This is a genomic window from Methylobacterium sp. 1973 (assembly GCF_040545035.1).
Lineage (GTDB): Bacteria > Pseudomonadota > Alphaproteobacteria > Rhizobiales > Beijerinckiaceae > Methylobacterium > Methylobacterium fujisawaense.
The window spans coordinates 112,078-167,536 of sequence record NZ_JBEPLA010000004.1; the positions used below are offsets into that span (position 1 = coordinate 112,078).

Here is a 55,459-nt window from a genome sequence, read left to right on the forward strand (position 1 = left end):
CCTTCGGGAAGCGCGCCTCGATCTCGGCGCGGTGATCCTCGGCGAGGCCGCGCATCCTCGCGGCCAGCGCCGCCGCCCGATCCGAGCCGTTCACGCCCGACCGGACGTCACCGGTCAGTCCGAAGCCGAAGGCCTCGCCGTCGTGGAACAGCGCCTCCATCGCCAGGACGTTGTCGCTCATCTTGCCGTAGCGCAGGGAGCGGGCGCCGCAGGAATTGTTGCCCGCCATGCCGCCGATGGTGCAGCGGGTCGCCGTCGAGGGCTCGACGGGGAAGAACCATCCGTCGGCCTTCACCCGGGCGTTCAGCCGCTCCAGCACCATGCCGGGCTCGACCGTGATCGTGCCCGCCTCCGGATCATAGGCCCGGACGCCGTTGAAGTACCGCGAGCAGTCGACCACCAGGCCCGACCCGATCGGCTGGCCGTTCTGCGACGTGCCGCCGCCGCGCAGGATCACCGGCGCGCCGTGTTCGGCGGCGATGCGCAGGGTTGCGGCGATGTCGGCCGCGGAGCGCGGCAGCACCACGCCGGCCGGCATGATCTGGTAGATCGACGCGTCCGTGCTGTAGCGTCCGCGCGTGAACGCGTCGAACCGCGCCTCGCCCTGGAGCTGCTCCGCCAGCCTGCGCGGCAATCCGGCTTCCAGGCGCGCCGCGGCCCGCGGCGCCGGCGCATGCGCCCTCGCTTCCGTCACGATAGATCCCTCCCGTGATGGGACATGCCCACCTGACGGGAAATGTATTCAAAATTCAGTGCGGAGCAAATTGGCCGCGCTGTCGCGCTGGAGAGCGGGCTCGCGATGCCCGGTGCAGCCGTAGGCCCGGAGGGCCGTCGCAAGGGTTGCTCAGGACACCGCATGTTTCAACCCCGCGGCCGACCCGGGGGGCAGGCCTCAGTGGTTGTCCCGCGGCACTCCGGAGACCTGCGCGACCTTCTGGAACTTCACCGCGCCCTTGAGCACCATGCCCTGATCGAGCTGATCGACCTGATCGCGATAGATCTCCTGCCACGGCGTCTGGGTCGCCGGGTAGGGATAGCCGCCGCGCGCCTCCAGATCCGCGCGCCGGCGGGCGAGATCCTCGGCCGGGAGCAGGATGTCGGCGCTCCGGCGATTGAGGTCGATGCGGATACGGTCGCCGGTCTGCAACAGGGCCAGCCCGCCCCCGGCGGCCGCCTCGGGCGAGGCGTTCAGGATGGCGGGCGTCCCGGAGGTGCCGGATTGCCGGCCGTCGCCGATGCAGGGCAGAGCGGTGACACCGCGCCGGATCAGCGATCCCGGCGGCTGCATGTTCACCACCTCGGCGGCGCCGGGATAGCCGATCGGTCCGGCTCCGCGCATGATCAGGATCGTGTTCTCGTCGATGTCGAGCGCCGGGTCGTCGATCCGTGTGTGGTAGTCCTCCGGTCCGTCGAACACGATGACGCGCCCCTCGAAGGCCATCGGGTCGTTCGGATTGCGCAGGTAGCGGGCCGCGAACTCCTCGGAGATCACGCAGGTCTTCATGATCGCCGAATCGAACAGGCTACCCTTGAGGTTCAGGAAGCCCGCGCGCTCCATCAGCGGCGCGCCATAGGCGCGGATCACGTCGCGGTTCCAGCTGTGCCGGCCGCGGTAGTTCTCGCCCACGGTTCGGCCGTTGCAGGTCAGGGCGCCCTCGTGGACCTTCCCGGCGTCGATCAGCTCCGCGAAGACCGCCGGAAGGCCGCCGGCGCGAAAGTACTCCTCGCCGAGCCAGCGTCCGGCGGGCTGCATGTCCACCAGGAGAGGGATCTCGAATCCGACCCGCTCCCAGTCGTCGCACGTCAGCGGTACACCGATATGCTTCGCAATCGCGTTGATGTGGATCGGCGCGTTGGTCGAGCCGCCGATCGCCGCGTTGGCCACGATGGCGTTCTCGAAGGCTTCGCGGGTGAGGATGTCGGAGGGCTTGAGGTCCTCCCAGACCATCTCGACGATGCGTTGGCCGGTGGCGTAGGCGGCTTGCCCGCGCTCGCGGTAGGGGGCCGGGATCGCCGCCGAGCCGGGCAGGGCGAGACCGAGCGCCTCGGCGAGCGCGTTCATCGTGGAGGCCGTGCCCATCGTGTTGCAGTGGCCCGTGGACGGCGCCGAGGATCCGACGATGTCCATGAACTGCTGGAAGTCGATGTCGCCCGCCGCGTGCCGCTCCCGGGCCTTCCAGACGATGGTGCCCGAGCCGGTCAGCTCCTTGTGGAAGTAGCCGTTGAGCATAGGCCCGACATTCAGCGAGATCGCCGGGATGTTGACCGTGGCCGCCGCCATCAGACAGGCCGGCATGGTCTTGTCGCAGCCGGTGAGCAGGACGACGCCGTCGAGGGGATAGCCGTACAGCACCTCCACCAGGGACAGGTAGGCGAGGTTTCGGTCGAGGGACGCGGTCGGACGCTTGCCGGTTTCCTGAATCGGATGGCAGGGGAATTCGAAGGCAACGCCGCCGGCCGCCGTGATGCCTTCCCGGACCCGCTTGGCGAGTTCGAGATGGTGGCGGTTGCAGGGAGACAGGTCGGACCCCGTCTGGGCGATGCCGATCAGAGGTTTGCCCGAACGCAACTCCTCCGGCGTCAGTCCATAGTTGAGGTATCGCTCCAGATAGAGCGCGGTCATGCCGGGATTGTGCGGGTTGTCGAACCACGCCTTGGAGCGCAGGTCAGATGGCGTGATCCGGCGTTTGTCGCTCATGGTCGCTTCCTCGCATCCTGTGGCCGGCGCGGACGGTCCGGCTCCTGTCTTCGGCAGCGGCCGCAGGACGCGTGACCGCGGTCGCGGCGCCCCGGACTCGGTTTTGGATACTCCGGCGCATCAGGCAGGGCAGCCTCATCGGCGCTGGATTGATTTCAGGACAGCATCCGCGTGTCACCGTCGATGGAAATGGCCTGACCCGAGATGGTCCGGCCGCGGGGCGAGCAAAGCAGCAGGATCTGGTCGGCGAGCTGCCGGGCGGTGACGTAGTCCTTGACCGAAACGAACGAGAAGGCGCGGGCTTCCATCTCGGCGAAGCTCGTGCCCTGCTGCTGGGCCTTCGATTCGAGCACCCGGCGCTGCCGGTCGCCGGCCACCAAGCCCGGCAGGATCGCATTCACCCGGATGCCGGACCCGCCGAGTTCGATCGCCAAAGACTTGGTGAAGCCGATGACCCCCCATTTGGCCGCCGCGTAGGGGCTGCGCAGGGCGAAGCCGAACTTGCCGGCCGCCGAAGACAGATTGACGATCGAGGCGTTCGGGCTTTGGCGCAGATGGGGCACCGCGAGGCGCGCGCAGTTGAACTGGCTGGTGAGGCACACGGTGAGACATCGGTCCCACTCTTCGGGTGCGATCTCCTCGACCCGGCCGGTCGGGCCGGCAATGCCGGCATTGTTGATCAGCACGTCGAGGCCACCGAGGAACTCGACCGCGCGGTCCATCATCGTGGCGACGCCATCGCGGTCGGCGACATCGGTCCGGATACGGCCGACCGCGTCCGGCAGACCGGCCAGGGCCTCGCTGTCTACGTCGCAGGCGAAGACACGCGCCCCTTCCTCCAGGAAGGCCTCGACGATCCCGCGGCCGATTCCGGCAGCACCCGCCGTCACCAGGACACGCAGGCCGGCAATCCCCAGATCCATGATCAGTCCTCTCCCTGAACGTCCCGCAATCCGCCGCGGGTCAAGATGAACTCCGCGGCTTCCCGGATGTCGGCCGCGATCGCGGCGGCGGCGGCCGCGCCGTCCCGGTTCTCGATCGCCACCACGGCCTCGGCGTGCCGCCGAAGCGCGAAACCCTGGCGCAGCCGCTCCGGATGGGCGCGCAGATCCAGATTGATGACCGGGCCCGCCGTCAGCCAGAGCCGGGCGATGATCTCCTGCAGGGGACCGAGTCCGCAGGCACCGTAGATCGCGAAATGCAGATCGCGGTTGAGTTGCACCGCGCGCGCCCGGTCGGGCTCTGCCGCCTCCGCTTCCGCCCGGAACGCGGCCTCGGTCCGCCGGATCGCTGCGAGTTCCGTGGCGGTCCTTAGCTCGGCCGCACGGGCCACGGCGATGCCCTCCACGGCGATGCGGGTCTCGACCAGAGCCCGGAAGGCGTCCGCGCTCATGACCGGCACCCGGATCACCCGGTTCGGAGCCACTTCGAGCACGCCGTCCGCCGCCAGACGGCTCACGGCCTCGCGGACCGGCATGACCGAGACGCCGAGCGCCGCCGCGCTCTGGCGCAGGGACAGCCGGTCGCCCGGCGCCAGCCGTCCCGAGGCCAGGAGGTCCGACAGGGCTTCGTAGACGGTGTCGGACAGGGTCCGCCGTTCGAGCAGAGGCAGTTCGGCAAGGACCGATGTGGAATTCATATGCCGACCCTAGACGGATCCGGCACTATCGCGCTAGTGATCTGTGATCACAGTTTGGGTGAGGGCCGCCAGAGCCCACAACAACAACCCGGCTGGAGGAAACGCACGGGAGCGGAACGATGACGGACCGGTTCGGGGATTCCCTTTCTCGCCGCAGCCTTCTGAAAGCCGGCGGCGCGGCGCTTCTCGCGCCGGCTCTTGCGAGCCCGGCCCTGTCGCAGGGTCAGTCGGACGTGATCCGGATCGGGCACCTGACGCCGCGGACCGGATTCCTCGGACCGCTCGGCGAGTTCGCCGTGCAGGCGGCGCAGCTCGCGGTCGAGGAGATCAATGCCGCGGGCGGCATCGCGGGTCGGAAGGTCGAGCTTCTCTCCGAGGACAGCGTCAACCCGCAGACCGCCTCGGCCAAGGCCGAGCGCATGGTCCAGCGGGACCGCGTGGCGTGCCTCGTCGGCGAGATCAACTCGGCTTCGGCGCTGGCGATCAGCCAGGTGGCTCAGCGGGAGAAGATCCTGTTCATCAACACCGGCGCCAATTCGGACGCGCTGCGCGGCTCCGACTGCAAGCGCTTCATGTTCCACGTCGAATCGCAGAACACCATGATGGTGCGCGCCTGCGGGCGCGCGCTGCTCGACCGGGGCCTGATCAAGGGTCGCAAGGTCTACGCGCTCACGGCCGACTACGCCTTCGGCCACGACCTGTTGAAGCAGGCCAAGAAATACTTCGCGGCCAACGACGCGACGCTCGTCGGCGAGGATCTGATCCCCACCGAGCTCACGGACTTCTCGCCCTTCCTGCTCAAGCTCCGTCAGGCCAAGCCGGACCTCGTGATCTGCAACCTCGCGGGCGCGCAGATCACCAATTTCCTCAAGCAGTACAGCGAGTTCGGCCTGCCGTTCCCGGTCGCCGGCTTCGGCTTCGACACGGCGCTCGCCTGGGGTGCCGGGCCCGGCAACTTCCTCGGAACCTGGCCGGTGATCTGGCATCACCAGATCGACTCGCCCTCGGCGAAGACGTTCGTCGCCGCCTTCAAGGCCAAGTACAAGAAGCCGCCGGAGAACCAGGGCTGGGGTGACTACACCGCGCTCAAGATCGTTGCGCAGTCGATGAACGAGCTGAAGGCGACCGAGTCGATCAAGGTCGTCGAGCACCTGGAATCGGGCGCGAAGTTCGACATCGCCAAGGTCCGCGAGGGCTATTTCCGCCCCTGGGACCACGAATTGATGCAGGAGATGTTCGCGATCACCGCCCTGCCGGCGGATCAGGTCAAGAACCCCTACGACATCTTCACCTCGACCGGGCCGCTCCCCGGTCCCGGCGAGAGCCTGGAGGTCCTCACCACCACCCGTGACGAGAACGCCTGCACCTTCCCGGCGTGAGGCCGTCATGCAGCTCGTCTTCATCCTGGAGCAGGTGCTCAACGGCCTGCTGATCGGCGTGCAATATCTGCTGATCGCGCTCGGCCTGTCGCTGATCTTCAGCCTCGGCGGCATCGTGAACCTCGCCCACGGTGCCTTCTACGCCATCGGCGCCTACCTGACCGTGCTGCTGACGCCCTCGATCGGTTTCGGCGGCGCCCTCATCGTATCTCCCCTGGCGGTGGGGGTGCTCGGGCTCGTGATCGAGCGCTTCCTGTTGCGGCGCTTCTATCGCGGCGATCCGACCCTCGGTCTGCTCCTCACATTCGGACTCGCCATGGTGGCCGAGCAGGCCCTGCGCATGGCCTTCGGGGCGGCGCCGGTGCCGTTCGGGATCCCGACATGGCTGCGCGGTCAGGTCTTCATCGGCGACCTGATCTACTCGCGCTACCGGCTCTCGATTCTCGTGGTGGCTGTGGCCTGCGTGGCCGGCCTTTGGCTGCTCCTGACCCGCACCAGCTTCGGGCGCGTGGTCCGGGCCGGCGTGCAGAACCCCGACATGGTCGCGGCCCTCGGCATCTCGCTCCGGCCCTACATGACCGCCGTTGTCACCATCGCGGTGGGGCTCGCGGCGCTGGCCGGGACCATGATGGCCCCGGTCACAGGGGTCCAGCCCGCCATGGGCGCCGAGATCCTCACCTTCGCCTTCGTGGTGGTGGTGATCGGCGGCCTCGGCTCTTTCTGGGGGGTGGTGCTCGCCGCGCTGATCGTCGGCGTGGTCCGGGGCCTCACCGCCTACGCCTATCCGCCGGCCACCGAGGCCGCCGTCTACGCCCTCATGGTGCTCGTCCTGCTGCTGCGCCCGCGCGGCCTGTTCGGCGAGCACATCGCCCGGTTCGAGTGAGCGGAGAGCGTCCCATGTCCGGAACCGCCGAGCCGCTGCCGCTCGCCCTGCCGCAGCGCGGCCTGATCCTGCGCGAGAGCCGCCAGCTCTGGGCGGCCCTCGCCGCCCTCATCGTCCTGCCCTTCGCCCTCGACGCCATCGGCCTGACGCTGATCACCGCCACAGACGTGGTGATCTTCGCCCTGGCCGTGCTCGGCCTGAACATCCTGGTCGGCTGGACCGGGCTCACCTCCTTCGGCCACGGGGCGTGGTTCGGGATCGGCGCCTACGCGGTGGCGATCCTGCAGACCCGGCTTGTCCCCGGCGACATGGCGCTGCCGCTCCTCGGCGCCCTGGCGATCACCGGAGTCGCGGCTCTGGCGGCCGGAGCCCTGATCTTGCGACGGCGGGGTGTCTACTTCTCGCTGCTGACGCTCGCCTTCACGGCGATGCTCTACGCCATCGCGTTCCGCTGGACCGACCTGACCGGCGGCGAGAACGGCATCGGCAACCTGCACCGCTGGGCGGTGCTGCAGGAGCCCGGCGCCTACTACGCGGCGGTGTCGGGTATCGCCTTCGCGGTGCTGATCGCGCTCTGGCGGTTCCGGCGCTCGCCGATGGGCACGGTACTCGTGGCGATCCGCGAGAACGAGCAGCGTGCCGGCTTCCTCGGCTACGCCACCAACCGCTACAAGCTCGCGGCCTTCGTGATCTCGGCGACGATCACCGGGCTGGCCGGGGCGCTCTCGGCCTACAGTCATCGCTTCACCTCGGCCGACCCGATCTCCATCGCGTTCTCGGGCGAACTGCTCGCCATGGTGGTGATCGGCGGGATGCGCTCGTTCCTCGGGCCGGCCCTCGGCGCGCTGTTCTACATCCTGTTCCGCGAGTTCCTGTCGATCTACACCGCCGACTGGCTGCTGTATTTCGGGCTGCTGTTCGTCGCCTTCATCGTGTTCTCGCCGGACGGGCTGGTCGGCATCGCGGCGCGGCTGCTCAAGCCGTTCCGGCGCGTCCCGACCGAGGGCGCGGCCATGGCGGCCCGCCGCGCCGGCGCCTCGGGCCGCGTCCCGGCGCGCTTCATCGCCGAGGGACGCGGCACGGGACCGGTTCTCGTCGCCGATGCCATCAGGAAGAACTTCGGCCCCGTGAACGCGGTGCGGGGCGTCTCCTTCGCGGTGGCGGACAAGACGCTTCACGCCCTGATCGGCCCCAACGGTGCCGGCAAGACCACGGCCTTCAATCTGCTCTCCGGCATGTTCCGGCCGAGCGGCGGCAGCATCCGCCTCGACGGTCAAGAGATCGCCGGCCTGGAACCGCACGCGATCACCCGGGCCGGACTCGGGCGCTCGTTCCAGATCACCAACCTGTTCCCGGGCCTCTCGGTGGAGGAGAACGTCCGCCTGGCGGTGCAGGCGCGCCACGCGGCGCATTTCAGCCCCTGGCGGGACGCCCTTTCGATCCGCGCGATCGCCGACGACACCGCCGAGCTGCTGCGCTGGACGGGCCTCGCCGGGATCGAGCGGGCCGAGGCCGGCAGCCTGTCCTACGGCGGCCAGCGGCTCCTCGACATGGGGCTGGCGCTGGCCACGCAACCCCGCGTGCTGCTTCTCGACGAGCCGCTCGCCGGATTGGCCGCCGCCGAGCGCGAGCGCGTCGGCGAGCTGATCAAGGCGCTCTCGGCCGACATCCCGGTCCTGCTCGTGGAGCACGACATCGACCGCGTGTTCCGTCTGGCCGACCGCGTCACCGTGATGGCCGACGGCGCCGTGCTGGTCGACGGCTCCGTCGCGGATGCCCGGGACGATGCCCGGGTCCAGGCGGTTTACCTCGGATCGGGCACGGCGGCGATCGCCGCGAAGCCGCGCGCCAGCGCCGCCGAGGCCGAGACGCTGCTCGCCATGGAGGGCGTCGATACCTTCTATGGCAAGTCGCACATCCTCAACGGGGTCACCCTCACGGTGAACCGGGGCGAGGTGGTGGCGCTCCTCGGCCGCAACGGCGCCGGCAAGTCGACCCTGCTCAAGACGTTGATCGGCACAGCATCGCCGGCCGGCGGTCGGATCGTGCTCGCTGGCCAGGACATCGCGGGCCTCTCGCCCGACAAGATCGCCCGGCTCGGCATCGGCTACGTGCCGCAGGGGCGGGCGCTGTTTGCCGGGATGAGCGTCGCGGAGAATCTGGGCCTCGGTCGTCTGCGGCGGCTCACCGGTGCCGGCATCCATTGGGACGAGGAGAAGGTTCTGGAGTTCTTCCCGCGGCTCAAGGAGCGCTGGACCGTCGATGCCGCCCGCCTGTCGGGTGGCGAGCAGCAGATGGTGGCGGTGGCCCGCGCGCTGTCGGGCGATACGCGGCTCCTGCTTCTCGACGAGCCGTTCGAAGGCCTGTCGCCGGCCGTGACCGAGGAGCTGTTCGAGGCCTTCGATCGGCTGCGCCGCGAGATCGCGATCATCCTGGTGGACCATCACCTCGATCTGGCGCTGGCCCTGTCCGACCGGACCGTGGCGCTGGAGCGGGGCAGCGTGCAGTGGGCGGGCGAGTCGCGCCTCTTGCGCGAAGATCAGGAGCTGAGACGGAAGGTGCTGTGGCTATGACCGAAAGCGTCGCAATCGTCGGCGCCGGCCTGATCGGCCGGGCCTGGGCGATGATCTTCGCCCGCGCCGGCTGGGACGTGCGGCTGTTCGATTCCGCCGAGGGCGTAGCCGAGGCCGCGCTCCCGCTCTGCGCCGAAGGACTCCGCACCCTGGCGGCCAACGGGCTCTGTACCGATCCGGAGGGAGCTGCCGGGCGCATCCGGAGCGCGGGGAGTCTCGCCGCCGCCCTCGACGGTGTGGACTTCGTCCAGGAGAACGGGCCCGAGCGGCTCGACGTCAAGCGGACCCTCTTTGCCGAGCTCGATGCCCACGCGCCGCGGGACGCGGTGATCGCGTCGTCCTCATCGGCCATCCGCTGCTCGCTGTTCACCGAGGATCTGCCGGGTCGGGCGCGCTGCCTCATCGGCCATCCGGTGAATCCGCCGCACCTGATCCCGCTCGTGGAGATTTCCGGCGCGCCCTGGACCGATCCGGCGGCTCTGGCACGAGCGCGAGCGGTGTACGAGGCCATCGGACAGGTCCCCATCACGGTGCTGAAGGAGATCGAGGGCTTCATCCTCAACCGGCTTCAGGGCGCCCTGCTGGCGGAGGCGTTCCGTCTGGCCTCGGAGGGCTATGTCACCCCGCAGGATCTCGACAAGACCGTCGCGGACGGGCTCGGCCTGCGCTGGAGCTTCATGGGACCGTTCGAGACGATCGAGCTGAACGCGCCGGGCGGTATCGCCGATTACTGCGCCCGCTATACCGGCTTCTACAAGAACCTGGCCGACGATCCGGCGCCGCCTTCGGTCTACGAGGCGCCGGCCACCGAGGCGATCCTGGCCAAGTGGCAGCCGCCGGACGATCTACCCGCACGCATGAACCGCCGCGACACGCGGCTGGCGGCGCTCCGGGCCCACAAGGCATCACAGAAGGACTGAGCATGGCCTCACAGCGGAAAGTCATCATCACCTGCGCGGTGACGGGCGCGATCCACACGCCCAGCATGTCGCCGCACCTGCCCGTGACGCCTGAGGAGATCGCCGACGCCGCCATCGGCGCCGCCGAGGCCGGCGCCGCCATCGTGCATCTGCATGCCCGCAATCCGGTGAACGGCCAGCCCGACCAGACACCCGAGGCCTTCGCCAAGTTCCTGCCGGTGATCAAGCAGCGCTCGAACTGCGTGGTGAACATCACCACCGGCGGCGCGCCGACCATGTCGATCGAGGAGCGGGTGCGCCCGGCCGCGACCTTTCAGCCGGAGGTCGCCTCCCTGAACCTCGGCTCGATGAATTTCGGCCTGTTCGGGATGCTCGACCGCTTCAAGGACCTGAAGCATCAGTGGGAGCGGGACTATCTCGGCAACAAGGACATCATCTTCCGCAACACCTTCGGCCAGATCGAGCACATCCTGACGACCTGCGGTCCGAACGGGACGAAATTCGAGTTCGAGTGCTACGACACCGCGCATCTCTACAATCTGAAATACTTTTTCGACCGCGGCCTCGTGCAGGCGCCGCTGTTCATCCAGACGGTGTTCGGACTGCAGGGCGGGATCGGCGCGCATCCCGACGACGTGATGCACATGAAGCGCACCGCCGATCGGCTGTTCGGCGATCAGTACCGCTGGTCGGTGCTCGGGGCGGGCCGCAACCAGATGAACATCGCCGCCATGGCGGCCGCGATGGGCGGCAACGTCCGCGTCGGCCTCGAGGACAGCCTGTGGGACGGGCCCGGCAAGCTCGCCGAGACCAACGCCGCGCAGGTGCGCCGCGTCCGGTCGATCATCGAGGGGCTCGGCCTCGCCGTCGCGTCGCCCGATGAGGCGCGCGAGATGCTGGCGCTGAAGGGCGGCGACAAGGTCGCGTTCTGACAGCGCGTCCTGCGAATCGGGACAGTGCGTCGCGATTGGCGAAGCGCACTGTGCCCCGCCGCGGGGTTTCGCGATCCCGGGCCCTCCTGGCGACCAGGGCAAAGCCGCTCAGCGGAGCGAGCCATCGGCGAGCGTGCCCGGCTGGATGTTCCCGCTCGGCGCAAAAGCCGGGTCGGCAGCCTCTCAAGGCTGACCGAACACCCGTTCGAGATCCGCCTCGATGACGCCGTCGATCTCCAGGATCTTCAACCGGCTCTGATCGCCGGCGACGATGCGGACCGAGCGGCGTCCGACCTTGAGCGCCTTGGCGATCATCGCCACGAGGGCCTCGTTGGCGGCACCCTCCACCGGTGGCGCCGCGACGCGCGCCTTCAGGTAGGGCTGGCCCTTCTCGTCCCGTGCCCAGCCCTCCGCCACGTCGCGGCCGCCACGCGGCGTAAGGCGGACAGCCAGCCGGGTCACCACGGGCGATCTCTCAGAAGATCTTGCCCGGATTCAGCCGCCCGTCCGGATCGAGCGCCCGCTTGACCATCCGCATCACGGCGATCTCCTCAGGCGAGCGCGACAGTTTCAGCTTGCTCCGCTTCTCCAGCCCGATCCCGTGCTCTGCCGAGACGGAGCCGTTCAGCTCCGCGAGAGGCTCGTAGATCGCCGCGTCGATGGCGGCGTTGCCGGCGACGTCGAGGCGGGTCGTGTTCCAGTGCAGGTTGTTGTCGCCGATATGCCCATAGACGACGGCCCGGCAGCCCGGGATTGCCGCGAGCCGGTCGAGCGCTCCGCGGACGTAGCCATCCATCCGCGACAGCGGCACGCTGACGTCGAAAGCGCGTTCGATCCCGTCGGCATTCAGATGCTCCACGCGGTCGCGGATGCGCCACATGCCCCGGCGCTGCTCCTCCGAGGCGGCGACGGCGGCGTCGAGGATCGTGCCTTCGCCCATCAGCCCTTCGAGGAGGCCCAGAAAACGGTCCGATTCCTCGGCGACGCACTCGATCTCGATGATCGCGTAGAACGGATAGTCATGGCCGAGGGGCGGGGTCGCCCGTCCGGGTGCCGTCATCAGGCGGTAGAAATCCGGCCACAGCCCCTCGAAGGAGGACACGCGTCCCTGAAAGGCGCTTTGGGCTGCCCGCAGCACCCGCGCGCCGTCATCCACCCCTGGGCAGGCGATGAGTGCCGTCGCGTAGCCGGCCGGCTCGGGGCGCAGGCGCAGGACGGCCCGCGTGACGATGCCCAGCGTGCCTTCGGTGCCGAGGAACAGCTGCTTCAGGTCGAGCCCGGTGTTGTTCTTGATGAGGGGGCGCATGGACGACACCACGGTGCCGTCGGCGAGCACGGCCTCCAGGCCGAGCACCATCTCCCGCATCATGCCGTAGCGCAGGACGCGCAGGCCCCCGGCATTGGTCGAGATCGCGCCGCCGATGGTCGCCGAGCCGCGGGCGCCGAGGTCCAGGGGAAAGAACAGCCCGGCCGCCGACGCCGCTTCCTGCACGCTCTCGATGGTGGCGCCGGTCCCGACCACCACCGTCATGCCCAGCGGATCCACCGGCTCGATGCCGATCATCCGCTCCGTCGACAGCGTGATCTCGTCAGGCTGGCAGAGCGTCCCGTCGACGAGGCCGGTGGCTCCGCCGCGGGGCACCACGGCGACGCCGGATTCGTGGCACGCTGCCATGACCGCGCTGGTCTCCTGCGTGCTGCGGGGTCGAACGAGTGCCAGAGCGGCGCAAGGCTCGGCCGGGCGCGTCCAGTTGGCCGAGCGCCCGCGGAGCTCCGCGCCCGTGACGAGGCCGGACGGTCCGACGATCGCGGCGAGGCGGTCGAGGAAGGCGGCGTCGGTCATCGGCATCATCTCAGGCTTGGTCTGGTCGCCGCGTCGGGCGGCACTCCGCGCGACGCTCTCTCATAGAATCTTCCGCGCCGCGAGGTTTCGCATCAGTGCGCGGGCGCCGAACGTCCAGGGCTCGCAGGCATCGCAGGGGCGCATGCGGTTGACGAGGCTGCCGAGCTCCGGGCTCGCCACCACGACGCGGTCGCCCTCGGCATGGGTGAAGCCGAGGCCGGGCCCGTGCCGGTCCTGGATCGGCGCGAACATCGTGCCGAGGAGGAGCAGGGCCCCATCCGGGTAATTGTGCGTGCGCCCCATGAGCGCCTCCGCGAGTTCCTCCGGATCGCGGCTGATCTCGGCGAGCGGCGAGGTGCCCTCAAGCCGGAAGCCATCCGTCCCGGAGACTTCGAGGGTCACCGTGGTCCGGCGGACATCGTCGAGACCGAACGTGTCGTCGAACAGGCGGAGGAACGGGCCGACGGCGCAGGAGGCGTTGTTGTCCTTGGCTTTGCCGAGGAGCAGCGCCGATCGCCCTTCGAAGTCGCGCAGATTCACGTCGTTGGCGAGGGTCGCGCCGACGATTCGCTGGTCGGAGGCGATGGCGAGGGCCACTTCGGGTTCGGGATTGTTCCAGCGCGAATCCGGGTGCAGGCCCGCATCCGCGCCGCACCCCACCGCCGAGAGCGGCTGTGCCTTGGTGAAGATCTCGGCATCGGGGCCGATGCCGACCTCGAGATACTGGCTCCAGGCCCCTTGCGCGACCAGCACCGCCTTGAGCGCCGTGGCCTCGGGCGATCCGGGCTTCAGCCGACGCAGGTCGTGGCCGACCAAGCGCTCGACCTCGGCACGGATCGCCGCAGCGGCGGCGAGATCGCCCCGGGCGCGCTCCTCGATGACCCGCTCCAGCATGGAGGTGGCGAAGGTCACGCCGGCCGCCTTAAGCGCCTGCAGATCCACCGGTGCGAGGAGCCAGGGCCGGGCCGGGTCGCGGTCATCCGGCGGCGTGTTCGCCAAGATGGCGTCCAGGCCTCCGAGATCCTCGCCCGCCGCGCCGCGCAGGGCCGTTCCCGGGTCGCGCGCCTCGCACAGGTCGCTGACCGTCGGGAAGGCCGCGGTGATGTCGACGACGCGAGCCTCACCCACGGAATCGGCGCGGATCGCCACGACGCTCGGCCCGGCCGCATCGGGACGCCAGACCCGGCCCACGAGCGCGCCACGGCATCCGTCGGCGGGGAGGATCTCCCGTGCAGTCAGACCCGATGACGACATGCGCTCACCTCTCTCGGATGTCCGGGAACCGGGCAGCCCGCTGCGACGGGGGTTCGGTGCCACGATTCCGGATCGGCCTGCCGGCAGCGAGGCCGGATCGCGGTCCCATACCATCCCCGGCGCGCCGAGACGCGACGGTTGGTTTCACCACGGCGACCTCGTCACGGGTACAGATCGCGCCGCCTGACAGAACGAAGATTATCTGTAGCTTTACCCAGGTCCCCGCTTGCTTTCCCCCGGCCCCTCCTTTGTACTGCCGCCCTAGAGCCGCCGATAGAGCGGCCTTGATCGGGAGGAAGCATGGCCTCGGTGGGAATCCGCGAGGTTCGCAAGGCTTTCGGGTCGACGAACGTCCTGCACGGCGTGTCCGTGGACATCCGGGACGGGGAATTCGTGATCCTGGTCGGTCCGTCGGGGTGCGGAAAATCGACGCTTCTGCGGATGATCGCCGGGCTGGAAAATATCTCCGGCGGCGAAATCCGGATCGGCGAGCGCGTCGTGAATGATGTTCCGCCGAAAGAGCGGGACATCGCCATGGTATTCCAGAATTACGCGCTCTACCCGCATCTCACGGTCCGCGAGAACATGGCGTTCTCGATGCGGATCCGGAAGGCCGCGGCCTCCGAGATCGACCTGCGCGTGAACAAGGCGGCGCAGATCCTCGGTCTCACCCACCTGCTCGACCGTTACCCGCGCCAGCTCTCCGGCGGCCAGCGCCAGCGCGTCGCCATGGGCCGGGCGATCGTGCGCGACCCGCAGGTGTTCCTGTTCGACGAGCCGCTCTCGAATCTCGACGCCAAGCTGCGCGTGGCGATGCGCACCGAGATCAAGGAGCTGCACCAGCGCCTGAAGACGACGACCATCTACGTCACCCACGACCAGATCGAGGCGATGACCATGGCCGACCGGATCGTGGTGATGCACGACGGGGTCGTGGAGCAGATCGGGCCGCCCCTCGAACTCTACGACCGGCCCGACAACCTGTTCGTCGCGGGCTTCATCGGCTCGCCGGCCATGAATTTCGTGCCCGGGAAGGTCCGGGCGAACGGACGTCTCACCTTCACCACCGAGACCGGCCTGACGATCCCGCTTGCCGACGCCCCCTCCGGCGTCGAGGGGCGCCCCCTCATCCTGGGCGTCCGGCCCGAGCATTTCGACCTCGCATCCGACGGGATCGCCGCCGAGGTGGTGGTCGTGGAGCCGACCGGATCCGAGACCATGCTGGCGGTCCGGGCCCTCGGCCAGGAGCTCACCTGCGTGCTGCGCGAGCGCGTGCGCGAGCGGCCGGGCGAGACCGTCTCCCTGCGTCCGAACCGCGTGCATTTCTTCGACGCCGAGACCGGCCGTCGCCTGCCGAACTGACCTGCATCGGGGCCGATGCGGGCGCGCGCGCGGCGCGCACCTGAAGCAGATTCACTGAGGGAGAAGAACCGATGCCCGTTCTCGACCGCCGTTCCCTCCTCGCCGGTGCCGCCGCGACCGGCCTCGCCGGCGGCGACCTCCTCGGCTTCGCCCGGGCCTGGGCGCAGAGCACCGAGTGGAAGCCCGAGCCCGGCGCCAGCCTGTCGCTCCTGCGCTGGAAGCGCTTCGTGCCGAGCGAGGACGAGGCGTTCATGAAGATGGTCGACGCCTTCACCAAGGCGACGGGCGTCAAGGTCACGGTGACCAACGAATCCTTCGACGACATCCAGCCCAAGGCATCGGTGGCCGCCAATACCGGACAGGGCCCCGACATGGTCTGGGGCCTGTTCTCGTTCCCGGCACTCTTCCCCGACAAGTGCCTGCCGCTGGAGGACGTGGCGGACGCGCTCGCCAAGAAATACGGGCCCTGGTTCCCGTCGGCGGAGGCCTACGGCAAGGTCAAGGGCAAGTGGATCGCGATCCCCGTCGCCTTCAACGGCGGCTATCCGAACTACCGCATCTCAGCGATGAAGAAGGCCGGTTTCGACAAGTTCCCCACCGACACGGCCGGATTCCTCGAACTCTGTCGGGGCCTGAAGAAGAACAACACGCCGGCGGGCTTCGCGCTGGGTCACGCCACGGGCGACGGCAACACGTGGTGCCACTGGGCCCTCTGGTCCCACGGCGCCAACCTCGTGGACGCCAACGAGAAGATCGTGATCAACTCGCCCGAGACCGCCAAGGCGCTGGAATACGTCAAATCCCTCTACGAGACCTTCGTGCCCGGCACGGTGTCGTGGAACGACTCGTCGAACAACAAGGCGTTCCTCGCCGGCGACCTGTACCTCACCAACAACGGCATCTCGATCTACGCCGCGGCCAAGAAGGACAACCCGAAGCTCGCCGAGGACATGGACCACGCCGTCTGGCCGATCGGCCCCGCCGGCAAGCCCACCGAGTTCCAGCTCGCCTTCCCGATCCTGGCCTTCAAATACTCGAAGGTGCCGAACGCCTGTAAGGCCTTCATCAGCTTCATGATGGAGGCAGCGAACTACAATCCCTGGCTCGAAGCGGCGCAGGGCTACCTGTGCGAGCCGCTGTCGAACTACCCCAAGAACCCGATCTGGACGAGCGACCCGAAGAACGCGGTCTTCGCCGAGGCCGGCCGGCGCTCCCTCGCGGCTGGCGGCCTCGCACCGGTCAGCGAGCGCATCGCCGCGGTGCTCGCCGACTTCGTGATCGTCGACATGTTCGCGAGCCACTGCACCGGCCGTGAGGACGTGAAGGGCGCGATCAAGAACGCCGAACGCGCAGCGACCCGCATCTTCCGGAACACCTGAGCGCGGCTGCCGGAGGCGAGACCATGGCGCATTCCGCACTGACAGAGCCGGCGCCAGTCGCTGTCCCGATCCGCTCGGGTTGGCAGCGCCTGCGCGCGAGCCGCGGCTGGGCGGGCTTCTGGTTCATGCTGCCGACGGCGCTGATCCTCGGCCTGTTCCTGGCCTATCCGCTGCTGAAGGGCATCTGGCTATCCTTCACCAACGCGCGGATCGGCCGCGAAGGCGTGTTCATCGGCCTGGAGAACTACGCGTGGCTCTGGGACGACGACGTCTTCTGGCTCTCGGTATTCAACACCTGCCTCTACACGGCGGTGGCCTCGGTGGTGAAGTTCGGCATTGGGCTCTATCTCGCCCTGCTGCTCAACAAGAACATGCCGTTCAAGGCGATCATCCGCTCGATCGTGCTGATCCCGTTCGTGGTCCCCACCGTGCTCTCGGCCATCGCGTTCTGGTGGATTTTCGACAGTCAGTTCTCGATCATTTCCTGGTCGTTGCGCCATCTCGGCGTCATCGACGGCAACATCGACTTCCTCGGTGATCCAGCGATGGCGCGAGCCTGCGTGATCTTCGCCAATATCTGGCGGGGCGTGCCGTTCATCGCCATCACGCTGCTCGCCGGCCTGCAGACGGTCTCGCCGTCCCTCTACGAGGCCGCGACCCTCGACGGCGCCTCGAACTGGCAGATCTTCTCGCGGATCACGCTTCCGCTGCTGACACCGATCATCGCCGTGGTGATGACCTTCTCGGTGCTGTTCACCTTCACCGATTTCCAGCTGATCTGGGCCATGACCCGCGGCGGACCGGTCAACGCCACGCACCTGATGGCGACGCTCTCGTACCAGCGGGGCATCCTCTCGGGGACCCTGGGGGAGGGCGCCGCCATCGCCACCGCCATGGTGCCGTTCCTGCTCGCGGCCATCGGAATCTCGTGGTTCGGCCTGCAGCGCCGGGCCTGGCAGGCCGGGGAGTCCGACCGATGAGCGCGCCCGCACCGCCCGCCCACGTCGACCCGCACCTCGCCCCCGTGATGGAGGCGCGACCGGCCGGGCTCACCGACAACTCGGAGGGGATGGCCTATCTCGAGCGCCTGCCCCGGCGGCTCGTGACCACCTACCTGCCGCTCCTCGTCATCCTCGCCGTGCTGCTGTTCCCGTTCTACTGGATGGCGCTGACGGCCATCAAACCGGACGAGCAGCTGATCGACATGGAGCGGTTCAACCCGTTCTGGGTCGTGGATCCGACGTTCAAGCACATCCACAAGCTGCTGTTCGAGACGCAGTATCCGCGCTGGCTCTGGAACACGATGTACGTGTCGGTGGCGGCGACCGTGCTGTCGCTGTTCGCCAGCGTGCTCGCCGCCTATGCCTGCGTCCGCGTGCGCTACCGGGGCGCGGGCTGGGTCGGCGCGGCGATCTTCCTCGCCTACCTCGTGCCGCCCTCGATCCTGTTCATCCCCCTGGCCACGATCGTGCAGGCCTACGGGTTGTTCGACTCGCCGATCGCCCTCATCCTCGCCTACCCGACGATCCTGATCCCGTTCTCGACGTGGCTCCTGATGGGCTACTTCAAGACCATCCCGTACGAGCTGGAGGAATGCGCGCTGATGGACGGCGCCAGCCGGTGGCAGATCCTCACCAAGATCATCCTGCCGCTGGCCTTCCCGGGGCTGATCTCGGCCGGCATCTTCTCTCTGACGCTGTGCTGGAACGAGTTCATCTATGCGCTGACCTTCCTGTCCTCGACACAGAACAAGACGGTGCCCATCGCCGTCGTGAGCGAGTTCGTGGACGGCGACGTCTACAAGTGGGGTTCGCTGATGGCCGGCGCGCTGCTCGGCTCGCTCCCGCTGGTGATCCTCTACTCGTTCTTCGTCGAGTACTACGTGTCGGCGCTCACAGGCGCCGTGAAGGAGTGACGGAGGCCGGCTCGACGCCTCCATCATCGCGAACGGCGTGACGAGGCCGTTGCCTGGGCGACCGGATTGCGCCGACACTGCGTGCGGATCCGCCGACCCAGAATCGGTGACCGCCCCATCGAAGGTCACGCCATGGCCCATGTCATCGACGCCCGCGCAACCCTGGTCAACGACGCCCTCGACGGCCTGCTGGCAGCCAGCGGCGGGCGCCTTGCGCGGCTCGAGGGCGATCCTGGGATCCGCGTGATCCTGCGCGCCGTACCGGAGCCCGGAAAGGTCGCTGTGGTTTCCGGTGGCGGCTCCGGTCACGAGCCGGCCCATGCCGGTTTCGTCGGGCCGGGTCTGCTGAGCACGGCCGTCTGCGGGGACGTCTTCGCCTCGCCGAGCGTCGACGCGGTGCTGGCCGGGATCCTCGCGGTGACGGGACCGGCCGGCTGCCTGCTCGTCATCAAGAACTATGCGGGCGACCGGCTGAATTTCGGTCTCGCCGCCGAGCGGGCCCGGGCGCTGGGCCATAAGGTCGAGACCGTGATCGTCGCCGACGACATCGCCCTGCCGGACGCCAAGCAGCCGCGCGGCGTCGCCGGAACGCTGTTCGTCCACAAGGCGGCGGGTCATGCTGCGGAAGCCGGGGAATCGCTCGAAACCGTTGCGGCGCTCGCCCGCCGGGCGGCCGAAGCGGCGAAGTCGCTCGGCATCGCAGTCTCGACCTGCACGATCCCCGGTTCGCCGCGCAGCGAGCGATTGGCGGAGGGTCAGGCCGAGCTCGGCCTCGGCATCCACGGGGAGCCGGGCGTGGAACGCATCACCCTGCCGAGGGCCAGCGATCTCGCCCACATGATGGCCGACAGGCTTTCGCGGGCGATCGCGGGTGCCGACCGTCTGGCCCTCCTTGTGAACAATCTCGGCTCCGCCTCAGCCCTGGAGATGCAGATCCTCACGCGGGCGGTGCTCGCCACCGATCTGGGCCGGCGCGTCCGTCTGCTGCTCGGTCCGGCGCCGCTGATGACGGCGCTGGACATGCACGGCGCCTCGCTGTCGGTCCTCCCGCTCGACGATGCGCTGGAGCGGGCCCTGTCGGAGCCCGTGCCGGTCGCGGCCTGGCCGGCGGCAGTCCGGATCGCGCCGCCGATCCTACGGCCGGTGCCGGAGGGGCTTGCGGGTGAGACTTTCACACCGTCGCACGACGCCGTCACGGGGGCTCGCATCGCTGCCGTCACAAAGGCGCTGATCCAGGCTGAGGAGACCCTCAACGGTCTCGATGCCAAGGTCGGCGATGGCGATGCTGGGACGACCTTCGCGGGGGCCGCGCGCGCCGTACGGGCTGAGTTCGACCGACTGCCGCTGGCCGATCCGGCCGCCCTGTGCCGGGCCCTGGCCGAGCGGATCGGCCGCGCCGTCGGCGGATCGAGCGGTGTGCTCGGCTCGATCTTCTTCGCCGCGACGGCCTCGGCCCTTGCCGACGGGGCCGCATGGCCCACTGCGCTCGGGCAGGGCGTCGCGCGCGTCCAGAGCTATGGCGGCGCTCAGGCCGGCGACCGCACCCTGCTCGACGCGCTGATTCCCGCCGTCGAGGCCCTGGGGAGCGGAGACCTGACCGCCGCCGCTGCGGCGGCCCGAGCCGGTGCCGAAGCCACGGCCCGCATGACCCGCGCCGGCGCCGGCCGCTCGAGCTACCTGGCTATGGGCGATCTCGTCGGTGTTGAGGATCCCGGCGCCGCCGGCGTCGCGGTGGCGTTCACAGCATTGGCCGAGGCCTAGGAGCCGAACGCGTCTCCTCCGCGATCCCGCCGGGCGAATGTCGGGAGAGCCCCGACAGGGGGGATCTCTCATACTGGCCGTCCGCCCCGAAGGCCTGGCCGATCCCGGGCTCCGGGCTGGACGGCGCGGTCGTGGCGTGACGGGCTCGCTTGACCGCGGCGCAGTTTCGAAGAGCCGACGTCGTGTCATCGATCGGACCTCGTTGACGCTCTGCCCACCGAGGCCTACCCCATCGCCATGCGCACCTGCCTCATCCTCGACGATTACCAGCAGGCAGCCCTCGCGCTCACAGACTGGACACGCCTCGCCGATCACGTCGCCGTCTCGGCCATCGCCGAGCACATTCCGGATGCGGATGCCCTCGTGGCGCGGATCGCGCAGGCGGAGATCCTTGTGATCATGCGGGAGCGCACGCCGTTCCCCGCAGCCCTGCTGGAGCGGCTGCCCCGGCTTCAGCTGCTCGTCACCAGCGGCATGCGCAACCTCGCGATCGACCTTGCGGCCGCCCGGGCGCGCAACGTGGTCGTCTGCGGCACGGATTCGAGTCCCACGCCGCCGACGGAGCTGACCTGGGCGCTGATCCTTGGACTGGCGCGTCACGTGGCGTCGGAGGGCCGGGCCATGCGCGAGGGGGGGCCCTGGCAGAGCACGATCGGAACCGATCTCGCGGGCGCGACCCTCGGCATTCTCGGGCTCGGCAAGATCGGGACGCGGGTGGCCCAGATCGGGCGATCCTTCGGCATGCGGGTGATCGCCTGGAGCCCGAACCTCGATGAGGCCCGCGCGGCCGCCGCGGGGGTCGAGCGGGCAGCCTCGAAGGAGGCGCTGCTGGAGGCGAGCGATATCGTCACGATCCACCTCGTGCTGGGCGATAGGACGCGCGGCCTCCTGGGGCCGGCCGAGTTGCGCCGCATGCGGCGCGACGCGTTCCTCGTGAACACCTCACGGGCGCCGATCATCGATCAGGACGCCCTGGTGCGGGCCCTGGACGAGGGCTGGATCGCCGGCGCGGGCCTCGACGTCTTCGAGACCGAGCCGCTGCCAGCCGACAGCCCGTTCCGCCGCCTGCCGAACGTGCTGGCATTGCCGCATCTCGGCTACGTGTCGCGCAACAATTACCGGACGTTCTTCACCCAGGCCGTCGAGGACATCGAAGCCTGGCTCGCCGGTGCCCCGATCCGGCAGCTGGGCTGAGTCGAGGAAGCCGCCGACCGCGGCATCAGTCTCCGCGGGGGTCCAGCGCGTCCGCGAGGCCGTCGCCGATCAGGTTGAGGGCCACCAGGGTCGCGATCAGGAAGGCGGCCGGGGCCGCGAGCATGTGGGGCGCCCCCTCGATGGAACGGGCGCCTTCGGCGATCAGGACGCCCCAGCTCGTCTGCGGCTCCTGCACCCCGAGCCCGAGGAAGGACAGGAAACTCTCCAGCAGGATCACCTGAGGCACCAGCAGCGTGGCGGTCACCGCCACCGGACCGAGGGTGTTGGGCACGATGTGCCGGAGGATGATGCGGGGTGTCCCGAGGCCGAGCGCCCGTGCGGCGCGGACGAAATCGCGCTCGCGCAGCGACAGGGTCACGGCGCGCACCACCCGGGCCATGTCGAGCCATTCCACCGCGGCGATCGCCACCAGCATGAGCAGCAGGCTCGGGCGGAAGAACACCAGCAGGAGGATCACGAAGAACACGAAGGGGAGGGCGTACAGCACGTCGACGCCGCGCATCATCACGGCATCGACGGCGCCCCCGATGAAACCCGCCGTGGCACCGTAGGCGACGCCGATGAGCAGGGCGACGAGGCTGGCGGCGAGCCCGATCGCCAGCGAGATCCGGCCGGCGACGAGGCAGCGGGTCAGCAGGTCGCGGCCCTGGATGTCGGTGCCGAGGAGGAAGTGCAGGCGCCGGATCGGCACCGCGACGACGAGGCTCCGACCGCCGTCGCGCTCGTCCAGGATGTCGGGGGATCCGAAGAGCGCCGAGCGCGGCAGGTAGGCCAGACTGCGCCGATCGACGCCCGCGTCGGACCCGAGGGTGAGCCGCAGCGTGTCGCCGTCGCGTGCGACTGCGTCGAGCCGGACCCGCATCCGGAAGGCGAGGCGCTCAAGCGCCGGCCGGAGATGCTCGGCATCGGGCTGTGCGGTGAGGCCGGCCGGGAGCTGACGCAGGTCCGGATAGGCGCGCTCGGGATCGTGGCCGGTGAGCCCCTGACCGATCAGGCAGGCGAGGGCGATCAGGATCAGCACGGCGAGGGCCGCCATGGCGGTGCGTTCCCGGGCGAAGCGGAGAACGGCGCGCCGGGCCGGCCCCGGAGCCGCGGCGGTGATGGTCACGACGCCGCCCGGAGGCGCGGGTCGAGCCATGCGCAGGCGAGGTCGGCGGCGAGGTTGAGGGCGATGACCAGTCCGGCGACCAGCAGCACCGTGCCCATCACCAGCGTGTAGTCCCGGTTGAGCGCGCCCTCGACGAAGTAGCGGCCGATCCCCGGCAGGCCGAAGATCGTCTCCACCACCACCGAGCCGGTGAGCAGGGACGCGGCCAGCGGCCCGAGATAGGCCACAACCGGGAGGAGCGCGCCCCGCAAGGCGTGGCGGGTGACGCGGGCCGGCGGCAGGCCGAGGCTGCGCATGGTGCGGACCGGCTGCGTCCGCAGGGTCTCGGCCAGCGAGGTCCGGGTCAGCCGGGCCAGGGCACCGACCTGCGGCAGGGCCAGCGTCACGACCGGCAGGACCAGGTGGCTCGGGGCGCCGTCGTTCCAGCCTCCCAGCGGCAGCCAGCGCAGCGTCAGCCCGAAGGCGATCTGGAGCAGGGGCGCGACCACGAAGCTCGGCAGCGAGAGGGTCAGGGCCGCACCGACGCCCAGGAGCCGATCGACGACGCCGCCGCGCCGGAGCGCCGCCGCGATCCCGAGCCCGACGCCGAGCGCCGTGGCCAGCACGAGGGCGAGGGCGCCCAGCGTCGCGGAAACCGGGAGGCCCCGGGCGATCAGATCGAGGACGCTCTGGTCGCGGAACGAGAAGGAGGGGCCCAGGTCGCCCCGCACCAGCGCCGCGAGATAGCTGCCGAACTGCGCGACGAGCGGCCGGTCGAGGCCGTAGACCCGGCGCAGGTTCTCCATGGCGGCGGGCGCCAGCGGCCGCTCCAGGTCGAACGGTCCGCCCGGGGCCAGCCGCATCAGGAAGAAGCTGACGGTCACCACGGCGAGCAGCGTCGGCACCGCCTGCAGGAGGCGGCGCAGGATGAAGCGGATCACGCGTCGAGCCTCAGGAACCGCGTCGGCGCGGCGTTGCGCAGGTTCGGATGGTAGCCATGCAGCCGCGGCGCGATCAGCGCCTTGGAGCGGTAATGCATCAGCGGGATCCAGGGCAGTTCGCGCAGGGCGATGGCCTCCGCGTCGTAGAGCAGGCCGGCCCGCCGGGTGAGGTCGCGCTCGGCGGCCGCCTGCGCCATCAGGGTGTCGTAGGCGGCATCCGACCAATGGCCGGCATTCATGCCGTCATTTCCGCTCTGGAGCAGGAACAGGAAGTTCTGCGGGTCTGAATAATCGGCGAGCCAGCTCATGCGGGCGACGTCGAAATCGCCGCCGTCGCGCAGATGGGCGAAATGCGTCTTGGCGTCGGTGTAGACGAAGCGGGTCCTGATCCCGAGGTCGCGCCACATGTCGCCGAGCGCCACCGCGACGGTGCGGTTGTTGTCGCTGATGTTGAACCGGTACTCCAGGGTGAGGGGGCGGTCCGGGCCGAAGCCCGCTTCGGCGAGCAGTCGGCGCGCCTCCGCCTCGTGGTCGATCGGCAGGCCGCGGCGGCCCTCGGTCTCGGGCGGCGTCCGGTAATTGTCGAGGCCGGGCGGACACAGGGAATAGGCGGGACTCATGGTGCCGCTGTTGAGCCCGTCGGCCAAGTATTCCCGGTCGATCACGAGCGACAGCGCCTGTCGGACGCGCCTGTCCGAGAACGGCGCCTTGCGGGTGTTCACCACCAGCGCCGCCAGTCCCAGCAAGGGTCCGAGCACCACCTGCGTTCCGAAGCGGCGACGCAGGTCGGCGATCTGGTCGACGGGCAGGTCGGAGAGCGAGTCGATCTCGCCGGCGGCGTAGCGGCGCACGGCCGATGCGATGTCGGGCGTCGGCAGGAAGGCGACCCGGCGGATCGCGAGGCTCGCCGCATCCGGATGGTGCGGGTTGGCCTCCAGCGTGATGGCGCCGCCCGGCACGCGGTCGGCGAGCCGATAGGGCCCATTCGTCACGAGGTTTCCCGGCCGGGTGAAACTGTCGCCGTAGCGTTCGACCGAGGCGCGGTGGACCGGCAGGGCGGTCTGATGGGTGAGGAGTTCCAGGATGTAGGGCGTCGGCTGTTCCAGGGTGATCGCGAGCCGCAGCGGCGCCTCCGCGACCACGCCCAGGGCGTCGGCCGGCTTCTCGCCGCGGTTCACGGCGGCGGCGTTGCGGATCGGGAACAGGATCTCGGCGTATTTCGCCGCCGTGGCCGGATCGAGCATTCGGCGGAGCGAGTAGACGAAATCCGCCGCGGTGACCGGCTCGCCATTCGACCAGCGACCGTCGGGCCGCAGGTCGAAATGCAGGGTCGCGCCGTCGTCCGAGACGGTCCAGGCGCGTGCGGCGCCCGGGATGATGGCGCCGCAATTGTCGTAGGTGAGCAGCCCGTCGCCGAGGTCGCGCAGGATATGCGCTTCCGCGACGGTGGACGAGCGGTGCGGGTCGAGGGTCTCGGGATCGGCGTCGTTGCCGCGGCGGTAGAGCGCCTCGGCCGCGCGGGCGGGCGGCACGGCCGAGAGGGCCATCGCGCCGGCCAGCCAGTCGCGCCGACGCAGGCGCATGGTCAGGCGCCGGTTTCCGGCTTCAGGCCGGCCGCTTCGATGCCGGCCAACGCGCAGATCTCGTCGTTGTCGGAGGTGTCGCCGGAAATGCCGACCGCGCCGAGGAGCCGTCCCTCACCGGACCGGATCAGCACGCCGCCGGGCACCGGCACGAGGGCGGCGGGGCCGGCGAGATGGGTCACGGCGGCGACGAAATAGGGCTGCTGCTCCGCCCGCGCGTGGATCGCCCGGGAGCCGAGACCCAGCGCCAGCGCGCCGTTGGCCTTGCCGCTCGCAATCTCGGCCCGGCGCAGGGAGGTCCCGTCCTCGACCGCGGCCGCCTTGAGGGCGCCGCGGGCATCGTAGACGACGACGGCCAGAGGCTTGAGCGTCCGTGTCCGTGCCTCCCGCAGGGCGGTGTCGACGATGGTGCGGGCGGCCTCGAGGGTCAGGTCGATCATTGGAATCCAACACGGACGCCGCTCCCGGCGGCCGCCGCATTCTTACGGACCGGGGCGCGCCGGGTCCACAGACGCGGATCGCTGCGGCGTTCGATCCCGCGCGCCGCCCTGGGCCGAAGGGACGATCCGCCTAGTTTCGCGGGTGTTCGCGGGGGGAGCCCCGGCGCGCTGAACGAGGATCGTCCATGGCATCCGCCGAACGCCCATACGTGATCTGTCACATGACCTCGTCGGTCGACGGCCGGATCAAGGTGCGCCGCTGGAAGACGCTGGATGCCGACAGCCATTACGAGCGCGTCCACGGCGAGTTGCAGGGCAATGCCTGGATGTGCGGGCGGGTGACGATGCAGGGCTATGCCGGCAGCGCCGATCCGTTGCCGGAGCCGGTCCGGGACGACGGCGTTCCGGTCCCGCGGACGGATCATGTCGCCCGCCGCGACGCGCCGGGCTACGCCGTGGCTCTCGACGCGCGCGGACGTCTGGATTGGGGGGCGCGCAATGCGATCGAGGGGGACCATGTGGTGGTGGTGCTCACCGAATCCGTGCAGGATCCGCATCTGCGCGCGCTCCGGGCCGGCGGCCAGTCCTACCTGTTCGCGGGCGAGAGGACCGTCGACTTCGCCCTGGCGGCGGCGAAGCTGCGCACCCTGTTCGGGATCGAGCGGCTCCTCGTCGAGGGCGGCGGCCACATCAACGGCTCGATGCTGAAAGCCGGGATCATCGACGAACTGAGCCTGCTCCTGGTGCCTGCCGTCGATGGCCTGACCGGGACGCCCGCGGTGTTCGACTTCGCCGGCGAGGAGGCGGACACGATGGGCAGCCGCCGCAAGCTCGACCTGACGGCCTGCGAGCGCCTTTCCGACGGCGTGGTGTGGCTGCGCTACCGGATCACGCCGGTCGAGCCGCCGGCAGCCGGATGATGCTCGCCAGGAACGCGTCGTAGCCGGCCGCGACCGCCGCCGGCTGCTCGAAATGCGGGAATGCGCCGGTCGGCAGGGTCTCGACGCGCCAGTTGGGCCGGTCGGCGACCCGCGGCGCCAGCCGGTAATCGACGAAGTCGCCGCGCGTGCCGTGCACCATCCAGACCGGGAGGCGCAGGCGCTCGTAGAGACGCGTTGCGTCGGTGGGGAACAGGTGACCGGAGATGAAGCACCAGGGGGCGTGCTCGGCGCCGGGCTGGTGGGCCGACGCGTAATCATAAGCGAGCAGACCCTCGTCGATGTCGGACAAGCCGAAGGTCTTCTGCAGGAAGAAGCGCATGCTTGGCCGCGTGACCAGGGCATCGAACAGCGGCCGGCCCAGGGGCGGCCGGTCGAGGGCGTCGCGCAGCCAGTCGCGGCCGCGATGACCGTCCGGGGGACCGTCCCCCGAGAGCCGCCCATCTAATCCGGTCGGGCTGATCAGCGCGAGGCTGCGATAGGCATCCGACCGTTCCAGGCTGGCCCGCGCGAGGTACGAGGCCGACAGCGAGACAGCCAGGGCATCGATCGCCCAGCCGCCATGCCGGTGCCGGATCTCATCGACCGCGGCGTGGATCGCTTCCACCATCAGCCGCGGCGTGTACCGGCGGCGCGACCGTTCCGAGAAGCCGAAACCCGGCAGGTCCAGAGCGTAGACCGGCCGCGTGCCGCGGTAGCGCAGGTAGAGCGGCCGCACCTCGTAGGCGTTGGCCGCGGCGTTGATGGAATGGATCAGCAGGAGCGGCACGCCCTCGGCCTCGGTCGATCCGTAGAGCGAGATCTCGCCGGCGCGTCGGGTCCGGAGCCGTTCGTGCCGCCCCGGAAGGGCGGGCGGCAGGCGCATCCGCCGGTTCACCGCGAGCCCGCTCCAGCCGGCCAGAGCCGCGGCCGAGCCGACGAGCGTCAGGGCCGCCGCGGCCGCGAAGCGACCGGCGCTGTGCCGGGACTGAGAGCCCATCGAACCACCTCGACGTCCATCCCGCAGCCGCGGGCCGTGCGCGACAACGCCGGGACCGATGGGAAGTGCCCGCCTGAACCTTAAGACGCGTGTCCGGCGAGGCTGCCGGCGCTCAGGGCCGGGGCCCGGCTCTCCGACCGCGCCGGCGCGGCGTCGCGCCCGGCGGCCTCACGCAGGAAATCCACCGTCGGCGGGTCGCTGAGCCAGCCCTGGACACGCTGCGAGATCAGAAGCTTGCGCTCGCGCCGGTCGTAATTCGCGTAGGAGGCGGCGACGAACTCGGCCCGGCTCATCGTGCGCGCGGGACCGGACCGGCGCGTCTCCGCCTTGAAGAACAGGGCGCTGCCGGGCACGCCGTAATGCTGGGCGATCTCCGGATAGACCGGCCAGCTGCCCTGACCGCCGAGATCGTCCGGAAGGAACGCGTCGAGATCGCATTCCTCGAACGGGACGCCGGCCCGGGTCAGCAGGCCCCGGGCGAGGTCGGCGACGACGTAGAGCTTCGTGTGGTTGATCGAGTGCATGAAGCAGCCCCGGCGCGCCCAGCGCGTGAGGTGCGTGTCCAGATCGTACCCGGCCTGGACGCCGAGCCCGCGCAGATACGAAACCGATTCGTCCCAGAGATTGAAATAGCCGAGGCGCTCGAAGACCGGCTCGGAGAACAGGCGCAGCGCCTGCGCCTGCGAGAATCCGGAGAGGTAGGCGAACAGCGTGATCGCCGAGTGCGAATGCCCCATCGGCCCCGAGATCAGGCCGTTGAGCGTGACGGAATCCTGCACGCCCACATGGACGAGATCCGGATGATAGGCGCTGAACACGATGGTGGGGATCAACCGCACCTTCGGGTGCGTCCGCAGCGTATCGATCGTGCCGCCGCCCTTGAACCGGGGCAGGTAGATGCTGCTGAAGACGTGGTCGTAGCCGTCCGCATGCGCCATCAGGTCCGCGAGACGCGGGAACCGGCGGGCCGCCGTAAAGGCCGACACGAAATCCACCCGCGCCTCGGGCAGCAGGTAGCGCATCGTCTTGGCGATGGACCCCGCTTGGCAGACGCCGATCACGAGGATGCGCGGCGATCCGGTCCGCTTCTTCCCGAACTGCGCGAGCCGGTGCCGCGCGCGCCAGAGGCTATCGACGGTCAACATTCGGCCTCTCTCGCATGTCCGCGGGCTGCGGGCAAACGCAGCCTTCGCCCCCCATCGGACGTGGGAATCGGCGGCGTTTGCCGGACGAAGGGCAGCGTCGCCCCCGGCCACCGGGTCGCCCGATCACCGGGCCGCGGACCGCCGCACGGCATCCACCCGGTGTCCACGGCACAGGCGCACCGCGCATCCTGTGAATCGAGACGTCTCATGGCATGATGGGGCATGCCTTGGCATGACCGCCAAGAACTGCGTGTCATTCACTACATGTTTCAATATAAAAATAGAAAGCTCTGTTGCGGTATAGACCTGTTGTGTTCGGACATCATCGCCGAAACCGTGGAAAGGCGCGAGCACGGCCAGAATAGACTTGACATCTTCAAGTGTTTGAGTGCACGTGAGAATTAACGGAGCATGAAGCTCGCGGATGGGGTGCCGGTGGACATGAGGGCCGCGTGGCGCCCGAGAGCCGAGGCGTTTCCCGCTTGCATCCCCGCCACTCCGCCTAACCGGCATCACGGACCGGCGCGTCCAGTTCTGAACGGGCCGCCCCGCGCCGCCGGCCGCCTACGGCATGACCCGGCAGGCGCGACCGCTGACGCGCTTGGTCGCGCCGCGCGGCGACACCGCAGCTCGGCCCGGCCTTGCCGGGCGTCGCCGCGTCGGTTGCCGGTCCGGACGGCATTCGCCCGCTGTACCGCCGGCACGTCTGTCTGCCGGCGCATCACGCGGAGGCACGTTGCTCACGTTGAGCGGCAATGGGAGCGCATCGGCTCGAAGAGATGGAGACCGCGCGATGGATTACATACCTCCCCTGGCTGCCGTCACGGCTGCCACCCAGAAAGCGAACCACGCCGAAGAACTCGGGCTGACGACAGCGAAGACGGCGCCGGCCGCCGTCTCGGCTGCACCGGATCCCCGGTCCATCTACACACTCTCGCCCGAAGCGGCCGGCGCCGTCTTCGCGCTGGCCGAAACCCAGATCCGGGCGATCGACGCCATGCCGTTCGATCCGCCGGATCGGCGCGGCAGCCAGATTGCCGCGGCGGCCATGGCGACGGTCACGGCGACGACGCCTGTCGTCTCTCCGGAAACGACGAAGACGATCGGCGCCGCCAACCGCAACTGGAGCGAGGATGTCCGGCTGGATCACAGTCCATCCCGCATCGTGGGAACCGACACGGTCGTTCAGTATGACAATCCCCGGGTCATGGCAGCCTGGAGCGCGGCGTTTCCGGACGTGGCTGGCCGGAAGTTCCGGGGCGCGCACCTGTCCGATACGGACCTCCGCTCGGCCCTTCGCCAGTTGGAGATCGATATCGGCTTCCACGGGCCGGAGCGGGAGGTCTACGTTCTGTGCAACAGCGCGCATTTCGAAAGCATCAGTCAGGACAACCCGAAGACGCACTTCAATTGGATCGATGTCGACAACGACGACATCGTTGTATTCTGGCCGAAATCCGGTGACGAAGCGTAGATCCTGGCATGCGGCGGCGCTGGGCTTCACCGTCGTGGTCGATCGGCTTTCCCTCGCCGATCGATCGCGGGCTCAGAGCGCCGGCAGAACGGACCGGACATGGGCGGCGAAGGCCCGCGTGAGCGGAGTGGCATGCGCTTCATCCAGGCGGATCGTCAGACCGATGCGCGGCAGCGCCGGCAATCCGCTGCTGCGGGTCAGGATGCGCAGATCGGGCGGGACCGCGGCGCGGGTCAGGACCGCCACGGCCTGCTCGGAGCGCGTCACGGCCAGCAGGCCCGATAGGCTGCCGCTCGCGTAGGCGATCCGGTATGGGCGCCCCGCCTTGTCGAGGGCGGCCCGCGCCGCCCGATGATCGAGGGTATCGGGATCGCCGAGGGCGAGCGGCAGCGGGTCGGGCCAAGCCGCGGGCGTACCGCGCGGTGCGACCCAGACGAGATCCTCGTGCCGGAGGATCTCCCCCTCGGCCGAGCGGGCAACGGAGACCAGCGCCAGATCGAGTCCACCGCGTTGCCATCGCTCCTCCAGACGGGGCGTCGCGGCGCAGACCACCGCGATCGCCGCCGCGGGGTGTCGGGGTGCGAAGCCGCGCAGCAGGGCCGGCAGGAACGCCTGCGCATAATCGTCCGGACAGCCGATCCGCAGCGTGCCGGTGAGACTCCGTCCGGACAATTCAGCCAGGGCGTCGTCGTGCGCGGACAGGATCCGGCGCGCATGAACCAGAAGGCGCTCCCCCTGCACCGTCAGGGAGACCCCGCGCCCCGTCCGCCGCAGAAGCGGCTGCGCGACGAGATCCTCCAGGCGCTTCATCTGCATGCTGAGGGCGGCCTGACTGCGGCTGACCCGCTCCGCCGCCCGGCTCAGGGCGCCGGTCTCCGCCACCGCGGCGAAGCTGCGCAGGAGATCGATGTCGAGGCTGTGAGCCATAAGAACCTCTGAACTCTCGGTTCAGAACGATAAGCTTTTCTGCCGTCCGCGGCGGTCCTAGCATGGTGCGGCTGGACCCGGGTGCAGGACCGACGATGACACGGAACGACGACGCCGATTTCTGGATGCGCGCACGTCGGCATCTCGTGCGGTACGGCGGCTCCTTCGCGCCGGTCATCATCGAGCGGGCGGAGGGCAGCTTCGTCTACGACGCGGACGGCCGGAAGATCCTCGATTTCACCTCCGGCCAGATGAGCGCGATCCTGGGCCACGGGCATCCCGAGATCGCCGCGGTGGCCGCGCATCACGTCGGACATCTCGACCACCTGTTCAGCGGCATGCTGAGCCGGCCCGTGGTCGATCTCGCGACGGAGCTGGCCCGGATCGCCCCCGGCGACCTCGAACGGACGCTCCTGCTGACCACCGGCGCAGAGGCCAACGAGGCCGCCCTGCGCATGGCCAAGCTCGCCACGGGCGGCTGGGAGGTCGTGAGCTTCGCGCAATCCTGGCACGGGATGACGGCGGGGGCGGCCGGGGCGACCTACAGCGCCGGCCGCAAGGGCTATGGCCCGGCCTCCGTCGGCTCCTTCGCGATCCCCGCGCCGAACGCCTACCGCCCCACCTTCGAGAAGGACGGAGCCCCCGACTGGCAGACCGAACTCGATTACGCCTTCGCGCTGGTCGACCGGCAATCGACCGGCAACCTCGCGGCGTTCCTGGCCGAGCCGATCCTCAGCTCCGGGGGCATCCTCGAACTGCCACCGGGCTACCTCGCCGCGCTCAAGCGGAAATGCGCGGAGCGGGGGATGCTGCTGATCCTCGACGAGGCCCAGACGGGCATCGGCCGCACGGGCCTGATGTTCGCCTGCGAACGCGACGGCGTGGTCCCGGACATCCTCACCCTGTCGAAAACCCTGGGCGCCGGCCTGCCGCTCGCGGCGGTCCTGACCACGCCGGAGATCGAGGATCTCTGCCACGCCCGCGGGTTCCTGTTCTACACCACGCACGTCTCCGATCCGCTGCCCGCAGCGGTGGGCCTCAAGGTGCTGGAGATTGTCCGGCGCGACGGCCTCGTCGCCCGGGCCGAGGAGGCCGGCGCCCGGCTCGCCACGCGGTTGGGCGTCCTTCAGCAGCGCTTCGCCTGCATCGGCGACCTCCGGGGCCGCGGGCTTCTGCAGGGCGTCGAGATCGTGGCCGACCGGGGCACGAAGGTGCCGGCGCCGGATCTGGGCGATGCGATCACCCGGCGCTGCCTGGACCTCGGGCTGAGCATGAACATCGTGCAGTTGCCGGGCATGGGCGGCGTGTTCCGCATCGCCCCGCCGCTGACCGCCACCGACGAGGAGATCGACCTCGGCGTCGACATCCTGGAGCGGGCGATCGAACAGTCGCTCTGAACGAGCATCGCGCCGCCCGGCCTGCCGTGGCGCTGCTGGATGGTTTCGCAGCGCCCGAACGGATGGGAACCACCGGCCTCGAGGGGTCCGAGCGCGCCGGGGAACGCCTCAGGCGGCCTCGATCTCCGCGCTCACATTCAGCCATTCCTCCTCGGCGGAGGCGAGCGCCTGCGCGGCGTCCGCGCGCATCTTGGCGATCTCGCCGGCCTTGGCGGCGTTCTCCCGGAAGGCGGACCCGTCCTCCAGCGCCGCGTCGATCTTCTGGATCGCCGCGGTCAGCTTGGCCATGCGGGCCTCGATGGCCTCCAGGCGTTTGCGCAGCGGCGCGAGGGCCGCGCGGCGCTCGACGCCGGCCCGACGCGCCTCGGCCTTCTGGCCGCCGGACGGCTCAGTCTCGCGCTCCGCCTCGCGCTCCGGCCCCGACAGGACGAAGCGCCGGTAATCGTCCATGTCGCCGTCGAAGGTCTTCACCGTGCCGTCCGCGACGAGCCAGAGCCGGTCGGCGCAGGCCTCGACCAGGAAGCGGTCGTGGGACACGAGGATGACGGCCCCTTCGTAGTCGTTGATCGCCTCCACGAGGGCCTGCCGGCTCTCGATATCGAGGTGGTTGGTCGGCTCATCGAGGATCAGGAGGTGCGGGCCGTGAAAGGCCGCGAGGCCCATGAGCAGCCGCGCCTTCTCGCCGCCCGAGAGCTTCTCGACTGGCGTGTCGGCCTTGTTGGCGCCGAAGCCCAGCCGCGCCGTCGCGGAGCGCACCTTGGCCTCCGGAACGTCCGGCATCAGGGTTCGGACATGCGCGTAGGCGCTCTCGGAGGGCCGCAACTCGTCGAGCTGATGCTGGGCGAAATAGGCGACCTCCATCTTTGAGGAGCGCTTGACCTCGCCGGCCACGGGGCCGAGCCGCCCGCCGATCAGCTTGCAGAAGGTCGACTTGCCGTTGCCGTTCGCGCCCAGCAACGCCACCCGGTCGTCCGGCGCGAGGCTGAGGTCGAGCCCGGTCAGGACGATCCGGTCCCCGTAGCCGGCCTTGACCCGCTCCATCGCCACGATCGGCGGCGACAGGGGCTTCTCCGGGCTCGGCAGGTGGATCACCGGCACGTCGTCGTCGAGCAGCGCCGCGATCGGCTCCATCTTGGCCAGCCGCTTCATCCGCGACTGGGCCTGCCGCGCCTTGGTGGCCTTGGCCTTGAACCGGTCGATGAAGCTCTGGAGATGCGCGCGCTCGGCATCCTGCTTGGCCTTCGCCTTGGCCTGGAGCACCCGCTTCTCCGAGAGCTGCTTGGCGAAGCTCGAATAGCCGCCGCGGTAGATCGTCAGCTTGCCGCGGTCGAGATGGAGGATGTGATCGACGCTGGTGTCGAGCAGGTCGCGGTCGTGGCTGATGATGATGGCGGTGCGCGGGTAGCGCTCCAGGTAATCGTACAGCCAGAGCGTGCCCTCGATGTCGAGATAGTTGGTCGGCTCGTCGAGGAGCAGCAGGTCCGGCTCCGAGAACAGGACGGCGGCCAGCGCCACGCGCATCCGCCAGCCGCCGGAGAAGTCCGAGCAGGGCCGCCCCTGGGCGGCCGCATCGAACCCCAGGCCGTGCAGGATCGCGGCGGCCCGGGCCGGCGCCGAGTGGGCGCCGATATCGACGAGCCGGGTCTCGATCTCGGCGCGGCGCAAGCCGTCCGCATGCTCGGCCTCCGCCATCAGCCGGGCGCGCTCCGTGTCGGCGGCGAGCACGACGGCGTGCAGCGTCTCCGGCCCGGCCGGTGCCTCCTGGGCAACGGCGCCGATCCGCATGCCCTTGGGCAGCGCCACCGATTTCGCATCCACCGGCAGATCGCCGAGAATGGCCTTGAACAGCGTGGTCTTGCCGGCCCCATTGCGCCCGACGAGACCGACGCGGGCGCCTTCCGGGATCGTGAAGCTCGCCGAATCGAGGATCAGACGGTCGCCGATGCGATAGGTGAGGTCATTGACGCGCAGCATGACGGCGTTCTGGCTGTCCGGACGCGGCGAGGCAAGCGTCGGCTCCGCGCCGACCGACACGATTCGCGAGGCCTCGGTGTGACGGGTTGGATACCTGATTGAAGCGGAGAATACCTGCCTGGGCGGCTAAAATTTTAACGTAATGCGACTATAATTATCTTGAGCGACGTCTATCCAGATTTCGATAGGCCGATCATTGGTTAGAGTGCGCTCACACACGTTGGACGCCCGGAACGAGGCGAGCGACGGGGGGAGTTGTTGGGCCAGACCCTGATCTTGACCGACGATCTCGAGCGGGGCGGGCGGCTCGCGCGCAACCTCGGCGGCGGCATTTCCGTGATGTTGCACGACCTCTACGGCGACGCGGCCCCGCCATCGGGCGCCGCATTGATCATCAGCGACGTCAGCGCACTGACCTCCGAATCCGTCCGGCGCCTGCGTCAGGTCCTGTCCACGGTGCGGGCCCCCGGGGTCCCGTTTCTCGCCCTGATCCACGGCAATCTCGGGCGCGGCGAGATCCAGGCGACGGCTCTGGGGGCGACCCGGGTGATGGCGGCCTCCACGGCGAGCGCCCTGCTGCTGAATGCGGTCGCGACCCTGACCGACGGCGGGCCGGATACGCGATCCGCCCGCCGGTGGCGGCATCAGATCCATGAGGCACATGCGGCCTTCGTCAGCCTGTTCCGGGCCGATCAGGCACCCCCGCCGGCGGTGGTCGAAAGCGGCGCCGACTTGGTCAATCAGGCCATCCGCGAGGCGAAGGTGCGCAACTGGCTCGACGTCGTCGCGAACTTCGACGACGTCACCCACCGCCACTGCCTGAGCGTGGCCGGGATCGCAGCCGAATTCGCCCGTATTCTGGGGCTCAGCGAGGCCGATTCCCGGTACCTGGTCAAAGGGGCGCTGCTCCACGACATCGGCAAGGCCAAGATCCCGCTCGCCATCCTGAACAAGCCGGCACCGCTGACGCCCCTCGAGCGCAAGGAGATGGATCGTCACCCGGCGCTCGGTCACGCGATGCTGCTGACGGGCGATTATGACGCGCTGACCCTGTCGGTGGTCCGCTCGCACCACGAATATCTCGACGGTTCGGGCTATCCGGACGGCTTGCGCGGGTCGCAGATCCCGGATCTCGTCCGTCTGATCACCATTTGCGACATCTTCGCCGCGCTTATCGAGGCGCGCCCCTACAAGGCGCCGAAATCGGCCCCGGAGGCCTACGCCATCCTGAGGCAGATGACCGCGAAGCTCGATGTCGATCTGGTCCGAGCCTTCGGTGAGGTCGCGGCCGCCTGCGAACCCCCTCGACCTGCCTCCGCCTGAGGCCTCCCCCCGGTCTGTCGGCCGCGCCTCAAACGAGTTCCCAGGCCGAGCTGTCGCTCATCAGGGCCGCGACCAGGGCGTGGTTGAGTTCGTGTCCCGTGTGGAAGGCTGAGATGCGGCCCTCGATCGGGTGCCCCGCCAAAGCGAGATCGCCGACGAGATCGAGGATGCGATGCCGCACCGGCTCATCGGGGACCCGCATCCCGCCGAGCACGTGCCCGCGCACGAGGAGCGCCGCCGAGCGGGGCGATACGCCCTGCAGGAAGTCCGTCCCCCGGACGAAGCCGTAGGCGCGCCCCGCCATGGCTCGCAGGTAGCGACCGAAGCTGCGCGCCGGCGCAATCTCCCGCTCGAAGCCTTCGGGCGTGATCGCACCCGACCAGTCGACCGACCCGAAATGCGCCAGCGCGAGGTGGCCGCTGATGTGGAGTCCGTCGCCGGGCTCGATCTGAAGCCGCCGCCGCCCGTTCTCGACCGCAACGGTCCGCAGCAGGCGGATGACCCGGCAGGGCAAGGTCTGCTCGCTCCGGCCCGCGGCCCGGATGGCCTCGCACCACGGCGTGGCGCTGCCGTCGAAGATCGGCAGCTCGTCCGCGTCGATCTCGGCCAGCACGTTGTCGATCCGCAAGGCGCTCAGCGATGCCATGAGGTGTTCGATCGTGCGGACGAGGACCCCCTCCCGCCGCACCGCCGAGGACAGCGGCTGCGATTCCCGAAGTCGCCAGTCGGCCGGCACATCGACCGTGCGACCATCCTTCAGGCGACGCCGAAAGACGATGCCATGGCCGGCCGGCGCCGGGCTGACGCGGACCGTGGCGTGTCGCCCCGAATGGAGGCTGCGTCCCGACCGCTCGAACGGATGAGACAAGGTCGCCTGAAGACGAGGGCCTGGAGAGGCTGTCGAGAGCGGGAATGGAACGTCTTGATGCATCGAGTCAGGCCGCCGCAGCGGACAGGGAACCTAGCCCTCATGGGTGATCCACGCCAATAAACTCCTGTTCATCGGGACGCGGCTTGACCGTCCAGCCCGCGACCGTCACGATCGTTATGCCCGATCGATCCAGCACCGCCCCGGCGGAGCGCGACGTCACTGTACGGGCTGCTCCCGTCCCCAGATCTGCTGGCTGGCCCCCGTCAGGGCAGGGACGGAGGCCGGAGTTGAGGGAACACGATCGATGGCGCGGTTGGGGACGATACCCTTCTTCAAGGATCCGGGCATTGAGCTCGGGCCCTACGAGCCCCGCTGCCACTGGCGCCGCTTCGACGAGAACGAGGTTCTGGTCGACTTCGACGACATCTCCACCGACGTGTACTTCATCGCCTCCGGCGAGGTCCGCATCCTGAACCGGACCCAGTCCGGCAAGGAGGTCATCCTGGGGGAGATGCGGGGCGGGGCCTTCTTCGGCGAACTCGCCGCGATCGACGGAATCGGCCGCTCGGCCAACGTCACGGCGCTGACGCGCGGCGAGGTCTGCGTGGTGCCGGCCCCGGTGTTCCGCCAGATCGTCTTCGCGTCGGAGGCGATCGCCGACCGGCTGTTCCGGCTCCTGGCCAAGCGCGTGCGCGAGCTGAACACGCGGCTGATGGAGCACGCCCTGCTCGATCTCAAGCACCGGCTGTATGCCGAGCTGCTGCGCCTCTCCGTGCCGCGGGCCGGGGCCGGGGGCGAGCGGGTGGTGTCGCCCCCGCCCTACCACCACGTCCTCGCCGCCCGGATCGGCTGCCGGCGGGAGCAGGTGACCCGGGAATTCACCGCGATGGCCGCCGAGGGTCTGGTCGACCGCACCCGCGGCGCCCTCGTCCTGCGGCGGCCGGATCTCCTGGAAGCGCGCGTGGCCGAGGCGCTGCGCGAGGATTCCTGATCCGTTGTCCGGCCTGCCGGCGCCGCGCCTGCGGCTCGAGGAGCTGACCAAACGCTTCGGCACGCAGCACGCCGTCGAGGCCGTGACGCTCGATCTCGAGCCGGGGGAATTCTTCTGCCTGCTCGGGCCGTCCGGCTGCGGGAAGAGCACCCTCCTGCGCATGATCGCGGGCTTCGAGAGACCGACCGCCGGGCGGATCCTGCTGGGGGAGGCCGATCTGACCGCGCTGCCGCCCCACCGGCGGCCGGTCAACATGATGTTCCAGTCCTATGCCCTGTTCCCGCACATGAGCGTGGCCGGCAATATCGGCTACGGTCTCAAGGGCCTCGGCCGCGCCGCCGCCGCTAACCGGGTGGCGGACCTGCTCCGGCTCGTGCGCCTCGACGGGTTCGGCGACCGCCGACCCGACACGCTCTCGGGCGGTCAGCGGCAGCGGGTCGCCCTGGCCCGGGCGCTGGCCCGGGAGCCGAAGCTGCTACTTCTCGACGAGCCGCTCGGCGCCCTGGATCGCGGCCTGCGCGAGGAGACGCAGGGCGAATTGCGCGCCGTCCAGCGGCGGCTCGGCACCGCCTTCATCGTCGTCACGCACGATCCCGAGGAGGCGATGATGCTTGCCGACCGGATCGGCGTCATGGAAGGCGGGCGCCTGATCCAGGTCGGACCTCCGGCGGAGCTCTACCGACGCCCAGCGAGCCGCTTCGTGGCGGGTCTGCTCGGCGACGTGAATCTCATCCCCGGCCGCCTCGGCGCGAGAGGGCCCGGCGGCGCCCGCGAAGTCGAGACCGCTTATGGCGCCGTTCGGGGCGTCGCGGCGGGCACGTTGGAGACGGGGGCCGCCGTCGTGGTCGCCGTGCGGCCGGAGGATCTCGTTCTCGGCACGGAGGGGCTGCCGGTGGTGATCGCCGATTCCGTCTTTCTCGGAGACAGGCTGCGTCGGACCCTGCGCCTGCCCGACGGCACGACGCTTCGGGCGAGCGGGCGACCGACGGAGGCCGGGCAGGCGCTCGGATCGGCATCGCATGCGGGCTTCGCGGCCGAGGCCGCCGTGATCCTGCCGGCATGATGCCCATCGCGCCGTCGGCCGATCCGCATGCCCGCCCGGGGCGGCGCGATCCGGGGGCCCGCCGGTGAGCGGCCGGATGCCGGCGCGGCTGTTCGATCGTCTGGTGCGGCTGCCACCCTTCCTCTGGCTGGCGGCGTTTTTCCTGCTGCCGTTCGCGATCACCCTCAAGATCAGCCTGTCGGAGCCGGCGACGGCGATTCCCCCCTATCTGCCGGTGCTCGACTGGCGGGCCGGCCTCGACGGCTGGTCGAGCTTTCTCGAAGCCCTGAACTTCGACAATTACCTGACGCTCTACGCCGACCCGCTCTATCGGGACGCCGTCCTCGGCTCGCTGACCTACGCCGCCCTGGCCAGCCTGATCCTTGTCGCCCTGGGGACACCGCTCGCCTACGCGCTGGCCCGCGCCCCGTCCCGATGGCAGCCGCTCCTCGTGGCGCTGGTGGTCGTGCCGTTCTGGACCAGCTTCCTGATCCGGGTCTACGCCTGGATCGCGATCCTCAAACCGGAGGGTCTGCTCAACCTCACGCTGATCCGGCTCGGGCTGATCGGCGAGCCGCTCACGATCCTCAACACCGACGCCGCGGTGATCATCGGCCTCGTCTACGCGTATCTGCCCTTCATGGTCCTGCCGCTCTACGCGGTGATGAACCGCCTCGACCCGACACTGCGGGACGCAGCTGCGGATCTCGGCGCCTCGCCGACCCGGGTGTTCTGGACCGTGACCCTGTCGCTCAGCCTACCCGGGATCGCGGCCGGCGCGGGCTTGTGCTTCATCCCGATGATCGGCGAGTTCGTGATCCCGGACCTTCTCGGCGGCTCGGAAACCCTGATGCTCGGCCGGGTGCTCTGGACCGAATTCTTTTCGAACCGCGACTGGCCCCTGGCCTCCGCGGTGGCGGTCCTGATCCTCGCCATCGTCATCGGCCCGGTGGTGCTGTTCCGGGACAGCCTGCGCGCCGGCGAGGGAGAGTCCCCGTGACCTGGGTCACCCGCACCGCCCTCGCGGCCGGCCTCGTCTTCCTCTACGCGCCGATCGTGGTGCTGATCGTCTACTCGTTCAACGCCTCGCCCCTGGTCACGGTCTGGGGCGGTTTCTCGACCCGCTGGTACGGTACGCTGATGTCCGACGCGCCGCTCATCGCGGCCGCCTGGGTGTCTCTGAAGGTCGCGATCCTCGCGAGCCTGCTCGCCACGATCCTCGGCACCCTCGCAGCCCTGGTCCTCGAGCGGCAGGGCCGCTTCCGCGGACGGGCGCTGTTCACCGGCCTCGTCGTCGGACCGATCGTGATGCCGGAGGTGATGATCGGGCTCTCGCTCCTGCTGATGTTCATCGGGATCGGGCTGGACCGGGGCCTCCTCACGATCGTCATCGCTCACACGACGTTCTGCACGGGCTTCGTGGCGGTGGTGGTCGGGGCGCGCCTGCGCGGTCTCGATCGATCCCTGGAGGAAGCCGCGGCCGACCTCGGCGCGACGCCGGCGCGGGTGCTGATGACCGTCACCCTGCCGCTTCTGGCGCCCGCTCTGACCGCCGGGGCGCTCCTCGCCTTCACCCTGTCGCTCGACGACCTCGTCATCGCGAGCTTCGTGTCCGGCCCCGGCTCGACCACGCTGCCGATGCGGCTCTACAGCCAGGTCAGACTCGGGGTGAACCCGGAGATCAACGCGGCCTCGACCCTCCTGGTCGGGCTGGTGAGCGCCGCGGTGCTACTGGCATCCTGGCTCACGACCCGGCGCGGGCAGGCCTGAGGCCCGTCACTCAGCGGCCTGCGCGGCGGTCGCCCCGACGCGCATCAGTTGCGCCACCGCGAGGGTGACCACGAGATTCACCATCAGCGCCACGATGCCGACATTCACGTCCTGGAGCGGTCCGAGGGCGGAGAGGCTGGACAGGCTGAACCCGCTCAGGACGGTCGCCGCCACGGTGGCGACGCCCGCGACGATGCCGGCCATCGCAGCGCGCCGATCGAGCGGGTTGCGCCGCATCAGGCTGGCGATGAAGCACGGGAAGAGCTGCGTGACGAAGCTGTAGCCCATCAACAGGAGCTGCACGATCGTATCTCCGCCCGACAGGGTGAAGCCCACGCAGACCAGCGCCAGAACCGGCACCAGAATCTTGCACAGCCGGGCGGTGGCGGCATCGTCCATGCCGGGTCGCAGGGGCCGGACGAGGTTGTTGGCCACCAGGGTCACGCCGGCGATCAGGATCATCGATCCCGGGACCAGAGCGGTCAGCACGCCGGTGGCGCCGATGAGGCCGATGACCCAGGGCGGGAAGGTCGCAAGGGCGAGCTTGAACAGCGACAGATCGACATCCGGGCCGGTGAGGCCGGGCACCTGCATGACGGCCGTGAAGCCGATTACGAACACGAAGAGATTGATCAGCTGGTAGATCGGCAGGATCACGGCGTTCCGCCGGAAGGCGCCGGGCTCGCGCGCCGTGTAGAGCGACGCGAAGGTGTGCGGCCACATGTATCCGCCCAGGGCGGTGAGCAGGACCGTCGTGGTGAACCAGGTCGGGCTCTGGCCGCGATCGGGCAGGGCGAGGAAGCCGGGCTTCGCCGCCTCGATGGCCTGGAACAGCCCTCCATAGCCGCCGTAATAGTGCACCGGCAGGTAGATCCCGAGGAAGACCACCACGAACAGGATGCTGGTGTCCTTGATCACCGCCGTCCAGGCCGAGCCGTGGACGCCCGAGACGACCACGTAGACGGTGAGGGCGGCCGCCCCGATCCAGACCGCGGCGGTCGACGAGATGGCCCCGTAGGACGCTGTGGAGACGATGATCCCCAGGCCCTTGAACTGGAGCACGAGGTAGGGGACCAGCGCCACGATCCCCACCAGAGCCACCAGCATGCCGAGCGCCGGGCTTCGGTACTTGCGGGCGAAGAAATCGGGTTGCGTGTAGAGGCCGTTCTGCTTCGCGTAGCGCCAGACGGGCGGCAGCAGCCAATACGAGGTGACGTAGGCGAGGGTCAGGTAGCAGAGGATGTAGTAGGCCGGGCCGCCCTTGCCGTAGGCGATGCCGGACCCACCCAGGAACGTGAAGGTCGTGTAGATCTCGCCGGCCATCAGCAGGAAGACGAGGGTGGTGCCGAAGCCCCGGCCGCCCACCGTCCACTGTTCCAGGCCCATCTCACGGCCCAACCGTGCGTAGAGCCCGAGGCCGATCGCCAGCGCGAACCCGGCCGCCACGATGATGAGGGCGACGCTCATCGCGGTTCCTCCGGGCTTCGGTTCTGGGGATCGGCGAGATAGATCACCGCCATCACCGCCGAGGTCCCGATCACGCAGAACACCAGCCAGGCGAGGAGCAGCGGCAGGCCGAGAACGAAGGGTTCGACCCGGTTCAGAAAGAAAGGACCGATCAGGATGCCCAGAAAGGGCAGGGCGGCGAGCCACCGCAGATTTCGCATGCGCGATACCGTCCAGAAGGCCCCGATACCGCGGGTTGAATCAGTCGCGACGGACTGTCAACCTGACGGAGCCAGCTCGATGCGCAGACAGATCAATCTTACGTGTTGTGCGCTCGCGCACGCGGCCCCGGGTCCGGCACGCCTAATCTCGTGCGGCTTCGCGACGTTCGGCGTCGCCGATGCACGAGGGATTTCGCGCGATGAAACCGACCCTGACCATCGCCGCGCTGGCGGCGCTTCTCGCCGTTCCGACGGTCCAGGCTGAGGCACGGCCGCGTCAGGCGGCCGACAAGGTCCAGCCCAGCGCCGCACTCAAGGCGCGCCAGACCGTCATGAACGATTTCAACGCCCGCATGAGCCGCCTCGACGCGCTCATGGGTGTGCCGAAATCGTCGTCGGTTCGCGCCCGCTCCGCCGAAGCCGGGCGCTAGAGTCGAGCACCCCGCGTTCGACGCGACCGGCTCATCGGTTCAGCGACCGAGACCGCCCGCCTCTTCGACGAAGCGCGCGACGGAATCCGCGCCCGCCCCCTCCCGCAAGGACGCGAACACGTAGGGCCGCACGCCGCGCATCCGCTGCGTGTCGGATTCCATGACCGACAGGTCGGCGCCGACGAGGGGCGCGAGGTCGGTCTTGTTGACGATCAGCAGATCCGAGCGCGTGATGCCCGGGCCGCCCTTGCGGGGGATCTTCTCGCCGCCGGCGACGTCGATGACGTAGAGGGTGATGTCGGCGAGTTCGGGCGAGAACGTCGCCGCGAGATTGTCGCCCCCGGATTCGATCAGGACCAGATCGAGCTTGGGGAACCGCCGGGTCATCTCGGCGACGGCGGCGAGGTTGATCGAGGCGTCCTCTCGGATCGCGGTGTGCGGGCAGCCACCGGTCTCGACACCGAGAATGCGCTCCTCGGGGAGGGCGCCGGCCACCGTCAGGATGCGCGCATCCTCCTTCGTGTAGATGTCGTTGGTGATCGCACAGATCTCGTAGCGGTCGCGGAAGCGCTTGCAGAGCTGTTCCATCAGGGCGGTCTTGCCGGAGCCGACGGGACCGCCGATGCCGACGCGGAGGGGGCCGTTCGAGGAGGTCATGCTTCAGGCTCAGGATCGGAAGATGCGGGAATATTGGGTCTCGTGCCGAAAGGAGCCGAGATCCAGGCGGAAGGTTGCGGCACCGAGGGCGTCGAGCCCCGCCTCAGCGGCGGCGGCGGCCAGCGGCACGAGCCGCGGAGCAAGGGCGGCGATCACCCGGGTCCCGGCTGCCTGGCCCACGGGCGCCGCCCGCAGGGCCGCCGAGACGAGGTTCTGAAGGAAGGCGAGGCCGTAGGCGGCGAGAACCGGCGCCAGCGCCATGCGATGCGCCCCGGCGGCGAGCCCGACGGCGACCGGGTAGGCGACCGGACCCGGCAGTTCTTCGGAGAGCGCCGCAAGCGCCGGGCAGGGCCAGGCGCCGCGTGTCGCGTCGAGAAAGCTCCGCCCCTGCTGGCTCGTCTCGAGGTGCAGTTCCCGCGACGGGGCGAGGGCGAGCGCGAGATCGTTGACGGCGATGAGGCCGACGCCGTCGGAGGCGCCTGCCGCCCGGTGGGCCTCGGCCGCGAGGATCAGGTCGTTGCGCAGGGCGCCGCGGGTACAGACGTCCTCGAGCCACAGCGTCAGGCCGGCCTCGTCGCGGATATCTCCGGCTTCGACAGCCCATTCCAGGCCGTGCGAGTAGGCGTAGGCGCCCACCGGGTAACCCGGCGACAGCCACGCCATCAGACGCAGCGAATCCAGGGTTTCAGCCGCCGGCATGGTGGTGATGGTGGTGGCCGCCGTGGGAATGGTCATGCTCGTGGGCGTGGCCGCCGGAATAGGCACCGCCCTCGGGCCGGAACGGTCGCTCCACGGGCTCGGCGGTGCCGCCGAGACCGCGCACCATCTCGGCGAGCACATGGTCATCGGCGATCCACACCGCGTCCGCGCCGATCTCGGCGGGGATGTGCCGGTTGCCGATGTGCCAGATCAGGCGCTTGAGGGCATGGTCGTCCGGTGCGCGGATCTCCAGAAGGCGCTCCGGCGCCGCCTCGACCCAGACGAGGCGGCCGTCCTGTAGGACCAGGGCGTCGCCGTCCTCCAGCACGGCCGGCTCCGGCAGGTCGAGCAGGAAGCCCAGCCCGCCTGCGCCGCGCATGGCGACCCGGCGGCGATGCCGGTCGCCGTGATCGAGCACGACGCGGTCGACGATCTCGCCGCCGGACAGGGCGTCCCGGCGAAGGATGCGGGTGGCGCGAATCATCGGACGGGACCGCTCAGAACAGGAAGTAGCGCTGCGCCATGGGCAGCACCTCGGCGGGCTCGCAGACCAGCAGCTCGCCGTCGGCCCGGACGTCGTAGGTCTCGGGATCCACCTCGATCTCGGGCGTGGCGTCGTTGAGGATCATGCTTTTCTTCGAGATGCCGCCGCGCACATTCTCCACGGCCACCAGGTCCTTCTGGACGCCGAGCCGTTCCCGCAGGCCGTCGTCGACGGCGGCCTTGGAGACGAAGGTCAGGGCGGTGGCGAAGGGGACCCGACCGTAGGCACCGAACATCGGCCGGTAATGCACCGGCTGCGGCGTCGGGATCGAGGCGTTCGGGTCGCCCATGGGGGCGGCCGCGATGCTGCCGCCCTTCAGCACGAGATCGGGCTTCACCCCGAAGAAGGCCGGCGTCCAGAGGACGAGGTCGGCGAGCTTGCCGGGCTCCACCGAGCCGATGTGCCGAGAGATGCCGTGCGCGATGGCCGGGTTGATCGTGTATTTGGCGATGTAGCGGCGCGCCCGCAGGTTGTCGGTGCCGGAGGCATCCCCCGGCAGCGCGCCCCGCTGCCGCTTCATCTTGTCGGCGGTCTGCCACGTGCGGATGATGACCTCGCCGACCCGGCCCATGGCCTGGCTGTCGGAGGACATCATCGAGAGCGCGCCGATATCGTGCAGGATGTCCTCGGCCGCGATGGTCTCGCGCCGGATCCGGCTCTCCGCGAAGGCGAGATCCTCGGGGATCGACGGGTCGAGGTGGTGGCAGACCATGAGCATGTCGAGATGCTCGTCGATCGTGTTCCACGTGTAGGGCCGCGTCGGGTTCGTGGACGACGGGAGCACGTTCGGCAGCCCGGCGACCTTGATGATGTCGGGGGCGTGGCCGCCGCCGGCGCCCTCGGTGTGGAAGGCGTGGATCGTTCGGCCCTTGAAGGCGGCGATCGTGTCCTCGACGAAACCCGATTCGTTGAGCGTGTCGGTGTGGATCATGACCTGGATGTCGTGGGCATCCGCCACGGACAGGCAGGTATCGATCGCCGCGGGCGTGGTGCCCCAATCCTCGTGGAGCTTCAGCGCGCAGGCACCCGCCCGCACCATCTCGACGAGGCTGTCCGGCCGGGACGCATTGCCCTTGCCGGCGAAGGCGAGATTCATCGGGAAGGCGTCAGCCGCCTCGATCATCCGGGCGATGTGCCAGGGGCCCGGGGTGCAGGTGGTGGCGAAGGTGCCGTGGGCCGGCCCAGTGCCGCCGCCGAGCATCGTGGTGATCCCCGAGCAGAGCGCCTCCTCGATCTGCTGCGGGCAAATGAAGTGGATGTGGCTGTCGAAGCCGCCCGCCGTCAGAATCTTGCCCTCGCCGGCGATGACCTCCGTGCCCGGGCCGACCACGATGTCGATTCCGGGCTGCACATCCGGGTTGCCGGCCTTGCCGAGCTTGAAGATCCGGCCGCGGACGATTCCGACATCGCATTTAACGATGCCCCAATGGTCGAGGACCACGGCGTTGGTGATTACCGTGTCGACGGCGCCGTCGGCGTTGGTCGCCTGGCTCTGGCCCATGCCGTCGCGGATGACCTTGCCGCCGCCGAACTTCACCTCCTCACCGTAGGTGGTGAAGTCGCGCTCGACCGTGATCTCCAGGCTGGTATCGGCGAGGCGGATACGGTCGCCGACCGTGGGGCCGAACATGTCGGCGTAGGCGGACCGGGGCAGGCTGGCGGGCTTGGGCGAATTGGCCATGGTCAGAGCTTGCCCATCACGTCGCCGCGGAAACCGTACACGGTGCGTCCGCCGGAGAGCGGCACCAGCGCGACCTCCCGCGTCGATCCCGGCTCGAAACGCACGGCGGTGCCCGGCGCGATGTCGAGGCGCTTGCCGCGGGCCTGCTCCCGCTCGAACACGAGGCCCGGATTGACCTCGAAGAAGTGATAGTGCGAGCCGACCTGGATCGGCCGGTCCCCGACATTGGCGACTTCGAGCACGGTCCGCTCGGCGTCTGCGTTGAAGACGATCTCGCCGGGCAGCGTCGTCACGGCCCCGGGGACGTCTGCCGAGGCCGTCCCCCGGATCGGGTGGTGCACGGTGACGAGCTTTGTCCCGTCCGGGAAGGTGGCCTCGACCTGGATGTCGTGGATCATCTCCGGCACGCCCTCCATGACCTGATCGCTGGTCAGCACTTTGGCGCCGGCCTGCATCAGATCGGCCACGGTGCGGCCGTCCCGGGCGCCCTCGACCACGAAATCGGTGATCAGAGCCACCGCCTCCGGGTGGTTGAGCTTCACGCCCCGTGCGAGGCGGTTGCGCGCCACCTGTGCCGCCATGGCGATCAGCAGCTTGTCCTTTTCGCGGGGTGTCAGCAGCACGGGCAACCTCGTCGTCGTGGCCGCCGGAGCAAGGATCATGCGCGTTGCGCGGTCAAGGCCAAGGCGGGCCCCGTGGAGACGCTTCGGGCCATCGACGGTCGGGGGCCGCTCAGGGTCCCGGCGACGTCACGAGGTCATGGCGATGAACCCGGCGAACAGGTCCGGCAGGGACTCGCCCTTGACGGCGCCCGGCAGGTCGCGGGGATGGATGAACTCGTCCCGGAACCAGGGATAGCGCTTCGGATCGAAGGACGCACGCAGCCAGTCGATCGTCCGCCGCACGCGGCCGATCCGCTCCGCATCCGGGTGATAGGTCAGCCAGATGTCGACGCCGAAGCGGCCGAGATTGTCCACCGGGACGACCTGCGCGCCGATCGCGCTGGCATAGGTCGGCAGGAGGCCGATCCCGGCGCCCTTCGCGATCGCCCAGTAATACGCGCTGCTGACATTGATCTTCAGGGTGATCGGCACCGTCGCGGGAAAGCCCGGCACTGAGCGCACGTAATCCTCGAGGCGCATGGTCTGGCTGCCGTCCTGAACCACGATCCGGTGGCGCGCGAGATCCTCGGGGCGATCGGGAAGCCCATACGTCTCCACGTAGCTCCGCCCGGCATAGGGCACCATGTGGATGCGGCCGAGCTTGACGACGCGCAGGTCCGGGCTCGTCGGGCGCGTCAGCTGGATGGCAACGTCCGCTTCAAGCCGCAGGACGTCGGCGGATTCCATGGCGCAGCGCAGGTCGACGGTCAGGCGCGGATTGGCGCGCTGGAACTCGACGAGCCGCGGCGCGAGCCAGAACGCCCCCAGCCCCTCCGTCACCGCGATGCGGACCTCGCCGGTCTCGGCGAACGGAGCGACCTCGCCCGTGCGCACCAGGCTGAACGCCGCAGCCTCCATGCGGTTGGCCGCGTCCAGGATCGCCTGGCCCTCGGTGGTCAGACGGATCCCGTCGACATGGCGCGTCATCAGCGGGGCACCGATCAGGGCCTCGAGATCGCCGATCCGGCGACGCACCGAATTCACGGACAGGCCGAGCTTGGCGGCCGCCGATCGGAAGCTTCCGGACCGCTGGAGCGTCAGGAAGACTCGGATGCTCTGCCAGTCGGGCATCGAGCCCCGGCTTGCCTCCGTCTGTTCCATCGACGGAACACCCCTGTTTCAATTTTTGCACATACAGCCAGAGCGCTAGATGCGAAGTGCTGGACCGTCAATCCGAAACCGAATGACAGGTCATCCGATGACACTGCACATGGCTCGCGGCCAGTTCGTGGCGGGGGATACGGATCAACTTGGTCCAGCGTCAGTCACTGTGGAGCCGCGGCATGACCTGAGCATGTTGCGCGTCGATCGTATCGCCCGTCATCTCGTCGTATTCATGCCGGCGCCGGACGATCTCAGACGCCTGATCGAAGATGCGCGTACAGATCTGCCGGATCTGGCACCCCTGCACGTCGTGCAGCGCGTGATGTCGATCAATCCGGACAGCGTCCTGGCGATTGCCCAGAAACACAAGTTCGATGCGGCACGTCCGCAGGGCGACGGCTTCGTCGCCTGCCTGATGCTGAATGCGGCCGGCCTGGCCGCGCTCAAGACGGGAACGCTCGATGCGTCGGATCCACCGGCCGCGATGCTGGCCGGTCAGCACGAACGTCCGGCCGGGATCTATGTCTGGGCGGTCTACGCGCGGCGGCGGCTTGCCGGTGGCGTCAGCCTCGTCTTCGACCGTCTGTCGAGCCCAACCTATCGCGGCGTCGATTTCTACGCCCGGGCGGCGACGCCCGAGGGCGCGGATCTGCTCACGACGCTCGGCTTCACGGTCCGCAAGACCAGCTGTGTGGACCTGTACCATTTCGCCCGCGGGCCGAAGACGGAGGCCGCACCGCTCTACGACAGCCACAAGCCGGGCGGGGCCGGCACCAGCGTCGCGGTCGCGCGGAACCTGGAGGATCTGTCCCGGGTCATCGCCCTGCGCGCCGCCGTCTACATGGCAGAGCAGGCCTGCCCCTACGAGGAGGAGTTCGACGGCAACGACCTCTCGGCGACGCACCTGATCGGCTATGTCGGGGACGAGCCGGCGGGCTGCCTGCGCATCCGGTTCTTCGCGGATTTCGCCAAGATCGAGCGCCTTGCGGTCCGGGCCGAGTTCCGCAACACCCGCTTGGCCTTCGCCCTGGTCCGGGCCGGAATCGAACTCGCGCGGGTGAAGGGCTACCGCCGGCTCTACGGCCACGCCCAGAAGCGCCTCGTCGGTTTCTGGAGCCGCTTCGGCTTTAGGATCTTCGACGGTGCGCAGGAACTGGTCTTCTCGGACTTCGACTACGTCGAGATGCTGATGGAGGCGGAGCCGCATCCGCAGGCCATCGGGCTCGGCGCCGACCCCTACATCATCATCCGGCCGGAAGGACGCTGGCACCGGGCGGGAACCCTCGACCGGTCCCGCAGCCGGGCCGTGACGCGGCCCTCCGTGGACCGGACGGTGGCGGCGCGATGAACCGGCCGATCAATCCGGCGCTGTATCGCCGGCCCCGCAGCGTCCCGGTTCTGGTGCTGGTGGACATGCAGCAGGAATACGAGATCGCCGGGCGTCCGCTCGCCCTGTCGGGGATCGAGCCCGCGCTCCAAAACTGCCGCCGCGCCCTCGCGCATGCCCGCGCGAGCGGCATACAGGTGGCCTATGTCCGCTGGGTCGGGGCGCCGCTGTTCCAGGCGGGCAGCCGCTACGCCCGCTGGATCGAGGGGTTCGAGCCCCACGGCTGCGACATGATCTTCGACCGGGACCGCCCCTCCTGCTACGCGAGCCCCGCCTTCGCCGACGCGATGGAGCGCGGAAGCCCGCCCCTCGTCATGGCGGGCTTCGCCGCCGAATCCTCCTGCCTCGCGACGGCGGTCGACGGCTTCCACCGGGGTCAGGACGTGACCTTCCTGTCCGATGCCTCCGCCAGCCACGATCTGGAGGACATCGGCGCCGAAGAGATCCACCGGTCGGTGAGCGCGGTGATGCGGGTCTTCGGCGACGTCACGGACACGCAATCGTGGATCGCGACCTCCTCGCCGTTCAAGCCCATGCCAGCCGCCCCGAGATCGAGGCACGACAATGACTGACCGCGCCCAGAGCCACGGGATGCCGGACGACGACCCAGCGGGCGAAGAGGACGTGAACCTCCGTCTCGGCCGCCACGCGATCCAGCTGCTGCAGGCGGCGCGCGATGCCGGCGAGCCGACGCTGATCGCACAGGCCGAAGCCATGGCGATGGCGGTCGGCTTCGTCCTGGCGAGCCGCATTCAGGACGGGATGCCGGAGACCGATTGATCAGTCGGTTCCGTCGTCTCCGCCGATCAGGCGCATGGCGCGCAGGCGTGCCATGCGCTCGTCCCGCGCGCGCCTGTCGGCCGCGAGGGCGCGCCAGAGGGCCAGAAGCTCGGTCTCGTGAGGCGTGTCGACGGTTTCGTCGGCGTCGTGCACCGTTCCGGCGTGATCGAAGGCGTCCATCTTCGTAGTCCTGCGCCTTGAGTTGCGTTGGGCTAACAGCACGGCATCGCGATCGTCCAGCCCGAAAGATGTGCAGAGCCTGTACAAGCCGCGTGGATCGTCACGCCCGGGCGAATCCATAACCGGCAAACGAGCACCGGCGCCGCGGCAACGCGCCGTCCCATTCGACTGCCGGGACCTGCCAGAAACGCCGGGGCACCAATATTGTGCAGCGCTGGATCAAGGGCCTTTTTTCGGCAAAGCGCGGCGTCGAATCCTGCCGCAGGACTGATCGATGACTCGGCACACCGGCGTCTGACTTCAAGGGCCAACCGAGCGGCGCATATCCGATCCCGGGAAGGCCGAGCAAAAACCCCAGAAACATCCCGGACATCGAACTGTGGCAGTGCCGGACAACGGCATTCCGGACGAGGCGCCCGGAACGGATTTTCCGACGATGCGGATCCGGGTCGCGTCAGGTCCGGGATTGCGTGAGCGCGGCGATGATGGATTCGACCACTTCGATCTGCTCCTGCACGGCGACCAGCCGCGGACCGGCATCGGCGCCGTCACCCAGTACGAACGTGCCTTTCCGGCGCCGCGCGTCGCGCAGTTTCCGCACCGATGCGACGATGATCTGCCGTTCCTCGATTAGCGCATCGCGCAGCTCGTTCAGGCCATCCAGTTCCAGCGTCGAGGCCATGCGGCGTCCCGGTCTCACATCCTCGGCGCGGCATCGGCGGATGTTCCGCGCCGCCGCACCAGGCACGGATCGTCCGGACGGGGTGTCGGACGGCGTGACGCTACCCTCTGCCGTCGGCGCTTGCACGCTTTACGTCGGGGAACTTTGCCGTGATCGGCGGGACGCCACGATGTCCGGAACGCGGATTGTATGCTAATGGATGCAAAATTTTCCGGCTGTGCGGAGCTTTCGGGCCAAGGGGCGGATAACGGCGCATGCTGAATGAGGACGTGCGTGAGCGCGACACCTTTCGATCCGACGCGCCGGTGACGCGCACGGACGACGACGGCGTCCATCGACCGGCGCCGGGCCCCGCATCGAGACGCTCCGGCGCGGCCGGTCTGGGCCTGATCCTCCTCGCCATCACGGGCGGCGCCGCCTACGGCTACACGTATCTGAACCGGCCCGTCGCGAAGCCCGTGGCGGCGGCGCCGCTTCCTGTGCCCGTCACCCTCGGGACGGTCGAGCAGGGTCCGTTCGCCCTGGTCTCGAACGGCCTGGGCACCGTGCAGGCCTACAACACCGTCCAGGTCCGCACGCGGGTCGACGGCGAGATCCAGCAGGTGGCGTTCCGGGAGGGACAGACCGTCCACAAGGACGATGTCCTCGTTCAGATCGACCCGCGGCCCTATCAGGCGGCGCTCGCTCAGGCGAAGGCCAAGAAGGAACAGGACACGGCCAATCTCGGCAACGCCAAAGCCGACCTCGTCCGCTACACCGGACTGGGCGCCTATGCCTCCCGGCAGCAGACCGAGACGCAGACCGCCCTGGTCGCCCAGCTCACCGCGCAGGTGGCGTCCGATCAGGCGGCCATCGACAACGCCACGACGCAGCTCGGCTACGCGACGGTCCGCGCGCCCATCGACGGCGTCACCGGCTTCCGGCAGGTCGATATCGGCAACATCGTCAACGCGGCGGGCCAGACCCCGATCGTCACGATCACGCAGGTGGAGCCGATCTTCGTCGTCTTCACGGCGCCGGAGGATCAGTTGCCCGCGATCGCCGCAGCCCTGCGCAAGGGCGACGTCCCGGTGGAAGCCTGGAGTTCGGACGGGCTGACGAAGCTCGCGGACGGCAAGCTCGCCCTGTTCAACAACCAAGTCGACACGGCGACCGGCACGATCCGCCTCAAGGCCGTTTTCGAGAACAAGATCCACGCCCTGTGGCCGGGCCTGTCGGTCTCCACCAAGATGCGGGTCGGCACGGTCGCCGTCGCCATGACCGTACCGGACAATGCCATCCAGCACGGTCCCGACGGCCTGTTCGTCTTCTCGGTGGATGACGGAAACCACGCCCATCAGCGCGCTCTGAAAGCGGGGCGCTCCGATTCCGGGCGGACCCGGATCCTCAGCGGCGATCTGCAGCCCGGCGAGCGGGTGATCGTCGCCGGTCAGTACAAGGTCCAGGACGGCAGCCTCGTGGGTGACCCGCACGCCGCCCACACCGCGCAGGCGGAGGCGGTGCGTTGAGGGTGAACGAGGCGGCGATGACGAGAGCAGTTCCGCGCGAGGCCGAGCAGTGAAAGGCGGCATCTCGGCACCCTTCATCCGGTTTCCGGTGGCGACCACGCTGATCATGGTCGGCATCCTGTTCCTCGGGGTCGTGGCCTATCCGCTGCTGGGCGTCGCACCGCTGCCGCAGGTCGATTTCCCGACGATTCAGGTGACCGCGCAGCTCCCCGGCGCGAGCCCGGAGACGATGGCCTCGTCGGTGGCGCAGCCGCTGGAGCGGCAGTTCTCGCAGATCCCGGGTGTGGCGCAGATGACCTCGACGAGTTCCCTCGGGATCTCGACGGTCACGGTCCAGTTCGATCTCAACCGCAACATCGACGGCGCGGCGAGCGACATCCAGGCGGCGATCAACGCCGCCAGCGGCCAGCTTCCGAAGAACCTGCCGACCCCGCCGACCTACCGCAAGGTCAATCCGGCCGACTCGCCGATCCTGCTGCTCTCGGCCACCTCCGACAGCCTGCCGCTGATCGATGTGGACGACGCGGTCGACGTGCAGCTGGCCCAGCGGATCAGCCAGATCTCCGGCGTCGCCCAGGTCTTCATCGGCGGCCAGCAGAAGCCGGCGGTCCGCGTCCAGATCGACCCGGCCAAGCTCGTGGCCAAGGGCCTGTCCCTGGAGGACGTGCGCGCGCAGCTCACGCTGACCACCGTCAACAACCCCAAGGGCAGCATCGACGGCGGCAGCCACAGCTACACGATCTACGCCAACGACCAGCTCACTGCGGCGCAGAACTGGAACGACGTCATCATCGCCTATCGCGACGGCGCGCCGCTGCGCGTGCGCGATATCGGACAAGCCGTCGCCGGCCCCGAGGATACCAAGCAGGCCGGCTGGACCAACGGCCGGCGCGGCATCTTCCTCGTCGTGTTCAAGCAGCCCGGCGCCAACGTCATCGACACGGTGGACAGCATCAAGGCGCAGCTGCCGCGCCTGACCGCCACCCTGCCGGCCGCCATCAAGGTCGGCATCCTCAGCGACCGCACCCAGACCATCCGCGCCTCGGTCGAGGACGTGCAATTCACCCTGATGCTGACGATCGTGCTGGTCGTCGGGGTGATCTTCGTCTTCCTGCGCAGCTTCTGGGCGACGGTGATCCCGAGCGTGACGGTGCCGCTCGCGCTGCTCGGCGCCTGCGCGCTCATGTGGATGGCGGGCTACACCCTCGACAACCTCTCGCTGATGGCGCTCACCATCTCGGTGGGCTTCGTGGTGGACGACGCCATCGTCGTGCTCGAAAACATCAGCCGCTACGTCGAGGCGGGGATGCGGCCCATGGAGGCCGCGTTCAAGGGCGCGGGCGAGATCGGCTTCACCATCGTGTCGATCTCGGTGTCGCTGATCGCGGTGCTGATCCCGCTGCTGCTCATGGGCGGGATCATCGGCCGGCTGTTCCGCGAGTTCGCCGTGGTGCTGTCGATGACGATCGCGGTCTCGGCCTTCGTGTCGCTGACGCTGACCCCGATGATGGCCTCGCGGCTTCTCAAGCCGCACGACGGCGAGCGCCATGGCCGCCTCTACCGGATCAGCGAGGCCGCGTTCGACGGGCTGCTTGCAGTCTACGCCGATGCCCTCGACGTGGCTCTGCGGTTCCGCCGCGTCACGCTCTTGGTGTTCTTCGCCACGCTGGCACTGACGGGCTACCTGTTCGTCGCGATCCCGAAGGGCTTCTTCCCGCAGCAGGACACCGGCTTCATGATCGGCGTCACCGAGGCGTCGCAGGACATCTCGTTCTCGGCGATGCAGGCGCTGCAGGAGAAGGTCGGCGCCATCGTCCAGGCCGATCCGGCGGTGGCGACCGTCGGCATGTCGCTCGGCGGCAACGGCCAGGCGCTCAATTCCGGGCGCATGTACATCACGCTCAAGCCGCGCGACGAGCGCGACGCCAATGCCTTCCAGGTGATCGGCCGCCTGCGGCCGAAACTCGAGCGCGTGGAGGGCATCCGGACCTTCATCCAGGCCACCCAGGACGTGCGCACCGGAGGCCGCACCTCGCGGACCCAGTTCGAATACACGCTCCAAGATCCGGATCTCGCCGAGCTGAACGCCTGGGCGCCGCGCATCCTCGACACGCTGAAGACCCTGCCGGAGCTGCGCGACGTCGCCACCGACCAGCAGACCCGCGGTACGACGCTGACGCTGTCGATCGACCGCGACGCCGCCTCGCGCTACGGCATCACGCCTCAGCTGATCGACGACACGCTCTACGACGCGTTCGGCCAGCGCCAGATCGCCCAGTACTTCACGCAGCTGAACAGCTACCACGTCGTGCTGGAGGTTCTGCCGGCGCTGCAGGGCAGCGTCGAGAGCCTCGACAGGATCTACATCAAGGCGCCGATCGGGGGCGGGCAAGTACCGCTAGCTGCCTTCGCCCACTGGACGACCGTTCCGGTGGCGCCGCTCGCCGTGAACCACCAGGGCCAGTTCCCGGCGGTGACGATCAGCTTCAACCTCGCTCCCGACGTGGCACTGGGCCAAGCGACCGAGGCGATCGGCCGGGCGATGCGGGAGCTGCAGGTGCCGCCGACCGTGGTGAGCGGCTTCCAGGGCACCGCCCAGGCCTTCCAGCAATCGCTCTCGACGGTGCCGCTCCTGATCCTGGCGGCGCTGTTCGTGGTCTACCTGATCCTCGGCATCCTCTACGAGAGCTTCATCCACCCGATCACGATCCTGTCGACCCTGCCGTCCGCCGGCGTCGGCGCCCTGGCGATGCTGATGTGGGCGGGGTTCGACTTCAGCCTGATCGCGCTGATCGGCATCATCCTCCTCATCGGCATCGTGAAGAAGAACGGCATCATGCTG

51 protein-coding genes (2 of these 51 running past the window's edge) are annotated in these 55,459 nt (G+C 69.4%); 25 read left to right on the plus strand and 26 right to left on the minus strand.

Features of this window, described 5'->3' with window-relative positions; genetic code table 11:
* The 4 genes from ABIC70_RS10065 to ABIC70_RS10080 form a co-directional block, all read right to left on the minus strand.
* A protein-coding gene (locus tag ABIC70_RS10065) for an FAD-binding and (Fe-S)-binding domain-containing protein (RefSeq protein WP_354439642.1) crosses the window boundary here: on the minus strand, positions 1 to 694 show its start. Its footprint begins 2,294 nt before the window's first position; 694 of the gene's 2,988 nt are visible here — the first part of the coding sequence; its start codon is at positions 692 to 694; its stop codon lies beyond the left edge, outside the window.
* Positions 695 to 892: 198 nt separating this feature from the next.
* Positions 893 to 2,698 (minus strand): IlvD/Edd family dehydratase, encoded by a 1,806-nt coding sequence (locus ABIC70_RS10070; protein ID WP_075380442.1) that lies wholly within the window; start codon positions 2,696 to 2,698, stop codon positions 893 to 895.
* 155 nt (positions 2,699 to 2,853) lie between these two features.
* Entirely contained in the window at positions 2,854 to 3,621 is a 768-nt protein-coding gene (locus ABIC70_RS10075) for an SDR family oxidoreductase (RefSeq protein ID WP_043380039.1), read from the minus strand.
* A gap of 2 nt (positions 3,622 to 3,623) precedes the next feature.
* Entirely contained in the window at positions 3,624 to 4,337 is a 714-nt protein-coding gene (locus ABIC70_RS10080) for a GntR family transcriptional regulator (protein ID WP_354439643.1), read from the minus strand.
* A gap of 119 nt (positions 4,338 to 4,456) precedes the next feature.
* Here ABIC70_RS10080 and ABIC70_RS10085 point away from each other — a divergent pair, with 119 nt between their 5' ends.
* From ABIC70_RS10085 to kce, 5 genes are read left to right on the plus strand one after another with little or no spacing between them, the layout of a single operon-like run.
* Positions 4,457 to 5,716, plus strand: a complete 1,260-nt coding sequence (locus ABIC70_RS10085) for an ABC transporter substrate-binding protein (RefSeq protein ID WP_354439644.1) — start codon at positions 4,457 to 4,459, stop codon at positions 5,714 to 5,716.
* Between the two features lie 7 nt (positions 5,717 to 5,723).
* Complete coding sequence (locus tag ABIC70_RS10090) at positions 5,724 to 6,599, plus strand: branched-chain amino acid ABC transporter permease (RefSeq protein ID WP_354439646.1); 876 nt, start codon at positions 5,724 to 5,726, stop codon at positions 6,597 to 6,599.
* Between the two features lie 14 nt (positions 6,600 to 6,613).
* Positions 6,614 to 9,172 (plus strand): branched-chain amino acid ABC transporter ATP-binding protein/permease, encoded by a 2,559-nt coding sequence (locus ABIC70_RS10095; protein WP_354439647.1) that lies wholly within the window; start codon positions 6,614 to 6,616, stop codon positions 9,170 to 9,172.
* Positions 9,169 to 10,092 (plus strand): 3-hydroxyacyl-CoA dehydrogenase, encoded by a 924-nt coding sequence (locus ABIC70_RS10100; protein ID WP_043380030.1) that lies wholly within the window; start codon positions 9,169 to 9,171, stop codon positions 10,090 to 10,092. Before ABIC70_RS10095 ends, ABIC70_RS10100 begins: the two co-directional genes overlap by 4 nt.
* Positions 10,093 to 10,094: 2 nt before the next feature.
* Positions 10,095 to 11,024, plus strand: coding sequence for a 3,5-dioxohexanoate:acetyl-CoA acetone transferase (kce, locus tag ABIC70_RS10105; protein WP_043380028.1), 930 nt, complete (start codon positions 10,095 to 10,097; stop codon positions 11,022 to 11,024).
* Positions 11,025 to 11,207: 183 nt separating this feature from the next.
* Here the strand turns inward: kce and ABIC70_RS10110 are convergent, their stop codons facing one another.
* The 3 genes from ABIC70_RS10110 to ABIC70_RS10120 are packed head-to-tail and all read right to left on the minus strand — an operon-like array spanning position 11,208 to position 14,121.
* Entirely contained in the window at positions 11,208 to 11,489 is a 282-nt protein-coding gene (locus ABIC70_RS10110; protein ID WP_043380025.1) for a DUF167 family protein, read from the minus strand.
* A 10-nt stretch (positions 11,490 to 11,499) separates the two neighbouring features.
* Positions 11,500 to 12,867 (minus strand): FAD-binding oxidoreductase, encoded by a 1,368-nt coding sequence (locus tag ABIC70_RS10115; protein WP_354439649.1) that lies wholly within the window; start codon positions 12,865 to 12,867, stop codon positions 11,500 to 11,502.
* Between the two features lie 60 nt (positions 12,868 to 12,927).
* The gene (locus ABIC70_RS10120; RefSeq protein ID WP_075380436.1) at positions 12,928 to 14,121 is read right to left on the minus strand and encodes a fumarylacetoacetate hydrolase family protein; all 1,194 of its coding nucleotides are present in this window, start codon (positions 14,119 to 14,121) and stop codon (positions 12,928 to 12,930) included.
* A 300-nt stretch (positions 14,122 to 14,421) separates the two neighbouring features.
* Here ABIC70_RS10120 and ABIC70_RS10125 point away from each other — a divergent pair, with 300 nt between their 5' ends.
* The 6 genes from ABIC70_RS10125 to ABIC70_RS10150 all read left to right on the plus strand — a co-directional run bounded on the left by ABIC70_RS10125 (position 14,422) and on the right by ABIC70_RS10150 (position 21,732).
* Entirely contained in the window at positions 14,422 to 15,483 is a 1,062-nt protein-coding gene (locus ABIC70_RS10125) for an ABC transporter ATP-binding protein (RefSeq protein ID WP_043380019.1), read from the plus strand.
* A gap of 71 nt (positions 15,484 to 15,554) precedes the next feature.
* Entirely contained in the window at positions 15,555 to 16,862 is a 1,308-nt protein-coding gene (locus ABIC70_RS10130) for an ABC transporter substrate-binding protein (protein WP_043353238.1), read from the plus strand.
* Between the two features lie 23 nt (positions 16,863 to 16,885).
* Positions 16,886 to 17,842 carry a carbohydrate ABC transporter permease gene (locus tag ABIC70_RS10135; protein ID WP_043353236.1) on the plus strand — a complete coding sequence of 319 codons (957 nt, stop codon included), beginning with the start codon at positions 16,886 to 16,888 and terminating at the stop codon, positions 17,840 to 17,842.
* A gap of 47 nt (positions 17,843 to 17,889) precedes the next feature.
* Entirely contained in the window at positions 17,890 to 18,777 is an 888-nt protein-coding gene (locus ABIC70_RS10140) for a carbohydrate ABC transporter permease (RefSeq protein ID WP_043353258.1), read from the plus strand.
* 132 nt (positions 18,778 to 18,909) lie between these two features.
* On the plus strand, positions 18,910 to 20,538 hold the full coding sequence (locus tag ABIC70_RS10145) for a dihydroxyacetone kinase subunit DhaK (RefSeq protein ID WP_354439650.1): 1,629 nt from the start codon (positions 18,910 to 18,912) through the stop codon (positions 20,536 to 20,538).
* Positions 20,539 to 20,775: 237 nt separating this feature from the next.
* A complete protein-coding gene (locus tag ABIC70_RS10150) occupies positions 20,776 to 21,732 on the plus strand; it encodes a D-2-hydroxyacid dehydrogenase family protein (protein ID WP_193376693.1) in 957 nt (318 codons plus the stop codon).
* Between the two features lie 25 nt (positions 21,733 to 21,757).
* Here ABIC70_RS10150 and ABIC70_RS10155 read toward each other — a convergent pair whose 3' ends face one another.
* From ABIC70_RS10155 to ABIC70_RS10170, 4 genes are read right to left on the minus strand one after another with little or no spacing between them, the layout of a single operon-like run.
* Positions 21,758 to 22,891: an ABC transporter permease gene (locus ABIC70_RS10155; RefSeq protein WP_182591627.1), complete on the minus strand. Its 1,134-nt coding sequence runs from the start codon at positions 22,889 to 22,891 to the stop codon at positions 21,758 to 21,760.
* Entirely contained in the window at positions 22,858 to 23,781 is a 924-nt protein-coding gene (locus tag ABIC70_RS10160) for an ABC transporter permease subunit (RefSeq protein ID WP_182591626.1), read from the minus strand. Before ABIC70_RS10160 ends, ABIC70_RS10155 begins: the two co-directional genes overlap by 34 nt.
* On the minus strand, positions 23,778 to 25,364 hold the full coding sequence (locus ABIC70_RS10165) for a peptide ABC transporter substrate-binding protein (RefSeq protein WP_182591625.1): 1,587 nt from the start codon (positions 25,362 to 25,364) through the stop codon (positions 23,778 to 23,780). The genes ABIC70_RS10160 and ABIC70_RS10165 overlap by 4 nt, the downstream gene beginning before the upstream one ends.
* A 2-nt stretch (positions 25,365 to 25,366) precedes the next feature.
* A complete protein-coding gene (locus tag ABIC70_RS10170; protein ID WP_179696806.1) occupies positions 25,367 to 25,804 on the minus strand; it encodes a GlcG/HbpS family heme-binding protein in 438 nt (145 codons plus the stop codon).
* Between the two features lie 185 nt (positions 25,805 to 25,989).
* Between ABIC70_RS10170 and ABIC70_RS10175 the strand changes: the two genes are divergently transcribed.
* Positions 25,990 to 26,724 carry a dihydrofolate reductase family protein gene (locus tag ABIC70_RS10175; protein ID WP_354439652.1) on the plus strand — a complete coding sequence of 245 codons (735 nt, stop codon included), beginning with the start codon at positions 25,990 to 25,992 and terminating at the stop codon, positions 26,722 to 26,724.
* On the opposite strand, the gene ABIC70_RS10180 is transcribed toward ABIC70_RS10175, so the two are convergent.
* Together ABIC70_RS10180 and ABIC70_RS10185 are read right to left on the minus strand one after the other, a co-directional pair.
* The gene (locus ABIC70_RS10180) at positions 26,693 to 27,721 is read right to left on the minus strand and encodes an alpha/beta fold hydrolase (protein ID WP_354439653.1); all 1,029 of its coding nucleotides are present in this window, start codon (positions 27,719 to 27,721) and stop codon (positions 26,693 to 26,695) included. The two genes, ABIC70_RS10175 and ABIC70_RS10180, sit on opposite strands and share 32 nt — an antisense overlap.
* An 80-nt stretch (positions 27,722 to 27,801) precedes the next feature.
* The gene (locus tag ABIC70_RS10185) at positions 27,802 to 28,866 is read right to left on the minus strand and encodes a WcbI family polysaccharide biosynthesis putative acetyltransferase (protein ID WP_043758069.1); all 1,065 of its coding nucleotides are present in this window, start codon (positions 28,864 to 28,866) and stop codon (positions 27,802 to 27,804) included.
* 736 nt (positions 28,867 to 29,602) lie between these two features.
* On the opposite strand from ABIC70_RS10185, the gene ABIC70_RS10190 reads away from it, so the two are divergent.
* Positions 29,603 to 30,340 (plus strand): hypothetical protein, encoded by a 738-nt coding sequence (locus ABIC70_RS10190; RefSeq protein WP_354439654.1) that lies wholly within the window; start codon positions 29,603 to 29,605, stop codon positions 30,338 to 30,340.
* Between the two features lie 72 nt (positions 30,341 to 30,412).
* Here ABIC70_RS10190 and ABIC70_RS10195 read toward each other — a convergent pair whose 3' ends face one another.
* On the minus strand, positions 30,413 to 31,267 hold the full coding sequence (locus ABIC70_RS10195) for a LysR family transcriptional regulator (protein ID WP_179696803.1): 855 nt from the start codon (positions 31,265 to 31,267) through the stop codon (positions 30,413 to 30,415).
* Between the two features lie 95 nt (positions 31,268 to 31,362).
* Between ABIC70_RS10195 and ABIC70_RS10200 the strand changes: the two genes are divergently transcribed.
* A complete protein-coding gene (locus tag ABIC70_RS10200) occupies positions 31,363 to 32,664 on the plus strand; it encodes an aspartate aminotransferase family protein (protein WP_342141206.1) in 1,302 nt (433 codons plus the stop codon).
* A gap of 108 nt (positions 32,665 to 32,772) precedes the next feature.
* Here ABIC70_RS10200 and ABIC70_RS10205 read toward each other — a convergent pair whose 3' ends face one another.
* Positions 32,773 to 34,638 (minus strand): ABC-F family ATP-binding cassette domain-containing protein, encoded by a 1,866-nt coding sequence (locus ABIC70_RS10205; protein ID WP_043380004.1) that lies wholly within the window; start codon positions 34,636 to 34,638, stop codon positions 32,773 to 32,775.
* A gap of 276 nt (positions 34,639 to 34,914) precedes the next feature.
* Between ABIC70_RS10205 and ABIC70_RS10210 the strand changes: the two genes are divergently transcribed.
* Positions 34,915 to 35,961, plus strand: a complete 1,047-nt coding sequence (locus ABIC70_RS10210) for an HD-GYP domain-containing protein (protein ID WP_236952950.1) — start codon at positions 34,915 to 34,917, stop codon at positions 35,959 to 35,961.
* 28 nt (positions 35,962 to 35,989) lie between these two features.
* On the opposite strand, the gene ABIC70_RS10215 is transcribed toward ABIC70_RS10210, so the two are convergent.
* Positions 35,990 to 36,892 carry a UDP-3-O-acyl N-acetylglycosamine deacetylase gene (locus ABIC70_RS10215; protein ID WP_354439655.1) on the minus strand — a complete coding sequence of 301 codons (903 nt, stop codon included), beginning with the start codon at positions 36,890 to 36,892 and terminating at the stop codon, positions 35,990 to 35,992.
* Between the two features lie 244 nt (positions 36,893 to 37,136).
* Between ABIC70_RS10215 and ABIC70_RS10220 the strand changes: the two genes are divergently transcribed.
* The 4 genes from ABIC70_RS10220 (at position 37,137) to ABIC70_RS10235 (ending at position 40,635) form a co-directional block, all read left to right on the plus strand.
* Entirely contained in the window at positions 37,137 to 37,823 is a 687-nt protein-coding gene (locus ABIC70_RS10220; RefSeq protein ID WP_043353212.1) for a Crp/Fnr family transcriptional regulator, read from the plus strand.
* A 4-nt stretch (positions 37,824 to 37,827) separates the two neighbouring features.
* Positions 37,828 to 38,886, plus strand: a complete 1,059-nt coding sequence (locus tag ABIC70_RS10225) for an ABC transporter ATP-binding protein (RefSeq protein WP_287089533.1) — start codon at positions 37,828 to 37,830, stop codon at positions 38,884 to 38,886.
* Positions 38,887 to 38,962: 76 nt separating this feature from the next.
* Positions 38,963 to 39,865, plus strand: coding sequence for an ABC transporter permease (locus tag ABIC70_RS10230; protein WP_354439657.1), 903 nt, complete (start codon positions 38,963 to 38,965; stop codon positions 39,863 to 39,865).
* Positions 39,862 to 40,635 (plus strand): ABC transporter permease, encoded by a 774-nt coding sequence (locus ABIC70_RS10235; protein WP_075380421.1) that lies wholly within the window; start codon positions 39,862 to 39,864, stop codon positions 40,633 to 40,635. Before ABIC70_RS10230 ends, ABIC70_RS10235 begins: the two co-directional genes overlap by 4 nt.
* A 6-nt stretch (positions 40,636 to 40,641) precedes the next feature.
* Here ABIC70_RS10235 and ABIC70_RS10240 read toward each other — a convergent pair whose 3' ends face one another.
* Together ABIC70_RS10240 and ABIC70_RS10245 are read right to left on the minus strand one after the other, a co-directional pair.
* Positions 40,642 to 42,102, minus strand: coding sequence for a sodium:solute symporter family protein (locus tag ABIC70_RS10240; protein WP_354439659.1), 1,461 nt, complete (start codon positions 42,100 to 42,102; stop codon positions 40,642 to 40,644).
* Entirely contained in the window at positions 42,099 to 42,302 is a 204-nt protein-coding gene (locus tag ABIC70_RS10245; RefSeq protein WP_075380419.1) for a DUF3311 domain-containing protein, read from the minus strand. Before ABIC70_RS10245 ends, ABIC70_RS10240 begins: the two co-directional genes overlap by 4 nt.
* Positions 42,303 to 42,502: 200 nt before the next feature.
* On the opposite strand from ABIC70_RS10245, the gene ABIC70_RS10250 reads away from it, so the two are divergent.
* Positions 42,503 to 42,733 carry a hypothetical protein gene (locus ABIC70_RS10250; protein ID WP_354439660.1) on the plus strand — a complete coding sequence of 77 codons (231 nt, stop codon included), beginning with the start codon at positions 42,503 to 42,505 and terminating at the stop codon, positions 42,731 to 42,733.
* 39 nt (positions 42,734 to 42,772) lie between these two features.
* Here ABIC70_RS10250 and ureG read toward each other — a convergent pair whose 3' ends face one another.
* From ureG to ABIC70_RS10280, 6 genes are all read right to left on the minus strand, one after another.
* On the minus strand, positions 42,773 to 43,390 hold the full coding sequence (gene ureG / locus ABIC70_RS10255; RefSeq protein ID WP_354439662.1) for an urease accessory protein UreG: 618 nt from the start codon (positions 43,388 to 43,390) through the stop codon (positions 42,773 to 42,775).
* Positions 43,391 to 43,399: 9 nt separating this feature from the next.
* Positions 43,400 to 44,125: an urease accessory protein UreF gene (locus ABIC70_RS10260; RefSeq protein WP_449566868.1), complete on the minus strand. Its 726-nt coding sequence runs from the start codon at positions 44,123 to 44,125 to the stop codon at positions 43,400 to 43,402.
* On the minus strand, positions 44,076 to 44,573 hold the full coding sequence (locus ABIC70_RS10265) for an urease accessory protein UreE (RefSeq protein ID WP_043353196.1): 498 nt from the start codon (positions 44,571 to 44,573) through the stop codon (positions 44,076 to 44,078). Before ABIC70_RS10265 ends, ABIC70_RS10260 begins: the two co-directional genes overlap by 50 nt.
* A 13-nt stretch (positions 44,574 to 44,586) precedes the next feature.
* Positions 44,587 to 46,314: an urease subunit alpha gene (ureC, locus tag ABIC70_RS10270; RefSeq protein WP_043379983.1), complete on the minus strand. Its 1,728-nt coding sequence runs from the start codon at positions 46,312 to 46,314 to the stop codon at positions 44,587 to 44,589.
* Positions 46,315 to 46,316: 2 nt separating this feature from the next.
* The gene (locus ABIC70_RS10275) at positions 46,317 to 46,937 is read right to left on the minus strand and encodes an urease subunit gamma (RefSeq protein ID WP_051975955.1); all 621 of its coding nucleotides are present in this window, start codon (positions 46,935 to 46,937) and stop codon (positions 46,317 to 46,319) included.
* 126 nt (positions 46,938 to 47,063) lie between these two features.
* A complete protein-coding gene (locus ABIC70_RS10280; protein WP_182591615.1) occupies positions 47,064 to 48,077 on the minus strand; it encodes a LysR family transcriptional regulator in 1,014 nt (337 codons plus the stop codon).
* A gap of 193 nt (positions 48,078 to 48,270) precedes the next feature.
* Between ABIC70_RS10280 and ABIC70_RS10285 the strand changes: the two genes are divergently transcribed.
* From ABIC70_RS10285 to ABIC70_RS10295, 3 genes are read left to right on the plus strand one after another with little or no spacing between them, the layout of a single operon-like run.
* On the plus strand, positions 48,271 to 49,428 hold the full coding sequence (locus tag ABIC70_RS10285) for a GNAT family N-acetyltransferase (protein ID WP_354439663.1): 1,158 nt from the start codon (positions 48,271 to 48,273) through the stop codon (positions 49,426 to 49,428).
* Positions 49,425 to 50,039 carry a cysteine hydrolase family protein gene (locus ABIC70_RS10290; protein ID WP_043353190.1) on the plus strand — a complete coding sequence of 205 codons (615 nt, stop codon included), beginning with the start codon at positions 49,425 to 49,427 and terminating at the stop codon, positions 50,037 to 50,039. The genes ABIC70_RS10285 and ABIC70_RS10290 overlap by 4 nt, the downstream gene beginning before the upstream one ends.
* Positions 50,032 to 50,247, plus strand: a complete 216-nt coding sequence (locus ABIC70_RS10295) for a hypothetical protein (protein ID WP_043379976.1) — start codon at positions 50,032 to 50,034, stop codon at positions 50,245 to 50,247. The genes ABIC70_RS10290 and ABIC70_RS10295 overlap by 8 nt, the downstream gene beginning before the upstream one ends.
* Here ABIC70_RS10295 and ABIC70_RS10300 read toward each other — a convergent pair whose 3' ends face one another.
* A complete protein-coding gene (locus ABIC70_RS10300) occupies positions 50,248 to 50,427 on the minus strand; it encodes a hypothetical protein (protein WP_279898185.1) in 180 nt (59 codons plus the stop codon). It abuts the gene before it with no gap.
* Between the two features lie 454 nt (positions 50,428 to 50,881).
* Positions 50,882 to 51,109 carry a hypothetical protein gene (locus tag ABIC70_RS10305; RefSeq protein ID WP_043353185.1) on the minus strand — a complete coding sequence of 76 codons (228 nt, stop codon included), beginning with the start codon at positions 51,107 to 51,109 and terminating at the stop codon, positions 50,882 to 50,884.
* A 254-nt stretch (positions 51,110 to 51,363) separates the two neighbouring features.
* On the opposite strand from ABIC70_RS10305, the gene ABIC70_RS10310 reads away from it, so the two are divergent.
* Entirely contained in the window at positions 51,364 to 52,617 is a 1,254-nt protein-coding gene (locus ABIC70_RS10310; protein WP_354439665.1) for an efflux RND transporter periplasmic adaptor subunit, read from the plus strand.
* A 49-nt stretch (positions 52,618 to 52,666) separates the two neighbouring features.
* On the plus strand, positions 52,667 to 55,459 hold the 5' portion of the coding sequence (locus ABIC70_RS10315) for an efflux RND transporter permease subunit (RefSeq protein WP_354439666.1). It continues 372 nt past the right edge of the window; 2,793 of the gene's 3,165 nt are visible here — the first part of the coding sequence; it begins with the start codon at positions 52,667 to 52,669; its stop codon lies beyond the right edge, outside the window.

What these genes read in the sequence shown, in the direction of transcription:
- ABIC70_RS10070 (WP_075380442.1), bottom strand. Translation starts at nt 2,698, where the DNA reads ATGAGCGACAAACGCCGGATCACGCCATCTGACCTGCGCTCCAAGGCG.
- ABIC70_RS10075 (WP_043380039.1), bottom strand. Translation starts at nt 3,621, where the DNA reads ATGGATCTGGGGATTGCCGGCCTGCGTGTCCTGGTGACGGCGGGTGCT.
- ABIC70_RS10080 (WP_354439643.1), bottom strand. Translation starts at nt 4,337, where the DNA reads ATGAATTCCACATCGGTCCTTGCCGAACTGCCTCTGCTCGAACGGCGG.
- ABIC70_RS10085 (WP_354439644.1), top strand. Translation starts at nt 4,457, where the DNA reads ATGACGGACCGGTTCGGGGATTCCCTTTCTCGCCGCAGCCTTCTGAAA.
- ABIC70_RS10090 (WP_354439646.1), top strand. Translation starts at nt 5,724, where the DNA reads ATGCAGCTCGTCTTCATCCTGGAGCAGGTGCTCAACGGCCTGCTGATC.
- ABIC70_RS10095 (WP_354439647.1), top strand. Translation starts at nt 6,614, where the DNA reads ATGTCCGGAACCGCCGAGCCGCTGCCGCTCGCCCTGCCGCAGCGCGGC.
- ABIC70_RS10100 (WP_043380030.1), top strand. Translation starts at nt 9,169, where the DNA reads ATGACCGAAAGCGTCGCAATCGTCGGCGCCGGCCTGATCGGCCGGGCC.
- kce (WP_043380028.1), top strand. Translation starts at nt 10,095, where the DNA reads ATGGCCTCACAGCGGAAAGTCATCATCACCTGCGCGGTGACGGGCGCG.
- ABIC70_RS10115 (WP_354439649.1), bottom strand. Translation starts at nt 12,867, where the DNA reads ATGACCGACGCCGCCTTCCTCGACCGCCTCGCCGCGATCGTCGGACCG.
- ABIC70_RS10120 (WP_075380436.1), bottom strand. Translation starts at nt 14,121, where the DNA reads ATGTCGTCATCGGGTCTGACTGCACGGGAGATCCTCCCCGCCGACGGA.
- ABIC70_RS10125 (WP_043380019.1), top strand. Translation starts at nt 14,422, where the DNA reads ATGGCCTCGGTGGGAATCCGCGAGGTTCGCAAGGCTTTCGGGTCGACG.
- ABIC70_RS10130 (WP_043353238.1), top strand. Translation starts at nt 15,555, where the DNA reads ATGCCCGTTCTCGACCGCCGTTCCCTCCTCGCCGGTGCCGCCGCGACC.
- ABIC70_RS10135 (WP_043353236.1), top strand. Translation starts at nt 16,886, where the DNA reads ATGGCGCATTCCGCACTGACAGAGCCGGCGCCAGTCGCTGTCCCGATC.
- ABIC70_RS10140 (WP_043353258.1), top strand. Translation starts at nt 17,890, where the DNA reads ATGGAGGCGCGACCGGCCGGGCTCACCGACAACTCGGAGGGGATGGCC.
- ABIC70_RS10145 (WP_354439650.1), top strand. Translation starts at nt 18,910, where the DNA reads ATGGCCCATGTCATCGACGCCCGCGCAACCCTGGTCAACGACGCCCTC.
- ABIC70_RS10150 (WP_193376693.1), top strand. Translation starts at nt 20,776, where the DNA reads ATGCGCACCTGCCTCATCCTCGACGATTACCAGCAGGCAGCCCTCGCG.
- ABIC70_RS10155 (WP_182591627.1), bottom strand. Translation starts at nt 22,891, where the DNA reads ATGGCTCGACCCGCGCCTCCGGGCGGCGTCGTGACCATCACCGCCGCG.
- ABIC70_RS10165 (WP_182591625.1), bottom strand. Translation starts at nt 25,364, where the DNA reads ATGCGCCTGCGTCGGCGCGACTGGCTGGCCGGCGCGATGGCCCTCTCG.
- ABIC70_RS10170 (WP_179696806.1), bottom strand. Translation starts at nt 25,804, where the DNA reads ATGATCGACCTGACCCTCGAGGCCGCCCGCACCATCGTCGACACCGCC.
- ABIC70_RS10175 (WP_354439652.1), top strand. Translation starts at nt 25,990, where the DNA reads ATGGCATCCGCCGAACGCCCATACGTGATCTGTCACATGACCTCGTCG.
- ABIC70_RS10180 (WP_354439653.1), bottom strand. Translation starts at nt 27,721, where the DNA reads ATGGGCTCTCAGTCCCGGCACAGCGCCGGTCGCTTCGCGGCCGCGGCG.
- ABIC70_RS10185 (WP_043758069.1), bottom strand. Translation starts at nt 28,866, where the DNA reads ATGTTGACCGTCGATAGCCTCTGGCGCGCGCGGCACCGGCTCGCGCAG.
- ABIC70_RS10195 (WP_179696803.1), bottom strand. Translation starts at nt 31,267, where the DNA reads ATGGCTCACAGCCTCGACATCGATCTCCTGCGCAGCTTCGCCGCGGTG.
- ABIC70_RS10200 (WP_342141206.1), top strand. Translation starts at nt 31,363, where the DNA reads ATGACACGGAACGACGACGCCGATTTCTGGATGCGCGCACGTCGGCAT.
- ABIC70_RS10205 (WP_043380004.1), bottom strand. Translation starts at nt 34,638, where the DNA reads ATGCTGCGCGTCAATGACCTCACCTATCGCATCGGCGACCGTCTGATC.
- ABIC70_RS10215 (WP_354439655.1), bottom strand. Translation starts at nt 36,892, where the DNA reads ATGCATCAAGACGTTCCATTCCCGCTCTCGACAGCCTCTCCAGGCCCT.
- ABIC70_RS10220 (WP_043353212.1), top strand. Translation starts at nt 37,137, where the DNA reads ATGGCGCGGTTGGGGACGATACCCTTCTTCAAGGATCCGGGCATTGAG.
- ABIC70_RS10230 (WP_354439657.1), top strand. Translation starts at nt 38,963, where the DNA reads ATGCCGGCGCGGCTGTTCGATCGTCTGGTGCGGCTGCCACCCTTCCTC.
- ABIC70_RS10240 (WP_354439659.1), bottom strand. Translation starts at nt 42,102, where the DNA reads ATGAGCGTCGCCCTCATCATCGTGGCGGCCGGGTTCGCGCTGGCGATC.
- ABIC70_RS10245 (WP_075380419.1), bottom strand. Translation starts at nt 42,302, where the DNA reads ATGCGAAATCTGCGGTGGCTCGCCGCCCTGCCCTTTCTGGGCATCCTG.
- ABIC70_RS10250 (WP_354439660.1), top strand. Translation starts at nt 42,503, where the DNA reads ATGAAACCGACCCTGACCATCGCCGCGCTGGCGGCGCTTCTCGCCGTT.
- ureG (WP_354439662.1), bottom strand. Translation starts at nt 43,390, where the DNA reads ATGACCTCCTCGAACGGCCCCCTCCGCGTCGGCATCGGCGGTCCCGTC.
- ABIC70_RS10260 (WP_449566868.1), bottom strand. Translation starts at nt 44,125, where the DNA reads ATGACCATTCCCACGGCGGCCACCACCATCACCACCATGCCGGCGGCT.
- ABIC70_RS10265 (WP_043353196.1), bottom strand. Translation starts at nt 44,573, where the DNA reads ATGATTCGCGCCACCCGCATCCTTCGCCGGGACGCCCTGTCCGGCGGC.
- ureC (WP_043379983.1), bottom strand. Translation starts at nt 46,314, where the DNA reads ATGGCCAATTCGCCCAAGCCCGCCAGCCTGCCCCGGTCCGCCTACGCC.
- ABIC70_RS10280 (WP_182591615.1), bottom strand. Translation starts at nt 48,077, where the DNA reads ATGGAACAGACGGAGGCAAGCCGGGGCTCGATGCCCGACTGGCAGAGC.
- ABIC70_RS10285 (WP_354439663.1), top strand. Translation starts at nt 48,271, where the DNA reads ATGTTGCGCGTCGATCGTATCGCCCGTCATCTCGTCGTATTCATGCCG.
- ABIC70_RS10290 (WP_043353190.1), top strand. Translation starts at nt 49,425, where the DNA reads ATGAACCGGCCGATCAATCCGGCGCTGTATCGCCGGCCCCGCAGCGTC.
- ABIC70_RS10295 (WP_043379976.1), top strand. Translation starts at nt 50,032, where the DNA reads ATGACTGACCGCGCCCAGAGCCACGGGATGCCGGACGACGACCCAGCG.
- ABIC70_RS10300 (WP_279898185.1), bottom strand. Translation starts at nt 50,427, where the DNA reads ATGGACGCCTTCGATCACGCCGGAACGGTGCACGACGCCGACGAAACC.
- ABIC70_RS10305 (WP_043353185.1), bottom strand. Translation starts at nt 51,109, where the DNA reads ATGGCCTCGACGCTGGAACTGGATGGCCTGAACGAGCTGCGCGATGCG.
- ABIC70_RS10310 (WP_354439665.1), top strand. Translation starts at nt 51,364, where the DNA reads ATGCTGAATGAGGACGTGCGTGAGCGCGACACCTTTCGATCCGACGCG.